Below are 57,671 nucleotides of genomic sequence, written 5' to 3'. Positions count from 1 at the left end.
TGGGCTAAGACGTGTGAAAATGTATGGCGCATTACTTCAAGCCCTTCTTTTGAATCAAGTGTGACAATTGACAGCTCAGCATCGCTGTCCAGCTGATCACTTAAATCAACCATTTGATCATTAATCTTTCCAGCCACTGCTTTTTTTCTTAAGCTCGGACTAATAGAGGAGGCAACTTCTGCGATCGTCGTACCTGCGGAAAACTCCTTTATCTTTCCATCTGGAAATGCAATCTTCACCATGTTTTCTCTCATGACTGACACACCTTTCATTTTTTTTGAAATAAAAAAACACACCCATCCCTCATAGAGGGACGAATGTGTAATCCGTGGTTCCACCCAAATTCCCATAACGCGTATTCGCTTTATGGCTCTGGTGCCGTAACGTGGCATTGACGGTATTGGATACTGCAATTTTCCCCAATACAGCTCAAAGGTGGTAAGACAACTTTTCTGCGTTAGGAAGATTTCAGCGTGACTTCCCTCTCTGGTAACCGTAAAAGCTGCTCATGTCCTTTTCAAAGCAATGATCCTATATGAGTGAACAAAAAAACACACCCATCCCTCATAGAGGGACGAATGTGTGATCCGTGGTTCCACCCAAATTCCCATAACGCGCATTCGCTTTATGGCTCTGGTGCCGTAACGTGGCGTAGACGATATTGGATACTATGATTTCCCCAATACAGCTCAAAGGTGGTAAGACCATTTTTCTGTGTTAGGAAGATTTCAGCGTCACTTCCCTCTCTGGTAACCAGTAAAAATGGCTCATGTCCTTTTCTTCGCTTTTAATTTCTCCATATCTTACATGATGATGATGGATGATGTAAAGGATTATTTTGTACAGTGATAACGAAATTCATTCTTTAAATGTAATATTGCGCGTATTCACTTGGGCTGTATTCAATTTGAAACGCAGGAGATAAAGCTCGTTTCACTTCTTCAGTGATACGCTCTCCTTCTTGATTGAACTTCCTTTCCATGTCTACGCCATTTGGCAGCAAATCATCGGTCTCTTCGTCAAACCAGCGGCCATACTGTATGTTCCAATTCCAGATCTTTGAGAAAAGAGTATCACTCATTGGTACATCATCTCTTTCTAAATGACATTGACAATGCCCACAATGAAAAGGTTCACCACCGTAATCTCCTTCAATTTTCACAAAAGGATGATCCTCAAACTCTCGACAGCACACCCATTTTTTGAAGTTCTGACCGAACTCTGTCAGTTTAATCGAGTAATAACGCATGGAAGTTCTTTTTCCTTTCATGTCAAACATCCCTTGATCAATTAATGTCTTCAATCGATATTCAATAAAATCATCGCCGAAATACTGATCTAAATGACCAATGACTTCTCCTATTAAGCGTGGAGTGACGATATACTCCTCTTCTGGCGCGGACTGATGAAGCCGCTTAGTCATTTTCACTAAATAAGCATCAAATTCATCTTCTGGTACGCTGATCACTTGTCCTTTTTGCCATATCCGCAGCATATGATTTTCTTTAGCAAGTGAAAGCCATTCGTTTTGTAATCTTTCTCTCTCTTCTTTTGTCACTGGATGAATATGCTCTTTACTCTCATACAAAATTTTAAATTTTTCAGATGCGATTTCTCCGGAATGTCGAAGGATCATTCTTCTTGTATTCGTATTGAACAGCTGATCAAATGCTGTCGTTATATTGATTACAGACAATTCAATGCTTTTCTCTTTTAATAAATAGATGGCATATCGCAAGCCAATTTGCTCATGTGCATTACTGCCTGTCCAGATGAGAATACGGCTGCCAGCTTTTATTTCTTTTATTTGCTGAAGCATTCTCTGCTGATCGTTAACCATGTCATCAAAATAGCCAAATTCATTTGACATCACGTTACGCAGCCACTCTATACGGTTCGCTTGTCCTTTTTGTTCGTGTAAATGTAGAAGTGGTCCAATTGAATAGATATCATCAAAAGCGATGACATCATCTATTTGTTTTTGCTTCATTTCACGTATTGCTTGTTTTAAACTACCGGCAGCTGCCGCCCCAAATATGATATGTATCATCATTCGTCTCCCTTTATCTTACATTTTATTTCATCTTCACCTATTCATGGTTCTTTCGTCAATTCTATTGAGTCAATTTCATTCAAAAGTATGACAACGATATAATAGATTTACAGAAAGAATAAAGGCCGAAACGATGAGACTAGGTTTTTCATAAAAAACAAAAAGCCCCAAGTAATGGGGCCCATCTACGTACAAAAAATTCAACTCGCTCTAAGATTTTTTTCTGAATGTTTTATTGATAGAAATCTCCTCAAAAAAAGAATGTCATTTCATATCATAATTCACAAATTCTCCTTCACAATCGTTCTCTTGGCTTTTTTAACAATTCTGCTAGTCGCTTTTGTATCAGAATCCATTGACCACTGTTCGCACAGGTTTCGTACCCAATCTGGCTGTGTTTTGCTAGCGTCATTCAGCCAGTTTCCTACAGAATCTTGAACATATGTTGATGGATCAGATTTGAGGTCATCTAGAATAGGCAGTGCCCTCTCTGGTTCCTGCTTTAATAACTCAATATGCTTTGTCCATACACCTCTTGGACGGATCGCCTCTACAGAGAACCGGCGAATATGTTCATCCTCGCTTTTTGCCCATTCGGTTAAATATTCTATACTTTGATCGAGCTGTTGACTTAGACTTTCTCTCACTGACATCCAAGCAATTTCGCGTACACCAAAATGATGATCAGCTGCAAATGGCTGAATGTACGCTAGTTTCTCTTCCAAAGAGGATGAACGCTGCTTGTTCATATAAGCAGCCCAGCAGCGGACGCTATCAGATATGTGACGGCTGCATGCCTGTATGACTTCCACTCTTTTTTCCTCATTTTCTTCCTGCAGCACTTCATCTAACAAATGACCGATAAGACGAATCGCTTTCATGCCTGACTCCGCTTTTTGTTTCGCGATTTCAGCTGAAAGATCGTTGAAATGTTTGTCTAAACCAATGGACGGCAATACATGCTGTAATAGAGTCACATGATTGACAGCCAGCCACTCAGTTAAATTGACACTCTCTAACTCTCCCTGATTTAAAAGAATCAAGACGTCATGAGGAATGTCACTCCCTTTTCGAGCGCCTTTACGGTTGATTATTTCCTCACTTATTGGCACGATGTATTCTCTCCTGTCTAGCAGTATTTTGGATTAGTGTAAAATGGATATGTTTATTCTTTGGATATTTACTCCTATTGTAGCAAATAAACAACTTAGCTGGTTCATTCTTCAAAACATAAAAAGAAACTACTCGAAATAAGTAGTTCCCTCAATAAAAAACTGAATACGATTACCTTCCATGCTCCATCACTTTCAAACTCTTATGCTGAGAGATTCGGTCAAACGCCACCATCAGGATGGTCATGAGTAAAGCGAGAAGAACCGTTCCAGCACTGATCCAGCTTAGGTTCAATAGAGATGTCCTGCTTAATACAAGTCCTCCTAACCCCGATCCTAAAGCAAAGCCGAATTGAATAAATGATGTATTAACACTTAATGCGATATCAGGAGATTTGGGTACAAGTGTTACAAGATATAGCTGCTGAGCTGGTGATGTACTCCATGTAGCGATCATCCATATCATGATAACCGCCACCATGATCACGAGATTCCCTGTCACAAATGCTAGCAGCATGAGCATGATGATTTGTAGAATAATTCCGGAGAAAATCGTAAAAATTGGGCCCCTTTTATCTGCTGCAATCCCTCCAAGACTGGAGCCTAAAAAGCTGCATATTCCCGCTAGTAACAAAATGCCGCTGATTTCTGTGATGCTAAGGTTTGCTGCTTCTTGCAGGAAGGGTGTTAAATAGGTAAATAAAGTGGAATATCCTCCTACATAAAAGAGTGTCACTGCCACCGCAAGCAAAATTCTCTTATCTTTTAATATTGATAATTGCATCCCAAGCGTTACCGGTTCTTGTTCTTTCATCGAAGGGATGCGCCTATACACAACAATCAGCGGAATGAGCGTGATCAATCCAATGGCTGCGAATAATGCTTTCCATCCAATCATGCTGCTTAGAAGTGTCCCGATTGGCACACCTAAAACCAAGGAACTGCTGAGTCCCATTAAAATGATGCCAATGGCTGTTCCTCTTTTTTCTCGTTCGACAAGACGAGTGGCCACAGCCATTGCCACCACAATAGCCGTCCCTCCACTAATACCTTGTAAAACCCTTGTCATCAGCACCATTTCAAACGTATGGCTGACACTTGTGATGATATTACTGACAATAAAAATGATCAGCATCCATGATAATATTTTTCTGCGGTCTATATTGATGGTCAGTGCAATGACAATCGGTGCGCCAATTGCTGCTGAGAGTGCTAATGATGTGACCAATAAACCAGCAGCTGATGTCGTGACATGTAAATCATCTGCGACCATTTGAATAATGCCTGTAATGATATATTCGATCGTTCCGATTAAAAAGGCTGCTAAAGCAAGTAAATAAACAACGGCTTTATTTTTCATCGTGACGTTTCTCCTTTGGGCAATGTTTACGATTTGACTTCATTTTTAATAGGAATTTGAATTTCAATGAGTCTTCCTTCTTCACTTTCAGACAATGGATAATAAATCTCTCTGCCCGGCTGATCTTCTTTCACGCGGTATCCGTTATGTTCAATCCATGATGCCAGGTCAACGCAAGCAGATTGTGCAAAGGGAGAATCTGAATGAAATAATAGCGTCGCCATTGTTTCTTCAGCTGGTAACGTATGGATTGTGATGCCCTGAGGCAGAGATTCCTTTAACGCTTTGGCGGAATACCCAACCTCAAATTCGAACTCGCTTTCTTTAGCAAGTGATTCCCTCCACAGCACGATTTGTGGCTCAGAGATCCATTCTTGCTGATGTTTATGTAACAAATGATGAAACGTTTGAAAAAATGATGGAATGTCGTCAACAGTTCCATTAGATTGAAAAGACATGATGCGTTTGCTTTCAACCGATTTGATGATGACCTCCTGTTCTTTTTCAACACACCCCTCTCGTTTGATGAGGTGCATCCGCTCCTTAATCCGTGCTAATTTCTGTTGTTCTCTCTCGATCAATTGCTGAATCTCACTCTCTTTCAAGAGAAACATGCCCTGAATCTGCTCGACAGAAATATCTTCACGAAGAAGCTGACTCATTTGCTTTAACGTAAAGCCTAATTCCTTGTACAGAAAAATCCGATTGACCTCAAGCAGCTGCTCAGCTGAATAATATCGGTAACCGGAATCTTGATCGATCTGCTTAGGCTTTAATAAATCAATTTGGTCATAATACCTTAAGGTTTTGACAGGGACTTTACTTAACATAGAAAAATCACCGATCTTGAACATCCTGTATCTCCTCCGTTTTATTGATCTGATCACAGTATAAACCTTTCAGTAAAGGGGAAAGTCAACAGAAGAATTTAAAATACAATTGATTCGCATATAAAAAGCCCTATCTAAAATAGGGCTCAGATTGTTAACAAAGGGCTAAAATGATCTTTTTTTAGCCCTTTGTCTTCTTTTCAGCGTGATAGAAAACCTTTGAAGTCTAGGAAGATCGAGCACTGGAGCGGAACGAGTTTGACATTCATGAGCACCAGCGCGCAGAGCTGACAACGAATGCGAGGGTTTGTCTACACGCTGAGCCCTATCTAAAATAAGGCTCGTTGTTTGATGAACTTTATTTGTCCTCCAAAATATGTTTAGCCGCTTCTAGTGCTGAAGCAGCTTTAGGCCAACCAATATAAAAACTAAGATGTGTGATGACTTCAATCAATTCGTTCTTCGTTAGACCATTTTCCTTTGCAAGATGTAAATGGTATTCTAGCTGATTCAGGCTGCCAGTACTTACTAAGGCTGAGACTGTAATCATACTTCGATCTCTTAGAGAAAGCTCTTCTCTTCGCCACAAATCCCCAAAGAGAACTTTTTCGGAGTACTCAACAAATGCTGGAGCAAAATCTCCGAGGGTTAATTTCACAGTTGTCTTAATTGGTTCATGCATACTTATTTCCTCCTTCATTCGTTCCGTTACTTGATCATCTGAGCAAGTCCTTCTCCAAAGGACCAATTCTCCAAACCCGTCTCAACCAGCATAATGAATACATTTTCTTTCGGTATATGGAGTTGGTTATACAACCGATTAGCTATTTCCTTATATAAAGACCGCTTCTGCTCCTGTGTTCTTCCTGAACCACATGTAATCTGGATATACAAGAGCCCCTGATCCCTCTCATGACGAAGAAGATAATTGGGGTCATAATAAAATTCTCCTTGATTATGTGAACTGAACACCTGAAAGTAGTCTTTTTTAGGAACATGAAATTCTTTCATCAGAGCCTTCATGATCGTTTGGCTAATAGAAGCTAAGCTTTCTTTATCGTACTCACCTTCCATATAACTCACTTTTACAAATGGCATGTATGTCATCTCCCTTCTTCTGTTTCACTTCATTTTACATCCCTACACTCGTTTTATATAATTGAATATTATATAGAAATATATTTATATATCGAATGGAGATTATCGGAAATGGATTTAAAAGAATTAAAAGCTTTTCAAGCCGTGATTCAGGAAGGAACTTTCTCAAAAGCCGCTCATAAATTGAATTATGCACAGTCGACCATAACGAATCAGATTAAACGATTAGAAAAAGAGTTAGGATTTCAATTGTTTGTGCGAGGATGGGAGGCTGAATTAACCCCTTCTGGGAAATTGTTTGCCAAAGAAATTGATCAACTGATTCTCCATTGGAATTTTGTATTAGATCAGTCTCAAAAATTCAAAAAAGAAGAAATCGGAACCTTGAATATAGGCGTCATAGAACCTATCGCTGCCTCTATTCTTCCTTCCGTTCTTCAAACATTCAGAAAACAAAAACCGAATATCACATGCCACTTTATCATCGGTAATACAGATTTCCTTCACAAACAGCTACTCAAAGGGGAGATCGATTTTGCTATTGCAGGGGAACCCGTGATGAACACACTTCCGTTTGAGGAGTTGTACAAAGAGGAAATGTCTTTTATTATCGCAAAACAGCAGGCAGATCAAGTTGGAACGATTTCATTCATCAAGGACCTTTATGAACAGCCTTTGATCATAGGCGGGGAAAGTTGTTTATATCACATGAAGTTACAAAAGGAACTTTCAAGAATACATGTGGAGCCCTTCACTTATACCGTCAGCCAGATTTCAGCCATTCCATCATTTCTAAAAGGATTTCCCTCTGTCGGAGTCGTCCTTTCCTCTACCCCATTGTCAGATGATTTTGTGAAAGTTCCAATTGAGATGGAGGACCCTTTTATCCCGATAGGAATCTTAACTCATAAAGAGCCCCATCTCTCTCTGGAAAATACCAAGCAGCTGCTGCTTGATCTATTTCGTCAAGAAGCGGAGCAATTCACATGCTCGTGATCTCGTATCAGAAATAAAAAACCTAGATTTCATACATCTAGGTTTTTTAATCTTTCAAGCCATTTTAAGATGGCTCCATTTTTAAAGAAATTGAATATGGCTCCCTCACTAAATCGCTCAGCTCTCAAAACCCCCATGATGAGAGCAAGTACACACTGCGCATTTAAATTTGAAATGTCCACATGCTCCATATCGTTCGTTCCCCATTCAATGCCATTTTCTTTGAGAATTTCTCTGTAGCGGGTAAGTTCCATTTCTTGATGCTGTTCTGCAAAGATATAGACATCTTCAATAAAGTGTTGGACCGTTTCGGAATAATTCACAAAGGGCATCTGGATTGGGCGTTCAACCGATCCATCATTTTCCTGATCGATCACCCATTCTCCGATACGATCCTCCTGAAGCATTGGTATGTATTTTGTTAGAATCTCGAATTGATTCATTCTTTTCCCCTCTTTTCATGAATTAGTAGATAAAAAAATCCGTAATCATCCTACCAGTTAGGAACCAGTATTCAAATCACGGACAGTCTTATTCACTTCACTTTTTACACTCTTATCATTGATACAACGGTCTCCACATGCGCCGTATGCGGGAACATATCGACTGGCTGCATGTATTCGATTTTGTAGTCTTTTGACATGTATTCAAGGTCTTTTGCTAGTGTGGATGGGTTGCAAGAGACGTAGACAAAGCGTTTTGGTTTGACTTGTTTGACGGTGTCTAAGAAAGTGCGCTCACAGCCTGTTCTTGGCGGGTCGACGACGATGACGTCAGGACGGAAGCCTTCTTTGACCCATTTTGGCAGCCAGTGTTCCGCTGTTCCTGTCACATAGGTCGCGTTTTTCATGCCGTGTTTTTTGGCATTTTTCTTCGCATCATCAATGGATTCTTTGATGACATCCATTCCTCTTACTTCTTTGGCGCCATCTGAGAGCCACATCCCAATTGTTCCAACGCCGCAAAACGCATCGACGACCTTTTCTTTGCCAGTCAGTTTGGCTGCTTTTTTCGCTTCGTCGTAAAGCTTTAGCGTCTGCTTCGGATTCAGTTGGAAGAAAGCACGTGCACTTAGTTCGAAAGAGACGTCTCCTAAAAATTCTTGGATGACTATATTGCCAGCTAGGTGAGATGTTTTATGGCCGAAAATGACTGATGTTTTTTCGCCATTGATATTATGCATAATGGATGTCACTTCTGGCAGTCGTTTTTGAATGGCTTCGGCGATTTCTTTTTTCTTTGGAAATTCAGGTTTTGATGTGACAAGAACGACCTGTACTTCACCTGTTTCAAAGCCGACACGCACAACAATCGAGCGTACGTCGCCTTTTCTTGTCCGTTCATTGTAGACCGATACGCCGAATTTCTCTAAAATTTTGCGGACAACGCCCGTTGTTTTGTTCGTTTTTGGATGCTGGACGATACATTCCTTGATCGGTACAAGCTTATGAGAATTAAGTCCATAAAGTCCTGCAATGATGTCCCCGCTATGAGAACGTCCAACTTGGAACTGGCTTTTGTTTCGGTAGTGCCATGGATCTTCCATGCCGATCGTTGGCCGAATATCAAGCTTTTCAACCGATAGCTTTGTATGTCGTTCCATTGATTGAATGACAATATCACGTTTTTCCTTTAGCTGCTGCTCGTACGCCAAATGCTGAAGCTGACAGCCCCCGCACTGCTCGTATACTGGGCATGGCGGTTTGACTCGATGCTCAGAGCGCTTTCGTACTTTTCTGACCGTACCTTCTGAAAATTTTGCTTGGACATTCGTGGCTTCAACCACCACTTCTTCACCTGGTAACGCGCCTGGGACAAAGACCACTTGCTTTTTAAAATAACCGACCCCTTCTCCATTAATGCCAAGGCGTTTAATGGTTAGCGGGAACTGCTGTCCCTTTTGCAAAAGGGCACCTTGTTGTTTTTCTTTCACTTTGTTCTCTCCGTTCTATTTGAACCCTTGATAGGTTGTCTTCATTTTATTCCATCTCATTAGTATATCACGACTTGGACAAAGAGAGAAAATGCCTTTCATTTATTTATCTGTCTCAATGCTTCTCCATAAATATAAAGAAGCGTAGCTTAAATATGGAATCCACTCCTTGCTTAAGACTGCCATCTCCTCTTTTGTCGGCTTTTCAGGCAAATCAAAATGCCGTTTGATCGCGTTTTGAATTCCGATATCTGCCACTGGAAAGAGATTCGGTCTTCCAAGCCCATTCATGAGGACATTTTGAACCGTCCAAGGTCCAATGCCTCTAATTGGAAGCAGACGTTCTTCCACCTCTAGATCAGATAAATCATGTAATTCGTCTAAACAAAGAGAACCGCTCACAATTCGTTTCGACACATCAATGACATATTCCGCTTTCCGCTGACTAAATTGCAGCTGCCTCAAATCCTCCACTTTAAGTGATGCGATGGTTTCTGGTAAAGGATCAAACCATACGCCTTCTATCTGCTCGCCGTACGTATGGACAAACCGTTTCGTGAGCTCGTAAGCAAACGAAAGATTAAGCTGCTGATGAATGATGCATTTCATCAAACAATGATATAAATGAAAATCGAGCATGAGCGGCGTTCCAATATGCCGTTCAAAAATGGACGCTAGATTCGTTTGAGAAAAATGGTCATGCACGATGCGTAATTGATGCTCCATGCCAAATATCCTCTTCACTTCAGAAAGGATGGGTTCCTCCGGGCCATTTGCTTGAACCCGAAACGAAGGCGCGTCTTTTGTTCCTGTTGCTTGAACGACCGCAATGTACGGCTTATGATCCATCCTCAGCGGTACTTTAATTTCTCTTTTATCTAAATCGACTGCCTTTAATGGATCGCTCGACATTCGTCTGAGCACTTGATCGAAATGATACGGCGGGTCTACTACCAGATGTTTTTCCCACATACATGTCCTCTTCCTTTCTGCCAACACACGCAGATGTGATTGTTTCATTTTGCATGAATGATTCTCTATATTGAATACTATTAAACATAAAGAGTACAAGAATTTATCAGTTATATCTTCCTTATTTGTGGTCATTCTCCTTTTGGATAGACGAAAGTTTTTAGTCGAATTCAGCTAACATTCGACAGCAATCTTCAACATTTTAGGAGCATTTTCCTTAAATTAGAAATAGAACCTCTGGGTGATATCTTCCTCCCTAAATATATTTGTATAATTATGACATATCAAGGAGGTGAACAAAGGAATTAGCGGATTAGGCAATCATTTGTTTTATCTTGCAAGAACATATTTACCTCATTGATAACCGGCTTCACCTAGTTTCACATTTTACGAAAAAGAAGACCCAATATTTAAAAACAAAGGAGATCCGACCAATGAAAAAAACCATTCTTTCTGTTGCACTTGCCACTGCTGTTTCTTCGACACTGCCATTATTCGCTGACGCTGCTGAGCCAAAAGCTTCAGCACCTGTTTCTACTACACTTCAGCAAACTGTATTAAACAAAGCAGCTGAAGGTAAAGCAGGAACTACTGCTAGCCCTAATGTTAACGTAAACTTTGATGTTCTTGGAATTGCTAATGCGATTGTAAATGCAGTAAATGCCAATGCAAACCGTTCTGGTTTCGTAAAAAGCGTAATGGAAAGCACATTCTACGCTGCTGGCGGCAGATATAACGTCATGGTCTTTAACCTAAGCCAAAACTACGAAGACCGTTTTAACGGCGTCAAAACTTTCGCTACTGCGAATCTCGGAAATGTTGTTTACGGTATTTGGGTATTCGAAAGTGGTACATTTAAAAACAACGGCGATGGCGGTTGGGATAACTGGGCGTTTAGAGGCTGGTTTGACCGTCAAGATAAATTCGTTACTTTCCATCGTCCTTAATTCTCGGTTTTATCCATCAATCATACACGCACATTTAACCGATCTCTTTCTGAGATCGGCTTTTTTTATGGATAAAACGTATAAGTTCACCGACACTGCTTCATGATATAATGCAAGTCTGGAGGGGTGCACATGCTGAGAAAACTTGCAGTGACAAAAAACGGCGACTTGATTGAACATGCAACATTGCAGCAGCTTTCAAGCCCCGATATCGCCTGGTATTGGATTGATTTTCATGCGCCAACGGAAAAAGAAGCAGCGCTTTTAAAGGAATATTTTCAGTTCCATCCGCTTGCGATTGAGGATTGCTTCCATTATTTGCAGCGGCCGAAGCTTGATTTTTATGAGGGGTATTTATTTTTCGTGCTGCATGCCCTTAATCAAAAAACGCTTCGATCTGAGGAAGTTGATCTGTTTGTTGGTAAAAACTATATCGTGACCTTTCATTTGAAGGAAGCGCCATACATTGATCGTGTCATTCGAAAGCTCAAGGGATCTGATAAAGAAAGAAACAGCGGACCTGAGCATATTGCCTACATGCTGATTGATCAGCTTGTTGATGATTATTTCCCTATTATTTATCAAATAGAGGACAGGCTGAATGAAATTGAAGATGAAGAAGGTCATAAAACGTATGGCACGTTGATGAACGAAGTATTCGGAATCCGATCCGATTTGCTCAAACTGCGAAGAACGATTATCCCGATGAGGGACCTTTTATATCGTATTGTGAACACAAATACGATGAAAAGCGATACAAACCGCCAAGCGTATTTTAATGATATTTACGATCATCTTTTGAAACTAACAGAGATCGTTGAATCAAACCGGGACATGACAGCGGATTTACGAGACAGCTATCAGACGCTGAATTCCAATCGGATGAATGCGATCATGATGACATTGACCATTGTGTCGACGATTTTTATTCCACTAACCTTTATTGTTGGGGTGTACGGAATGAACTTTGATAACATGCCTGAATTACACTGGAAGTATGGCTATTTTGGCGTGCTGATTTTCATGGGTCTGCTCGTCACAGGTATGCTTTTGTGGTTTAAGCATAAAGGATGGTTCAGGATTTTCAAATAGTGTTTTGAGAGATGTACTTGGGAGGCAGCTAATATGGAAAACTGGATTCCACTGACTAATAAAGAACTAAAGTACGTATGGAATACATTTTATCGAGATTTCAAATTTAAACCAAGCATCTCTCGCTTTCCCGCTTTTCAAGTCCCCTCTCCTTTTATCACATATGATATTTCTGCTTACTTTGAGGAACCTTCTCTTCTACTTGCAGATGAAGATCTTGAAGAGAAGGCGTTACTTGTTTTTCAGGAGCAGATCAAAGCAGATGAATATATGCTGGCACTTGATTGGCAGCACGAATGCTACTGGGTCACACCACATGGTTCGTTTGAAAAAGATGAATTTGGAGAATGGAGAGTACCTGTGCTTCCTAATTGAGACTACTATTTCTTTTTATCAAAAGAGATGCATTGGGGAATGCTAGGACACCCTTGGGAGCAAAGTATCACGATTTTCGGTGAGGGCTTGATTGACTCTTTTAAGCGCCATCCTCCCATTTTGTTTCAACGTCAAATGAGAGAAGGATAAACAAAAAAGCTCGCAGATTTCTGCAAGCTTCAAATTGTTGACAAAGAGCTAAAATGATCTTTATTTTAGCCCTTTGTCTTCTTTTCAGTGTGATAAAAAACTTTGCAGTCTAGGAAGGACGAGCATCGGAGCGGAGCGAATTTGACATTCGTGAGCACCGAAGCGCAGGACTGACAAAGAATGCGAGGGTTTGTCTACACGCTGAAGCCTGCAATCTTCTGCAGGCTTTTTTCTATAGCTGAGGCAGATGCCATACCTTTTCAAGCATGAGATCGTCTAGGCTTTTAAAGGAATATCCTTGTTTTTTCAGAGCCGTGATGGCATCATCCAGCGCTTCGGCATTGTCTCTTGAGACGGTATGAAGCAAGTAAATGGCACCTGGGTGCGCCTGCTTCATCATTTGATCGTAAGCATACTGTTTTCCTTTTTGATGATGGATATGCCAGTCCACAAACGCTACTGACCAGAAAACGGTTTGGTAGCCAAGCTGTTTCGTTTCTTTTAGTACCCTTTCGCTGAACACACCGCGAGGCGGACGAAGGTAGAGGTTATCCTGTTTTCCTGTGATTTTGTAAACAGCTTCATTGACACGGTCCAGTTCTTCTTTGATTTCTTTCGTACTCTTTGTTGTTAAATCTGGATGATGATAGGAATGGTTTCCAATGATATGCCCTTCCTCTGCCATCCGTTTAACAAGCCCAGGCTGGTCCTTTACAAAGTGACCTGTCACAAAAAAGGTGCCTGGTACTCGATGTTTTTTCAGCACATCTAAAATCTTTGGCGTGTACCCATTTTCATAGCCGTTGTCGAAGGTAAAATAAATCTCTTTCTTTTTCGTGTTTCCTAAATAGAAGGCATCATATTTTTTTAAAAGTACCGTCAATTCTTTGCCGGCATCTGGCGGCTTATGCTCTTTGCTTTTCGCAAATCCCCAGTGGATGGGCTTATTAGAGACGGCTTCCACTTCTGTGAGAGGCATGGAAACAAAAAGCGCACATAAACAGATGAGCATGTATTTTTTCATTTACGTCACTTCCCGGTTTTTCTTCTATTGTGCAGAATAAGACCGAGACTCATACACCAATTCACCTGCCAATTTAAAGAAAAAAGCCCGCAATGCGCGAGCTATTCTTCTTTCCAATCATTTTTAAATCGTTCATATTTCGCTTCTAGGTCGTCAATCATCTGGATCAGTCTGTCTATATCCTCAACGTCTGTTGATTCAGGATCTAATGAATCAATCACATTCATAAACATATCTAATCGGTTCTTTAAATAATCAACCTGCTGCTCTTTGCTGTCTGCTGCCTTGCCCATAGATACACTCCCTTTAGCATTTGTTTATAGCTTATCTTTTTTTCCCTTGTAAATCAATTGCATCCCCCTTGCGTATAACAGGGATGAGGCTTAAAATTAACTGTTGGCGGGTCTACGTTTGCCCGAATGAAAAGGAGATAGATACCATGAACCAAAAAACAGCACTTCGTCCGATTACACCTGCACACGACCCTTGGGAAGCCTATCTCGATGTGCAGGAATACGGAGAAATGAAGCTGACAAATATCGAATTTACGACAACGACGTTATGTAACATGAGATGTGAGCACTGTGCGGTTGGCTATACTTTGCAGCCAAAAGACCCGAATGCATTGCCGCTTGATCTGCTGCTTCGCCGTTTAGATGAAGTACCGCTCCTGCGTTCCCTTAGTATTACAGGCGGAGAGCCGATGCTTTCTCTTAAGTCCGTACGGGAATATGTCGTTCCTTTATTAAAGTATGCCCATGAACGCGGCGTCCGTACACAAATCAATTCGAACTTAACCCTTGATTTGGCGCGATATGAAGAAATTATTCCATACTTAGATGTTCTTCACATTTCACATAACTGGGGCACTGTCGAAGAGTTTGCAACGGTCGGCTTTGCCATGATGGATCGAAAACCAACCTTTCAACAGCGCGAAAAATTATTTAACCGCATGATTGAAAATAGTCAGGCACTTGTTAAAGCCGGTGTGACAGTATCGGCTGAAACCATGCTAAATAAGCGCACGCTTCCATATATCGAACATATCCACCGGCAAATCGTGGAGGAAATGAAATGTCAGCGCCACGAAGTTCACCCAATGTACCCAAGTGATTTCGCCAGCGCCCTTGAATCATTGACACTTCCGCAAATGCGGGATGCGATTCATCAGCTGCTTGATATTCGTGATCAGAACACATGGATGCTGTTTGGCACCCTGCCATTTTATTCATGCAGCACAGATGAAGAAGACCAGCGCCTCCTCAACCGATTGCGCCAGGAGAAAAATGTCACAGTACGAAATGACCCTGACGGCCGCTCACGGTTGAATGTGAATATTTTTGATGGGAATATTATTGTGACAGACTTTGGCGATACACCGCCGCTTGGAAACATTGCAACTGATACATTGCAATCAGCCTATACACGCTGGATGGACACGAAATTAGCGAAAGAGCTGAATTGCCATTGCCCAAGCGTGCAATGCCTTGGTCCGAATGTTCTTGTGAAAAACAGCTATTATCAAGATGTTGATTTTACTTCTCGAACAGCCAGGGGGTAACCGATAGATGGACGATACATTTCTGACAGTGGTCAAAAACAAATACATTGAAATTCTCCTTGTTGGACTCGTTCTTTGGCTTGCCGTCTTTTTGATTAACAAAGCCATTCAAATTTTCTTTAAACGAACGGAATTCATTGAAGATAAGAAGAAGAAAACAATCGAAAGCTTGGTCAAATCCGTTACGAAATACACCGCTTCGATTTGCTTTGTTCTCTATGTCATTTCGCTCTTTTTTCATGACTTTGGGAAAATCCTTGCGGGTGCTGGTGTTGCTGGGATCGTCATCGGTTTTGGCGCCCAGACGCTCATTCGTGATATTTTAGCAGGCATTTTTCTCATCTATGAACGCCAGATTCATAAAGGGGATTATGTGACGGTGAATAACCTGTTTAATGGAACGATTGAAGAGATTGGTCTCCGCTCTCTGCAAATTAGAGAATGGAGCGGCAAGCTGTTAACCATTTCTAACGGGGATATCCGGCAAATCCAAAACTATAACATGCACTACATGCGGATTACGGAGTCAGTGTTAATTAGTGCGAATCAAAATCCAGATATCGCCTTTCAAGCACTTGAATCAGCCTGTGATCATTTAAATCAAATGCATTATGATTTGCTTAAAAAAGATGAATTTCAAAATGCCATTGAACCCTTTCAGGTTCATGGCATTATGGGTCTGAATAAACTGAATCGAGGAATTGAAATCACAGTGAAAGGAATGGTCGAAGATGAAAAATACTTCGAAGCTGCCCTCGCTGTGCGAAAAGAAATGATCAAACAACTTCATCAGCATGATATCAAATTACTCGAAGATCTCGTTTATCCTCAGCCTGCAAAATAACCTCATTTATGATGGGGTTATTTTTTATATACATGTTGCCGGGCTGACTCGGGCTCGCGAGAAACATGGAACACTTGAACATTCGCTAACAATTTTCTTCATTCCAGCCCTCTAACTTCTATCCTCTTGACTGATTCATGTATAATAGATAGCAGAATGATTTCATGCAGCATGGGGACCCTCATACTGTGTATTTTCTAAGTGAAAGAGAGTGAATAAGATGGGTCGTAAGTGGAACAACATTAAAGAAAAGAAAGCATCAAAGGATGCCAGTACAAGTCGTATTTACGCAAAATTCGGGCGTGAAATCTATGTGGCTGCCAAACAAGGTGAGCCAAACCCAGAATCAAACCAAGCACTTCGTTTTGTCCTAGAACGTGCAAAAACATATAGTGTTCCAAAACACATTGTGGACCGTGCCATTGAAAAAGCCAAAGGCGGTGCGGAAGAGAATTTCGATGAGCTGCGCTACGAAGGATTTGGTCCAAACGGATCAATGGTCATCGTTGATGCCCTCACCAATAACGTGAACCGTACAGCTTCAGATGTTCGAGCAGCATTTGGGAAAAACGGTGGAAACATGGGCGTAAGCGGCTCTGTTGCTTACATGTTTGACCAAACAGCTGTCATCGGTGTCGAAGGGAAAAGCGAAGAAGAAACGCTTGAGCTTCTAATGGAAGCAGATGTTGATGTACGTGACATCATGGAAGAAGATGAAACGGTTATTGTGTACGCTGAACCAGATCAATTCCATCAAGTTCAAGAAGCATTCAAACAAGCCGGCGTAGAAGAATTCACTGTCGCTGAAATCACGATGCTCCCGCAAAACGAAGTGACGTTAGATGATGAATCTAAAGCACAATTTGAAAAGCTGATCGATGTTTTAGAAGAGCTTGAAGACGTGCAGCAGGTTTATCATAATGTGGATTTAGGGGAATAAAAAACTTAAGCCATAGTAGTCGTTGAGTTCATTCAACTTCTACTATGGCTTTTTTATTTCCTCAAAAAAATGTAATATATGTATAAGATGTTAATGTCTACAATTTCCAAGGAGATGAGTTTCATTTTTAAAACATGGTGGTTTTCTTATTATGGATTTATGATCATCCCTTATCTTGGCCTATGTCTTATTTTCAACGACTTACCGATATTGACTAAAGTTATCTTCTTTCTTTTTATCATTTGGTATTTATATAACGCCTTTGACTTTTACAAAAATGAACTAAAAAGAAAAAAAGAGAAACCCTATTAGCAAAAAACAGTCATCTCCTCTGTTGATAAGAGGAGATGACTGTTTTAATTCATCCCTTGAAACCCAAACGTCAGGTGATCCTGAACAGGTATCCAAGCGCCGATTCCTTGCGAAGTCACGTTTTTTACGACGAGTTTGCGTTTATTTCCTTTTAGCACAAGGTACACTTCTCCGTAAGTAACCTTACCTTTTTCGTTAATCGCTGGTGCATAGGCATGAAGCGATGCTGCTTTTTTCGGAGAGACGTGGTATGACTGATCTCGCTTTGTTCCTGCGCCAATCACGGTGTCAAAAGCGAGGGGCAGCTTTGTTTTCTGAATGGCTTTTTGCATCATCAATGTTTTCACATCTTCGGGGTTTGGCACTTTTGCTGTGAGCCCGCCGCTTACTTTCACTTGCTGCTTTTGAACGTATTTGCCAATGGCTGTTTTGTTGCCGCCTCTGTTATCAATATGGTTCGTATTCACCTTTTTGTATTCCCAGTTGGCGACCGTTTCGTTTGAATCATAGCTCAGCGCCCATCTCCCAAGGAAAATGGTTGCGCGATAGCCAACAGCTAATGGCGTCCCTGAAATACTGGATTCATTCAGCATTTTAATCAAATGAGTATTCTCAATCGGTACATTTGTTGTTTTGAACAATTCAGCCGTCAGCTCGCTTGGCTGAAGCAGGGGCTGGTCCTGTGAAGCATTCGGATACGTATTCTCCTTTGAGATACTTGCGACAGAGGATGGCACTTTAAATGGCTTTGCCGCCTCCGCTGGAAAGCTGTATAGAAAACTTAAGGATAAGAGAACAACAAACATGATGCGGGGCATCTTTTTCATATCATCACTCTTTCTCATTCATTTTTCCATAGTATTTTCCGCAAAGTCGTCCCTTATCCACAAAAGATTATAAAAGGAAAAATCCAATCGCCATAATGAAATAGGCAGCAAGTAAAGTCGCCCCTTCAAACCAGTTTGTATCACCATCATTCGATAAAATGACCGTGAGTAACACAGACGATGCCATGGCAATGAGTTCTGGTAAGGAGAAAATGAGCGGCATCTGCTTGTCAAAAAATAGAGAGCTTATGACAAGAATCGGCGCGACCATCATGGCAACCTGAAGTGTGGAGCCGAAGGCAATTTCCACGGCTACATCCATTTTGTTTTTATACGCCATGATGACAGCAGAGGCATGTTCTGCTGCGTTGCCGACGATGGCCACAATAATGACCCCGATAAACAGCTCGCTCCAGCCAAACTGTTCTCCTACTGTATCAAATGTATGAACAAGGCGCTCTGAAATGTACGCAACGGCAATCGTCGCAAGCAGCAAAATGACAGTGGCAAACTTCCCAGACCATTCAGGTGTTTCTTCTTCTGTCTCTGCTTCCCCTTCCATGCCCTCCTGCTTGGCAACATAGACCCCGCGGTGGCTGACCAGTTTAAAATAGAGCGCTGCTACATAAAGCAAAATCATGACGATGCTGATTCCAATGCTTAAAACAAATTGCTTATTCTCTGCCATCTCCATTGAAAACACTTCTGGAACGACAAACGCTACAATAATGGCAAACATGAGCAAGCCAGAATTGTGTCTTGCATCGTGAACATTGAACACTTGGCGTTTATATTTTAATCCGCCAACGAAAAAAGACAGCCCCGCCACAAGCAGTAAATTCCCGATGACCGATCCAGTTAATGAAGCAAGTACGATAGCCGTTAAGCCTTGCTTTAAAGCAAAAAACGAAATAATTAACTCCACTGCATTCCCAAATGTGGCGTTCAAAAGTCCGCCAATCCTTGGCCCCGCAATGATGGCAAGACTTTCTGTGGCTCTTCCCATAAAACTAGCAAGACCAATAATGGCGATACAATAAACGGCAAACATGACGACCTGCGGGAAATGAAGAACACTGCCAATCACCGATAATGGAACACCGATTGCGACAATCACAAGAAATAAACGATTCATACAGCCATTCTCCTTTACTTATGTCTGACTGTTATTCTTTCGTGAGTGCCGGCATCATATACATTTAGATTCGCTCGTGTGAAAAGGTGATCTCCATACTTCCTTTCACGGACTGCACCATAGAACAATGCTTCAAAGCAAGTGTGATGACTTTATCTATTTGTTCATCAGATATACTGATGTGTTTAAACATTATATGTAAATGAATGCGGGATATCTTGTTTACAGCCCCTGCTCTTGTCGCCTCAGGTGTGATCGTCAGCCCTTCATAGGATATTCGCTTTTTCCGGCATACATGAATAAGCATTTCTCCAAAGCAGCCAGCAATGGCTGAGGTGAACAATTGATAGGGTCTGTATCCAGTTTCTTCTTTTCCTGAAATATGCAGCTGCCTGTCATCAATATCTGCTACCCACCGATCCTTTTCGTATGTCAGCTTCATTCCTTTTCCACCTTTCTATTGAAACCCCTATGGTTACATTGTACGATGAAAATATGAACTTGTAAGGAGCTTCTTATGTCGAGAATTCACTTTATGATTTTGATTTTACTTGTATCCGTATCTGGTTTTTCGCAGGGAGCATTACTGCCTGTCATTTCAATTATTTTTGAACATGCCGGCACATCTCCTACGTTAAACGGACTGCATGCCACAGGGTTATATATTGGTGTCCTGCTTGCGTCCCCTTTTATGGAAGCACCGCTTCGACGGTTTGGATTCAAGCCGTTAATCGTCATTGGAGGCGCTGCTGTCTTTTTAAGCTTGTTTAGCTTTGTATTTATTGAATCTTATGTCGTTTGGTTTTTCCTCCGGCTTATGATCGGGATTGGTGACCATATGCTGCATTTCTCTACACAAACGTGGGTGACCTATGCTTCATCATCGAGAAATCGCGGACGAAATATTTCTTTGTACGGGTTATCCTTCGGACTCGGTTTTGCCGCTGGGCCTTTTTTAACGCCGCTCATTGAGATCAATCCATCTTTACCGTTTATTGTTTCTGGTGCCGTTAGTTTATGTATCTGGCTGCTTGTGTTTGCTCTGAAAAATACATATCCAGATTCAGGTGAAGTACAAACATCAGAGCAGACAAACAGCTTGAAGCGCTTTAAAAAAGCCTTTCAATTTGGCTGGGTCGCCTTTATGATGCCTTTTTGTTATGGCTTTTTAGAAACGACGCTCAATAGTAATTTCCCTGTGTATGCACTCAGAAGCGGCGTGACAGTAGATGCAGTTGCATTTATTTTACCTGCGTTTGCCATTGGAAGCATTGTTTTTCAGCTTCCTCTCGGGATGCTCAGCGACCGGTTTGGCAGACGCCGCATCATTTTATGTGTCACACTCGCTGGATCATTCTTTTTCCTTTTAGCAGGGATTTTCATTCAATCGGTTTTGGCTGTGGCGATCTGTTTCTTTATTGCCGGAATGGCGGTAGGCTCGACCTTCTCACTTGGCATCAGTTATATGACGGACTTATTGCCAAAGCACCTGCTTCCTGCCGGAAATTTAATGTGCGGGATGGCATTTAGTGCAGGGAGTATTCTTGGACCGGTTCTCGGAGGGTTCTTTGTACAGGCGTTTGAAGGAATGAATTTACTTTACCTTGTCAGTATTGTGATATTATTTGTGTTTTGCTGCGTTCGATTTGGGCGAACGACGGCGGTGCTGGAAAGTCACTAACATAAATGGAGGAGCGAGCTTTGTTTACATATGACATATCAAAAGAGTTGACTTTGGAATCCCTACAATTAGACGAAGCGGACACACTATTTAGACTTATCAAAAATAATAAGGCCTACTTAGGGGAATGGCTTCCATGGGTGCATCACTGCAAAAGCATAGAAGATGTGAAAACATTTATTCAATCGACTCAAACCACCTACACCGAACGAAAAGGGATGGAAGCTGGCATTAAGCTGAAAAAGCAATTAATCGGTGTGTTCCGCCTGACGTTTGATCAGAGAATAGGCAATATTGGATATTGGATTGATGAAGACGCGCAAGGTCAGGGCACTGTAACAACCATCGTGAAATTTATGACAGATACCTTTGCTCCTGAAGTCGATGGATTTGAAATCTTTTGTCCTGTTGGTCATGTCAGAAGTGAACGTGTAGCGATGAAAGCAGGGTTCCAGCTCGATCCTCACTATCAGCCAAAGCCTGATACAGCTTTTCTCCTTAAGCGATATATACGATTGCTGAAATAAAAACTCCCCTGCGCTATGCAGAGGAGTTTTTTTCATTTAATGATAACCATTTTGCCCGTTCGCACTGCCGCTTGTTTTGTGCTTTGGCTGATGGCCTTTGTTTTGTTTCGTGTTACTTCCGCCTTTTTTCGATTGTTTGGACATATGTGATTCCCCCATCCATTAAGATTGAACATGTTCGTTCTTCTTTAGGATGCCCGGATTTCTTCATACCTTGCCTGGTACGATTTTACGCTTATGTAAAAGCGCATTGAGCTCGCCGCCAAGAATAATCATGATGCCGGTTAAATAAAACCAGATCATTAAAATAATGATTCCCCCAATGCTTCCGTACATCGCACTGTAATTGGCAAACTCGCCTACGTAAAATGAGAACAGCATACTCACCAAAATCCATCCAATCGACGCAAAAATAGCGCCTGGCAGAACAAATTTCAATTTCAGCCTGATGTTTGGAGCAAAATAGTACAAGGATGTAAACACAATCAATAAAATCAGCGGGCTAATGATCCATCTCATGGCCGTCCATATCGCGAGAAATGCATCTGACTGTCCGATCAACTTCGCGACAAACAAGCCAAGTTCTTTGCCGAATACAGGAAGCATTAAAGCAAATATAATGGTCAAAACCATCGCTATCGTTAAGATGATTGATGTTAAACGTACGAGAATGAAGGATCGATTTTCCTCAACTTCGTAAGCATGGTTAAATGCTCTGACGACGGCATTAATCCCGTTAGATGCAGACCAAAGAGCGGCAATAATCCCGAACGACAATAATCCCCCGTTCCGGTTATTCAGCGTCTGTTCGGCAATGGATTCAATCATCGAAAGCGCTCCTTCTGGCGCATAACCGGAAATGACGCTCAGGACATCCTTTGACGTCAGCGGTAAATACCCAACGAGCGTCAGCACGAAGATGAGAAACGGAAATAATGAAAGCAAAAAGAAGTAAGCAAGCTCAGCAGATTTTGCCGGTCCTTCATGCAGCAAAAAGCGTTCAATTAACGCTTTAATAAAACCCATACGCCTCATCTCCAATAATCAATCTTTCTATTTTGATCGAAAGTGATCCTTTGTTTCTTCAATAATCTCTAATACCTTTGGTGTTGTTTCCTTTAACTGATTGACTTGTTCATTTAAAAATGACAAATCATCTGAGATTGTTCGCATCAGCTGCTTCGTCTCTTCCATTTTTTCTTTCATACAAGCTGATATCCTGCCAGGCTCCTGGCGGTATTCACCCAGCTTTTCCTGGCAGTCATCCCATTTGTCTTTGAGCGCAATTCTCGTTGGCCGATGAAATAATGTCAGCAGTGCGCCGCAAGCTGCTCCTATCACAGCTCCTCGAAGCATGATTTGATTTTTCTCTTCCATCTCATCTGATCTCCTTTCAGTTAAAGGTGTTTCTCTTTCTTTACATACGTCAAGAAACGATCAATTCCTGTTTCAATTAAATCATGTACTTCCTCAAAGTTTCCCGTGTAATAAGGGTCTGGCACATCATCTCGATCGTCGTCTTCAACAAAGTCAAGGAGCCGGCCAATAAAGTGATGTTTCCCATAGCCGGCTATACTGCGAAGTGCCCCTACATTTTCAGCATCCATCGCAATAATATAGTCGTATGTTGTGATGTCCTCATCCATGATTTGTCTTGCGGACATCCCTTCATAGCTGATCCCTTTTTCATCAAGTAGTTTTCGTGTTCCTTCATGCGGAGGACTGCCTTGATGCCAGCCTCCAATGCCTGCTGAATCAATAACAAAGTGCTCACTCAGTCCTTCATCTTCTACTCGTTTTCTAAACATCGCCTCTGCCATCGGTGATCTGCAAATATTGCCAAGACAAACGAATAATACATGAATCATCCTTCATTCTCCTCCTATCTTTTCCCTAAGAGTTCCTTTCGAAAACCTTTTCTCTATCATATCAAGCCCTTTTTCTTTTGAAAACTTTGCAAGAAAAACTCCCACCGGCATTGACACATTATACAAAAAAAGGTGACACTTTAGGAGAATTCCACAAATAAAGGGGGATACATATGGGATGGGTAGAACAGATTGTCAGCAATATCAATGATGTATTATGGGGACCGCCACTTTTGTTTTTGATCGTGGGAACAGGGATTTACCTTACCTTTCGCGTGCTCTTCATTCAAATCAGGCTGCTCCCCTATTCGCTGAGGCTTGCATTTTCAAAGCAAGACAAGACATCAGAAGGTGATATTTCTCACTTCCAAGCATTAATGACAGCTCTTGCTGCAACGGTTGGAACGGGAAATATTGTAGGGGTCGCCTCTGCTGTCATTGCGGGGGGACCGGGTGCCGTGTTTTGGATGTGGTTTGCAGCGTTCTTTGGAATGGCAACAAAATATGCTGAAGCTGTTCTCGCCGTGAAATACCGTGTCAAAAATGAAAAAGGTGAAATGTCTGGCGGGCCGATGTACTATTTGGAGCATGGCTTGAAGCAAAAATGGCTGGGGGTACTGTTTGCTATTTTTGGCGCCACGGCTGCCTTTGGGATTGGGAATCTCGTGCAGTCCAATTCGATTTCTGGTGTCATGAATTCAACCTTTCAAATTCCAACATGGATCACAGGTATAATCATTACGGCTTTTACTGCACTCGTCATTTTAGGCGGGATTAAAAGCATTGGCCGGGTAACGTCTATTTTTGTACCGGTGATGGCTTTATTCTACGTCATCTGCGGACTGATCATTCTTGTCATGAATGCGGAGCTTGTCCCAAGTGCCGTCGGGCTCATTTTTTCAGACGCATTCACAGGTCAAGCCGTAGCAGGAGGCGCTATCGGTACGGTTATTCGCTGGGGTGTGGCGAGAGGCGTATTTTCCAATGAAGCAGGTCTCGGATCATCCCCTATTGCAGCAGCCGCTGCAAAAACGGATATGCCAGCTCGTCAAGCCCTTGTGTCAATGACGCAAGTATTCATTGATACGATGATTGTTTGTTCGATTACAGGGATCACAATTGTTATGGCAAATATGTATCAATCAGAGAGCAGTGATGCGCTCACTTCCGTTTCCTTTTCTTATTTCCTCGGGCCTGTCGGCTCCATTATTGTCGCCATCGGTTTATTGCTGTTTGCATACTCCACCATCATTGGCTGGTCTTATTACGGAGAGAAATGCTTTACATACTTAGTCAAAGACTCGTATGTGATGTATTACCGCATTTTATTTGTCATCGCTGTCTTTTTTGGCGCTGTGTTTAAAAATAACCTCGTCTGGGGCGTGGCAGATATGCTAAACGGGCTGATGGCCATTCCTAACTTAATTGGCCTCATCGGTTTATCAGGGGTTGTCGTATTTGAATCCAAACGAATCATTGATAAGATCAAACAGGAGAAAAAGGAGAAAAACATCTCGGTGTCGTCTTAATTGCCCTTTTATTCTTTTGCATTTCTGTTAAAATAGACATGTTATTCGACACATATGCAGGAAAGGACGTGCCGCCCTTGTCAGAGCAAAAAGCGGCTGAAGTCAATCAGCTGATTGAAGACATTTCGCAAAAGTTAAATATGCTGAACATTGGAGTCATCAAAGCCGAGGACTTCAGTCCAGACAAGTACGAAGATATCGAATTTCTACACCAAATGGTGATGAAAAAATCTTCATTCAGCCCAAGTGAAATGCAAGCCATCGCAAGCGAGCTAAAAAGCTTAAGAAAATAATCGTGCGCTTACATCATGCACAGAAAAAGCCAGCACCCCGCAAGGTGCTGGCTTTGTTTATCCTGTCAAAACCGCTTATTTCGCAAGCAGTTTTAATGATTCACGGTTAAATGCTGGAATGTCATCAGGTGTACGGCTTGTCACAAGCTGATCCTGACAAACGACAACCTCTTCGTCTTTGAATTTGGCGCCTGCGTTTTCCATGTCTACTTGAATGGATGTATAGCCGGTCGCGCCCCTGCCTTCGAGTGTCTTCGCTGTAATAAGCAATTGCGGTCCGTGACAGATCGCAAATACTGGTTTTTTCTCGTCCATAAATGCTTTTGTAAATTGGACGTAGCGGTCATCTGCACGAAGAATGTCTGGTGAGAATCCGCCAGGAATAAGAAGTGCATCGAAGTCTTCAGGCTTCACGTTATCAATAGACGCATCCACTCTCACTTCTGCCTCTCCTTGCTTCCCTTTGACTGTTTTTCCTTTTTCATTTTCAATGACTGTCAATTCATGACCTGCATCTTTAAAGGCTTTTGCAGGCTCGGTGAATTCAACATCCTCAAAGTAATCTGTTAATACAACTGCAATTTTCTTACCCATGTAGAAACCCTCCTGCTTGATTATCGTTCACACTACACAATATACCCGGACATATTGAAATCAAACATCCTATCCCTATCAGAAAACCCCTTAAGACAAAAATGAGCATTTAGACTTATTTATATTTCCTCAACAAGGTAATTCGTATGATTTATGTTATCTTTACAATAATCTGCAAAAAATAACTACAAAAGTTAACGAAACATTTCTACAATAGGTATTGTGGTCAAAAAAATTAGAAAGGCGGAGATCAGGTGAAGAAGCAAACACATAGGTCTAAACGAAGGAAAAACCTGTCTATTCTGCTCACTTCGATTATGATGATTAGTCTCATTCTCCCAGCAGTACCTACTCATGCAGCAATAGAAAACGGCAATGCCGTAAAAGTCAGCATCTTAGCCACAACTGATGTTCATGCGAACATGATGAATTACGATTATTACAGCGACAAAGAAACAAATGAATTTGGATTAGCAAAAACAGCCGAGCTGATTGACAAGCACCGTTCACAAAATCCAAATACACTCCTTGTTGATAACGGAGACCTGATTCAAGGAACCCCTCTTGGAGAATACGTTTACAAATATGAGAAAGACAGTATTATCAATCAAACAAAGGTTCACCCCATTATTCATACACTCAACAAACTAAAGTACGATGCAGGAACACTTGGCAATCATGAATTTAACTACGGATTATCATTCCTTGACGGTACCATTGCGGGCGCCAACTTCCCGATTGTCAATGCGAACGTCAAAAAGTTAAATGGAGAACACCGTTTTACACCTTATGTGATTCAAGATAAAACCTTTAAAGATGAAAACGGAGCCTCGCAAACTGTAAAAGTCGGTTACATAGGATTCGTTCCACCACAAATTATGACGTGGGATAAGAAGCATTTAGATGGACAAGTTCAAGTGCAGGATATCGTCGAATCTGCCAATGAAACAATCCCTGAAATGAAGGAAAAGGGCGCAGATATCATCGTGGCTCTTGCCCATACAGGAATTGAAAAAACCGCTTCACCTAAAGGATCAGAAAATATGATCTTTGATCTTGCCACGAAAACGAAAGGCATCGATGCGATCGTGTCCGGCCACCAGCATGGCACATTCCCAAGCGCTGAATATAGCGGCGTCGACAAATTCGATGTCTCAAAAGGAACGATCAACGGCATTCCAGTCGTCATGTCCAAAAACTGGGGAAGCTACCTCGGAGTGATTGATTTAACACTCGAGCCTGACGGCAGCAATTGGAAGGTTACTGATGGAACTGGAAAGATCGAATCAGTTGCTGGAGTGACATCTCAAAACAGCACTGTGAAAGATGCCATTCAAACAACGCATCAAAACACACTTGAATATGTTTGGAAGCCTGTTGGTAAAACAGAAGCAGATATTAACAGCTTTTTTGCGCAAGTAATGGATGACCCTTCAATTCAAATTGTGACAGATGCCCAAAAGTGGTATGCACAAGAAAAAATGAAGGACACAGCGTATAAAAATTTACCGATTTTATCTGCAGGTGCCCCGTTTAAAGCCGGCGGCCGAAACGGTGTGAATTATTATACGAATATCGCCAAAGGTGATTTAGCGATTAAAAATATTGGTGATCTCTACCTTTACGATAACACCGTGCAGATTGTTAAACTGAAAGGCAGTGAAGTGAAAGACTGGCTCGAAATGTCTGCCGGACAGTTTAACCAGATTAAACCAAACAATTCAAAGGAACAGCCAATTTTAAACGAAGAATACCGCTCGTATAACTTTGATGTGATCGACGGTGTCACATACGAAGTCGATGTGACACAGCCTGCTAAATACAACACATCTGGCACACTCGTCAATAGCGATGCAAATCGCATCAAAAACCTGTCGTACAACGGGAAACCTGTCTCTGACAATCAAGAATTTTTAGTTGTGACAAATAACTATCGTGCTTCTGGCGGCGGAGGCTTCCCGCATCTCACACAAGATAAAGTGGTGCTTGCCTCAGCAGATGAAAACCGCCAAGTGTTGATGGATTATATTATCGAACAAAAAACCATCAACCCAAGTGCGGATCAAAACTGGTCCATTGCACCGGTCAAAGGCGCAACAGTCACATTTGAATCTTCTCTTTTGGCAAAGCCGTTTGCTGAAAAATCAAGCAGCGTAGACTTTGTTCGTAACGCCAGCACAGATGGTCTTGGCGTGTACAAGCTAGCCTTTAAAGAGGATGGCACAACAGAACCGCCTGCGTCAGACAACTGGAATTTAACGGTCATGCATACAAACGATACACATGCCCACCTTGATGATGCAGCAAGACGCGCAACAAAGATTAAAGAAGTTCGGGCCGAAAGCAAGAACAATATTTTACTAGACGCTGGTGATGTCTTCTCTGGTGATCTATATTTCACAAAATGGCAAGGTCTTGCTGATCTGAAATTGATGAACTTAATGAAATATGATGCCATGACGTTTGGTAATCATGAATTTGACAAAGGTCCTTCTGTTCTTCGTCAATTCTTGACAGGAGATGCATCAGATGTAGATGCGAAAAACCGTCATCAATTTGAAAAGCCAACCTTCCCGATTGTGTCATCAAACGTTGATGTCACTAAGGAAAAACAATTGAGCGATTTAGTGAAAAAACCAGCCTCATTTAAAGCTGGTGAGAAAAAAGAAGCTGGAATTTACCCATACATCCTGCTCGATGTAAACGGTGAAAAAGTGGCTGTATTCGGATTAACTACTGAAGACACGGCCATTACATCCAGCAGCGGACCTAACATTCAATTCAAAGATGCGTACAAGAAAGCAAAAGAAACAGTCAACACCATTCAAACAGAAGAAAAAATCAATAAAATCATTGCTTTAACACATATTGGCTATAACCGTGATCTTGAGCTTGCTCAAAAGGTAGACGGCATCGACCTTATCATTGGCGGTCACACGCATACCCTTGTTGAAAAATTAAAGGTCGTCAATAAGAAAGAACCAACGATTGTCGCGCAGGTGAAAGACTACGGACAATTCTTAGGGAAAGTAGACGTTGCTTTTGATCAAAAAGGAATCGTACAGCCAAAAGAATCTTCTTTTAACCTCATCACCATTGATGACTCTGTCAAAGAAGATGCAGATGCAAAAACGATTCTTGATCAGTACAAGGCGGATATCCAAGATTTAAAAACCGAAAAAGTCGGGACAACCGATGTCCTTTTAGATGGACAGCGTGAGCACGTTCGTGCGAAGGAAACGAATCTTGGGAACTTTATTGCCGATGGTATGCTGACGAAAGCGCAGGAATCTGCTGGTGCTGATCTTGCCATCACAAACGGCGGTGGTATCCGAAGCAGTATTGAAAAAGGAGATATCACTTTAGGTGATATTTTAACGGTCATGCCATTCGGAAACACCCTGTATGTTGCAGATTTAAAAGGCAGTCAAATTAAGAAAGCACTCGAACAAGGTCTGTCAGGCATTGAGGAAGGCGGCGGCGCATTCCCTCATGTAGCCGGTATTGAATATACGTTTACACTTAGTAAACCAGCTGGCAGCAGACTCATTGATGTCAAACTGAAAGACAAAAATGGAAAGCTGACTGACATTGATGATCAGAAAACATACCGCGTGGCGACAAATGCATTCGTCGGCACAGGCGGTGATGGTTACAGCGTCTTTACAGAAGCCTCTCACGGCGAAGACTTAGGCTATGTTGACTATGAAATTTTCAAAGAACAAATTGAAAAAGCAAACGGTCATATTTCTCCTGCCATCGATCATCGAGTGAAAGAAGTGTTCCTTCCTCGTGCGAAAGGAAAAGGCGCCTATGACATTCAAGATGATGAGAAATTCCAAACATATGTACAGCATACAAACAAAGCATTGCTCTATTTAGATAAGGCGAGCGAAGAGAAAAACGTTCAACTGTCTCTTTCAAAGGCGCAAGTTGCCGAATTAAAGAAAAGAGAGCAAGATCCAAACGTCACCATCTATCATGATAAAGTGGGACTTGAAGTACCGCTGTCTAATGTGTCCGAGAAAAGCGCAGATATACGGATGACAAAGACCGCTAAGGTGAAAAACGCATTAACGGATACGTATGATTTCCAAATCAAACAAGATCAGAAAAAGGTTTCTACCTTTAAAGATCCTGTCACGCTGTCCTTTACATTAGACGAGCCTCAAAAGGCAAAGAAACCTGGTGTGTATTATGTAGATCGCAAGAAGAATCGTTACGCTAAAACAAGTAACAGATCATTCGCAAACGGGGTCGTATCAGGTCAAACTGAACACTTCAGCGAATACACCGTACTCAACCAAAGCGGTGTAGCTGGAACATCCCCTGATCAAAATGGCGGAGACGGCGGCACATCGGCGCCAGGCGGAGGTTCAGGTTCAGACCCAAACCAAGATGGAACTGGACTTCCAGGCGGCACATTGCCGAATACAGCAACAATGATGTATACAGCTGTATTAATTGGCGTGCTCATGCTTGCCTCAGGTGGTATCCTTTATTACTACCAGCGCAAGCGTACAAGAAAAAATGTATCATCCTAAAAGAAAAGGACAGAGCCTATGCTCTGTCCTTTTTCATTTCATCATCAATCTTGGGATAAATAGATCCAATTTCGCTCGTCAAATTCTTTCACATCATTTGATCCTATATGACGCAGCATTCTATTAAAGAACGTGATGTCATCTTCATCATCCACGGCATATAAATCCTCTTGAACATAATCTCTCGTAATGTAGTTCGTTAAGTTCGTATTATTTACAAATTCAGCAAAGTACGATTGGACAAGAGCTAAATCCTCTTCACTTAACTTTTCATCATTAATGATTGAAATATGAAATACGTTCAAAATCGCTTGTATATCTTCTTCATCCATATAACATAATGGGGCGAGTTTTCTATCTTCTTCTGTAAACGGTTTTCGAGTATCTTCAATGATGACATAACATAAAATTTGATGATCTTTCATCACGCTAAAAATTTCTAAATCCCGTAATTTTAGTGGTCGATTCAGTCTAATCATTTTTCCTCCTGCATAATGTGATCTTGTCGCTGTGTATATCCCCACTTCTTCAAAACTTGAAAAGGACAGAGCCTATGCTCTGTCCTTTTTTTCTCTTCTGGCAAAATCGACGAACCTGAAGCGGTCTAACCTGTGACGGCTTTCTGTGTATTGAAATAGACTCGTATCCTCCAAGAACACATAATTCTTAACCACTACGACATGGTCGAAACCATTCAAATCAAGATACTTGGCGTCCTCTTCTGTACATGGCTCTACCACAAATTCCTTTTGCGCATAGCTGATGGATACACCGAGCTCGCCTTCAATATACTCGTAGATCGATCCTTCGCATATGTCTTTAGACAATACATCTACATGCTTTTGCAAAAAAAAGTCTTTATCTAAAATCACTTCTTCTCCGCTAATATTGCGAGATCGAATGACTTTCCAGACGTCCGCCTGTTCATTTATTTTCAGCTGAGACTGAATATACTGATCTGGTTTGATTAAACCAAATTCATGAACCGTTGTAACCGTCTTTCGGCCAAGCGTTTTGGAAAGCTCTTTAAAGCTGACAAGACCTGATACAGGGAATTGCATTTTCTCGCGATTCAGCAATACAGAGCCTTTCCCGCGGATTTTTTGAATATAGCCATTTTGCACAAGAATATTTAATGCCTTTCTCACCGTCTCCCGGGACGTGTCGTACATGATGGAAAGCTCATGCTCTGATGGGAGGATGCCTTTATCCTGCCATTCACCTTGCTCAATTCGTCTTGCGAGCTGATCATAAATCACTCGAAACTTATTCTCTTTCATTTTCCCTCCGCCCCATTTTCTAGCGTTTGGTTAAATGATAAACGATTGACTCATATGGACGCAACGTAAATCCCTTGATATCTGCCGGCACATCCTCATAATTGGATAACAGGACTTCCCGCTCCATCTCATCTGCAGCCTGCACAAGCTCATCGGGAAGCGTAAAGTCCACCTCTCCTTCATAAAAGTGGTTAATTACAAGGAGCTTCTCATCCTTGTGTTCTCTAACATAAGCAAAAATCTTTGGATCTTCTGCTAAGAGTAAGGTGAAGCTGCCATATGTGATCACATCAAGTTCTTTACGCAGCCTGCAAAGGGCTTGATAATGATAGAAAATGGACGTTTGGTCTTTTAATGACGCTTCCACCGAAATATCGTTATTTGCCGGCTCAATCCAAGGAGTTCCTTTTGAGAAACCAGCATTCTTTTCAGAGGTCCACTGCATCGGCGTTCTCGCATTATCTCTTGACTTGACCTGTAAAATCGCCAATGCTTCTTCTTTTGTTTTCCCCTTTTCAAGCATGACTTCGTACATATTAAGTGATTCGATATCGCGGTAAGACGAAATGTCCTCAAAGCGAGGATTTTTCATACCAATTTCCTCACCTTGATAAATATACGGAGTCCCTTGCATGAGATGAATCGTGGTCGCCAGCATCTTCGCTGATTGCTGGTGATACATGTCATCATCACCATACCTTGAGACGATACGCGGCTGATCATGATTGCACCAAAACAGTGCATTCCAGCCGCCGCCCTCATGCATTTTCGTCTGCCAATCAGTCAAAATTGACTTTAATTCTTGAAAATTAAATGGTGTGATTGCCCATTTTTCACCATTTGGATAATCCACTTTTAAATGATGGAAGTTAAACGTCATATCCAGCTCCTGCCGATCAGGTCTTGTATATCGAATGCAGTCTGCAATATTCGTTGAAGACATTTCTCCAACTGTCATACTGTCGTATTTTGAAAAAACCTCTTGGTTCATTTCATGCAGAAATTCATGAATTCTCGGACCGTCCGTATAGTACATGCGACCGTCACACTGAACAGACTGGCCGGCATCATCTAAAAAGCGTTGATCCTTTGAGATATTGTTGATGACATCCAGCCGAAATCCGTCTATTCCTTTTTCAAACCAAAAGTGCATGATGTCATATACTTGCCTGCGCACCTCATCATGCTCCCAATTGAGATCCGCCTGAGTGACATCATATAAATGAAGATAATAATCACCTGTTACTTCGTCTAGCTCCCAGGCTGGACCGCCAAATTTCGACTGCCAATCATTTGGCGGAGAACCGTCGGCTTTTGGCTCCTTCCAAATATAATAATCTCGATAAGGGTTATCCTTTGACTCACGTGAGGATTGAAACCACTCATGAAAAATGGATGTATGGTTGACTGCTAGATCCATGATGACTCGTATTCCCCGCTCATGCGCTTCCTTCAGCATGTGCTCAAAATCAGCCATTGTACCGTACATGTCATGGATTTTAGTATAATCGCTAATATCATAGCCGTTGTCATGCTGTGGTGACTCATACATTGGCGTGAGCCAAATACAATCCGCCCCCAGTTTTTTAATATAATCAAGCTTTTTCGTCACACCATTGATATCGCCTGTACCAGAGCCCGTTGTATCTAAAAAACTCTTCGGATAAATTTGATAGACCACCGCTTTTTTCCACCACGGTTCATTTGTTTGTTGCTTCAACTTCCTTCACCACCACTAGTTAAGTTCTTGTGACAAATCCTTCTTCTTTTTTAGTTTTGCATATAAAAGGGTCCCAATGAACGGGACGATCAGCACAATCACCATTCCTATAGCAAATGCGCCCCAATATTTTGGGATAATCGAGAAGATTCCTGGAATGCCTCCAACACCAACAGAGCTTGCCAGCACCCCTTGAGAAGCGATAAACATACCGGCTAATCCTGAGCTGATCAGTGCAAAAATAAACGGGAATCGATAACGCAGATTGACCCCAAACATGGCAGGTTCAGTAATTCCTAAATAAGCAGAAATACTTGATGTCAGCGAAAGACCTTTTTGCTTTTCATCTTTTAGGACAAACATCATCGCTAGGGCAGCTGATCCTTGTGCAATGTTGGACAGTGCAAGCATTGGCCAGAGGAACGTGCCGTGCAGCTTTGAGTTAATCAATTGAATATCAACCGCGAGGAACGTATGGTGCATCCCTGTAATCACTAACGCTGCATACAGTCCGCCGTATAATAGACCGCCAAGTGCTGCGAATTGCTGGAATACGGCTACAAGTCCAGATGTTAAAACGTTACCGATCGCAAATGTAACAGGTCCAATGACGATAAATGATAAAAATCCAATGACTAATAACGTAATCGGTGCAACAACTAACAGCTGAATACTTTCAGGTGTCCGTTTTGTAATAAATAATTCGAGCTTTGCAAGTAAATAGGAGGCAACGAGTATTGGAAGAACCTGTCCTTGATAGCCTACCTTCTGCACTTCAAGTCCAAACAAGTTCCAAACAGGAATGTCTCCGGTCTTCTCAGCTGCTCCATAGCCCCACGCATTTAACAAGTCCGGATGCACGAGCATCAGACCAAGGACCATCCCTAAAAGCGGATTCCCTCCAAACCTCTTCACAGCTGACCAGCCGATTAATGCCGGCAGGAAGGTGAAGGCAGTGCCTGCAATTAAATTGATCATGTTCGCTAAATCAGCCCATTCCGGATACACATCGACAAACGATTTTTGATCGAAGAAAATATCAGGAGCTGTTAAAATATTGTTAATCCCCATTAATAAACCAGCTGTAACGATCGCTGGAAGAATCGGTATAAAAATATCCGCAAGCGTTTTCACAGCACGCTGCAGTGGATTCAATTTTTGATCAGAGGCACGCTTGACGTCCTCTTTTGTGGCTTCCCCAATTCCCGTCTGTTTCACCATTTCTGCATATACTCGGTTGACGACTCCTTGGCCGATGACAACTTGGTACTGACCGTTCGCTGAGAAAGATCCCTTCACTTCTTCAATTTGTTCAAGCGCTTTCTCATCAACCTTGCCTTCATCTTTTAGCACAAAGCGCAGCCTTGTGACACAATGTGTGGCTTGATCGATATTTTCTTTGCCGCCAATGGCTTTCACAATCTGATCTGCCGCTGCCTGATAATCAGCCATGCTATCCCCTCCGAGATCGTTTTTTATATAAGAAAAAAGAACCAACAAACTTGTATATACATGTTTACTTCATATTTTATATTTGTATATACATGTAGTCAACAATAAAATGTAGCGCTTTCATAAAAAAAGCTCCCTCAATGTGCTCAGAGAGGCAGCGTGTCATCATCTTTTTTTATGCTCCGTTAATTTTTCGTAGACCTTGTTTTTGTAAAAGGAGGAGGCTGGACGGGCAAACGTTTGGCGCTTAGATGTGAGTTCATCGAGACGTTTTTGTTTTTCTTCACATATGAGAGACAGTTTCTTTCGTTCCGCTCCATCGATACTCGATTGAAGTAACTCTTTGACAGTCATGAGTTCTTTTTTCAGTGCTGTTTCTTCCCCAGCATATCCTGCATTTTTCATGATGCGGTAGCCCATTCTAAGTTCTTCTGGTACATGAGCAGCGTCATCTTTTGGCAGAGGTTTCCCAAAGCCAGATAATCCTTCAAAAGCCCCGTTATCCATCGCTTTTTTGATCCGTTCTTCTGCTAATCTCTGCGCAAAATCCATGGCGTTTCTCCTTTCGCCGCAAGTATTTGATTAAGCATAGCAAAAAAGCTGACTCTCTCACAAGAGCCAGCTTCAGCGTCTAGACAAACCTTCGCATTCGGTGTCAGTCCTGCGCTTCCTAGACTTCAAAGATTTTCTATTACGCTGAAAAGAGAGAAAGGGCTAAAATAAAGATCATTTTAGCCCTTTCTCGTTATTTATTGTCGATTTTGAAGGTTGAGACCATATGTGCTAAGTCCTCTGACATGTCAGAGAGTTGTTCAATCGCACTTGAAATTTGCTGCATGCCAGCACTTTGCTGTTCTGTTGCTGCTGCCACTTCTTGAGAGCTGGCTGCGTGTTCTTCTGATACAACTGAAATTTGTTCAATCGATGTAGAAATCGTTTGATATGCACGTTCTACCTGCTTGATCGATTGAAGCAAATTGTTCGTTCTGCTTGCGAATTGAGACACGCCGTCGTAAATACCAGCGAAGTTTTGTGACGTGCCTTCCATTTGCTGACGTCCTTCTTCCACTGCTTTACTACTTTCCTCTACACTTTCAAGGACACGCTGGCTGTTTTCCTGTGTGCCGATGACAAGGTCTGAAACAGTTTTAGCCGCATCCGCTGATTGCTCAGCTAACTTGCGCACCTCATCTGCCACAACAGCAAATCCTTTTCCTTCTTCCCCAACACGTGCCGCCTCGATTGAAGCATTCAGTGCAAGCAAATTCGTTTGCGCTGAAATATCGGTAATAATGGAGATCACACTTTCAATCTCAGTTGAATGTGATTGTAATTCTTCTGCTGCCTGCTTTGAGTTCGTCATCTTGTCATGTAACATATTGAGATGTTCGAGTACATGCTGTACTAGTTGTTGACCAGATTCTGACTGCTCTTGCACGTCTGATGAAACAGATTGCATTTCATCAACTTCTTTTGTGACGCCTTCGATTTGAGTGTCGATCTCAGCAACGGAGGTCGTGCAATCCGTAATATTTGCCACAGAATCATTGATTCCTTCACTCATATTCGTCATGGCTTCTGACACTTGCTGCGCACTTTGACTCGATTCATTTGTCACGGTGCGAAGCTGTGAAGACATTTTTGACACTTCACTAGATGAGTGTGAGATCTTCGCAATAAGCTCTTTGATCCGCCCCTGCATCTTTTGGAAGGAGGCGGCTAGTTGGCCAATCTCGTCTTTACTTTGAACCTCTACCATTCCCGTTAAATCACCGTCAGCAATTCGGTTTGCTGATTCCATCAATGAACGTGCTGGTTTCGCAATTCTTCTTCCCATTATAAAGGAGAAAAGCAATCCACCGATGAGCACAATAGCAGAAGCAACAGAAATGTAGATTGTCAGTTTTTTCATTGTGGCTGGAACAACTGACGCATCTAAATCAATTCCTAAAATCCCTGTCAGCTCACCGCCTGAATCTTTGATTGGCAAAAAGACTGATTTATGTGTTCCATATGAATCATGGTAAATATCACTTTTGACCATTTTATCTTCAGAAAGAGCTTGTTTCATCTCATCTGAGAATGCATAATCCTGGTCAAAATCATTGTCTTCCCCAGTTAATACAATAATTCTTTCTTTACCACCTTTATTAGATAGCACATATAAGTTCTCAAGCGTATGATCTTCTTGAAGCTCTGTGAATTTCTTTTTGATCTTGACATAAACGGGATCATCCTTCCCGCTAATGCTGAGCACGTTTCCATCGATGTTATCGATTTCTTTTTTGGCAGTATCAATATCTGTTGTTAATCGATAATCAAATTGTTTTAATAGCTGGGACGATAAATCCTGGCTGACTAGATAAAATGTTAGAACGAATAATGCAACAGTTGCGAGTAATGTTACGGTAACGACTGACATGATTTTGGAGGATATCGTGTATCCTCCAAATTTCCTTTGTTTCGCCATTTTTCCTACATCTCCACTCTCAGATTTGATTTAAGCATGTACATGGTTAAATTGACTACAAACAGATGCAATGACATCTTTTAAATAAGATACGATATGAGGGATATGCTCTGGTAACGTATAAGGTGAGATGACAAAAAACTTACTAACACTGAGATAGAATTCTTGCCCTTCTTTCGAATGGACAAGTAAAAACTTCGTTGTATCTCCAAAGAACATCTCGTCTCTTTTCTCTCCAAGCTTTTCAAACAGCATTTTGTTCAATTCATTGTTCCGCTCGATTTCCATTGAAGTCGCTTCGCCAGAAATCTCTTCTTGAAAGCGAGGTGAACCGTCTAGATAAATTCTAAATAATGTAGCCATTCCTACATTGTCATCATTCACGACTTCAGCTTGTGGAATTTCTTGACTAAGTGCTTCTCTGAATGCTAGGTTCACCTCTAAAAATTGACCGAGCAAACGCTGATAGCCTTCAATCCCAAACGTTAACAGCACACTCAGCATGCTGATTGAGCTTCCCATTCTTGTGCATTCTAGTGTATAGCCCGTATGGTATTCCCCGTAGCCTCTATGCCCTACATATGGTGTCTCTTTTTCTTCCAGGTCTAAACGCTTTAAATCAGCAGCGTTTTTCACTAAGAATAAACTAGATGTGTAAGGTGTTTGACCAAGCTTTTGAAAATCAAAGCACATCGAATCTGCAAGAGAAAGATGCTGGAATTTCGCTTTGATCTCTTTTAGCATACGTAGAACACCGTCTGAGAATTTCAGCGGGTTTTCAGATACATCATACTCATTAAAGAAAGCAAAGAATCCGCCGAGCGCTGAATCCGCATGAATATGCGGCACCTTTAGACCATACTTCTCAGCTATAGCTTCTGCTGTTTCACGTACCCCTTTTACATCATCAATTGCAATGGCATCTGTTGTACCAGTTGTTGCCACAATATAAACGGGAATTCCGCCATCCTGTGCAACACGTTCCATTTGACAACGCAAATCTTCCATATCCATTGAATGATCTTTATTTGTCTTAATTCTGATCAAGTTGTCTGTTCCAAGTCCTGTTGCTTCCATTGACTTAAATAAGCTGTAATGTGCAGCATCAGAACAAAACGCATAAAGATTTTGTGGGACACCTTTTCGCAGTGACTCCGGTGCAACTTTTGCAATCGCTAAACGCAGCCCTGAGAAAATCGCTCCCTGACCTCCCCATGTTGTGTATCCCCCGCTCACACTTGGATCATATCCGATGAGCTTAGACATCATTGAGACCACTCTGACCTCAGCTTCTGCACCCGCTGGTCCATAAACATCCCAAAGGTTGTTTCCATTTACCAGCATCGCTGTCAGCATGCCTAGAATTCCTGGTGTACTTGCCATTGGCAAAATGTTCGTGAAGAAATACTTTGTGTGGTATGGATGGTTATGTAAAAGCTTCAGTAATTCTTCATTTACAAGTTCCGCTTGCTGGCCGTTCACCGGAATTTGACTTGTTTCAGTGAGCTTTTTGTAAAAATTCTCCTCGCGATTCTTTTCACCTTTTAGGTGTGCACGGTTTGGATCCTTCAGGTGATCGACCCCTGAAATAATCTGCTCCATTAATTTGACAAGTTCTTTACGCTCTTCTGCATTTCCGTCCTCACTCGGAAACCAGTTCTGAACGAGGTTCTCTGCTCGTACAGTCATATACTATCAATCCTTTCAATGGAAGATTTCCTGTCATTGTCTATATCGACCCCCATTCAAAAGTTTATAGTCTCGAATGTTCACTTAAGTATATTTAGATAATTTGTTCACAATTTGAAACAATTTAAACCCTTAAAAAACATAACAAAACGATTATGTTCACGAAACAAAAAATATATTAATATATCAACAAAGAGGAATTTTTATCCATTCAATACTTCCATATCAGTGCTCATTTTTCTCGCTTCACCTGCATAAACATGAATAAACACTGGAAATACTCTCTAAATGACCATTGATGAAATCAAACTGATTCTTTAGACTTGTGTCTTTTTACCCGTTTTATTGATATAACAACTGGAAAATTACAGAATTTTCTGTCAATATTAGGTCGATTTTCATAAAAAGTTTTTCGGTGTCCGGATATTTTCGTTTTCTCTCCTTTTATTGCTTGGACAGGCTGCTGACGCCCTTGACCGGTTATGACTTTTCTATTTACGTATTTCGTGGTATATTCTAATGGTTCGTTTTCTTTCGTTCCGCCTCTTCCGTGTATCGGAGAAAAGGAGTGTTTATATGAAAACATTTATTCAAAAAAGAGGTCTCGGCTTCTTTGTGATTGCAGCCATCTTACTGTGGCTCAAAACATATTCAGCGTATTTAATTGAATTTAAACTTGGTATATCAAATGTGCTTCAGCACATTTTGCTTTTCGTGAATCCTATTAGCTCCAGCTTGTTCTTTCTTGGCTTTGGTTTATTGTTCAAGAAAAAATGGCAGCCTGCCGCTATCATTGTGATTCACTTTTTCATGTCTTTTTTACTTTACGCAAACATCGTGTACTATCGATTCTTCAATGACTTTATCACGCTGCCTACAGTGATGCAGGCAGGAACGAATGGCGGACAATTAGGTGATAGTGCATTTTCACTCATGCGTTGGACTGATGTGTTTTACTTTATCGATACAATCATTTTGATCGTACTCGCAGTCCGCATGAAAAAGCAGCAGCAAACAAGTACAGCGACTGTACCTGTTCAAAAGTCAAAATCGTTTAGACTCGTCCTTGTGTCCTCTGTTGTAATCTTTGTGCTCAACTTAGTCGCTGCAGAGATTGATCGTCCAGAGCTTTTATCAAGATCGTTCGACCGCAATTATTTAGTCAAATATTTAGGTGCTTATAACTTTACTGTGTTTGATGCCATTCAAAATGTGAAATCAAACAGCCAGCGTGCTCTGGCAAATTCAAATGATGTAACAGATGTAGAGAATTATTTAAAGGCGAACAGCGCTGATCCAAACCCTGCTTATTACGGCAAAGCGAAAGGCATGAACGTCATTACAATTTCACTTGAATCTCTGCAAAACTTCGTCATTGATTATAAAGTGAATGGAAAAGAAGTAACGCCATTCCTTAATTCACTTGCTCATGACAACAAAACGTTTTACTTTGATAACTTCTTCCATCAAACAGGACAAGGAAAGACATCTGATGCTGAATTTATGATGGATACTGGGCTGTTCCCATTATCACAGGGCTCTGTTTTTATTAACAAAGCGCAAAACACATATCAAGCTCTTCCTGGTATTCTGAAGAAGGATCAATACATGTCGGCAGAATTCCACGGCAATACGAAAACCTTCTGGAACCGTAATGAAATGTTTAAGTCGTTTGGATATGACAGATTTTACGATTCTGAGTACTACGATATGAATGAGCAAGATACGAAGAACTACGGACTGAAAGACAAACCGTTCTTCAAAGAATCTATGCCGATTCTTGAAAGCATGAAGCAGCCGTTTTATTCGAAATTCATTACACTCTCCAACCATTTCCCATTTGGAATGGATGAAGGTGATACCGATTTCGAACCTGGTGACTTCGGAGACTCTGTCGTCGATAACTACTTCCAATCGGCTCATTATTTAGATGAAGCCATTGAACAGTTCTTCAACGACTTGAAAAAATCAGGTCTCTATGACAATACAGTCGTCATTATGTACGGAGATCATTACGGCATTTCTGAAAACCATAATGAAGCAATGGAAAAAGTGACAGGACAAAAAATTGGAGATTATGAAAATGCTCAGCTCATGCGTGTACCGCTCTTTATCCATGTACCTGGCGTAAAAGGCGGACAGATTCATAAATACTCTGGTGAAGTCGATGTCGCACCAACCCTTCTGCACCTGCTCGGCGATGATACACAGAACTATTTAATGTCTGGTTCTGATATCCTATCTAAGAACTTTAAAGAGCTTGTGCCATTTAGAAACGGTGACTTCGTATCTAAAGACTACACAAAAGTAGGCAATAACTATTACAGCAACAAAACAGGCGAGAAAATCGAGCCAACTGACAAGGCATCACAAGAAAATGAAACGGTGAAAAAGATGCTGGAGACTTCTGATAAGATTGTCACCGAAGATTTACTCCGTTTCTACAAGCCTAAAGGCTTTACACCGATTGACCGTAACGATTATGACTATACAAAGAAAGTACAGGATGAAAAAGATTCCTCTTCCGCCAAAGATGAATCCAGCTCTTCCTCGAAATAACTTTTTAAGAACCAGCCGATCCCTGATCGCTGGTTCTTTTCACGTTTGATCGTTATGACATCGGGTATAAAAGAAGAAGGAGGGATTTATCATGAAGAAAACAGCAGCTTTTGTCGTGACTGCCTCACTTGCGTCGTCCGCCCTATTCGGTTTCAGCCCTGCGGTCTCAGCACACGCCATACCCAAAACAGCAGCAGAACAATCCGTTCCTCAAGGTCCAAAATCCGCGCTTAACAGCATTTATGAGCTGGCACATAAAGGGCAGATGCCTTACTATGCAAAAGGGCTCAAAATAGGCGTTCAAACAAAAAAAGACGTTCATCATAAGCTCGGAAATCCATACCCAGAAACAGGTCAAAGCAGCTTTGATCTCTATCACGCTGAAATGGGGAATCCCGGATTTGCTTTTCATTATGATGCAAAAGGCAAAATTGACGAAATCCGTTATTTCGGAACGAATGTAGAAAAAGAAACGAATATTGGTGGAATGACCCCTGCACTACTAAAGAAACAGCTCGGATCAGCAGATTCAGTGAGCACCATCCAGCAAACAAAAGAGAAAAAATATGTGTATCAAACCGGTGATTATGAGCTCGAATTTATCGTTGGACATGATCCTGATATTAGCCAGCATGAACTCACCGTGCTGCATATCAACTTGATAAAAGCCGATTCTTAAATAAAAAAGCATCCTGAGCGTTTACTCAGGATGCTTTTCTTTATTATGATGCCACTTCTAATTGCGGCTTTCTTTTCAGTTTTCGTTTGAGGACTGGACCTGCTACATAATCAAGACCAAGTTTTCCGGCATTTCCTTTCGCTGCCATGATGAAGACCGCGATCAGAAGAAGAAGCGGGTTAACAGAGACGGTTCCAGCTAGTAAGAAAGAGACATTCATCACGCTTCCAAAAAAGGCTGCGGTTGTTGTGAATAATCCGACAATTAATCCTAGACCTACTAAGATTTCTCCCCACATGACCATGGCACTGAATAATCCGGCATTTGGCAAAGCGACATTTTCTAAAAACCATACATAGAACGGATACACAAGATGACCATCTTTGACGACAGGTTCAGATATCGCAAATTGCAAATACCCTGATGCATCGAATCCACCTGTTAATTTTCCAATACCAGATGTCAGCCAAGTCCATCCGATATAAAGTCTTGCTGCCAAAAGGATAACCGCTGCCCATACATTCGTTTGTAAGAATTTTGTAAACATGATGATGCCTCCCTTTAAATTATGTGAAATATTTCACATTCTCTTTATGATCTTATTATACTATGGAATATATCATTTGTGATCTTTTTCACATATATATTCACAAATTGTTCATGAATATCTAATTGAGGTAAACTTTTCCCTTGGTACATCCGTCTAAGTCATTTCAGACAGTGTAAAAGGGGTCATTTCATATGAAAACATTATTCCATTTTGGTTATTTGCAGGCCATTTCATGTCTATTTCCTGTCATGATCTTCGCGGCGCTTGCCCTATCAAAGACGGTGTCTATTCCTTTTCTTCACCGGTATGATTTTATTCTACTGCTTTGTCTCATGGCTCAGATTCTGATGCTGGTGCTGCGGCTAGAGACTTGGGCTGAGCTAAAAGTCATTTGTCTATTTCATCTCATAGGAATTGCTTTAGAAATCAATAAGGTCCATATGGGCTCTTGGTCCTATCCAGAAGAAGCTTATACAAAAATATTTGGGGTGCCTCTGTATAGCGGCTTTATGTATGCGAGTGTGGCTAGTTATATTTATCAGGCATTTTCACGACTGCATGTAACATTGACCACTTGGCCTCATCCATTTCTTTCAATTGGAATCAGCCTGTGCATTTATCTTAATTTCTTTACACATCACTGGCTCTATGATTTTAGGTGGTGGCTGACATTGCTGCTTGTTGTTGTGTTTCGGAAAACAGCCGTTTCGTTTCAAGTTGGCTCGTCTACCTTTCGAATGCCGCTTGTTGTTTCATTTCTCCTGATTGGCTTTTTCATTTGGATTGCCGAAAATGTCACTACCTTTTTAGGAGCGTGGCAATATCCGAATCAGCAGCACGCTTGGTCCATTGTTCATCTAGGAAAAATTAGTTCATGGTTCTTACTCGTTGTCATCAGTATTGTGCTAGTCATTGAACAGCGCAAACAAAAAAACGTTCAGCCCATTTGACCTGGCTGAACGCTTTTTTTAATCTCGATCGACTTCCTTACGGAGATCATCTGCGACAAATTCTACATTCGTTCCAATGATGATTTGTACAGATGTTTTCCCTGAAGTCAGTACCCCTTTGGCACCTGCTTTTTTCAATGTACCTTCATTTAATAAATCTGTATCCTCTACTATTAAGCGAAGTCGTGTGGCACAATGATCAATGGCGGTGATATTGTCTTTCCCGCCAAGTCCCTCAACAAGCATACTCGCTCCTCTTGCCGGCACCGTATCATCCGCTGCGATATCTTCCATGTCATCATCTTCCCTGCCTGGTGTTTTTAGCTTTAATAATTTAATGAGGAAATAGAAAACGATAAAATACACCACACCATAAATGACTCCTACTACAAGAAGCATAATCGGTTTTTGCGCAATGCCGAAGCTTAAAACGTAATCAATCGCACCTGCTGAAAAGGCAAAGCCGCTATGAATCCCGAGGGTGTTCACAATAAAGAGCGAAAGACCCGTTAAGACAGCATGGACACCATATAAAAGTGGAGATAAAAACATAAATGAAAACTCAATTGGTTCTGTGATCCCTGTAATAAATGATGTAAGTGCCATCCCAATCATCAGACCAGCTGTTGCTTTACGTTTCTCAGGCTTTGCCGTCACAACCATGGCGAGACATGCCGCTGGAAGCCCGAACATCATCACTGGGAAGAATCCGGTCATAAAGACTCCAGCGCTTGGATCTCCTTTAAAGAATCGCGCTAAATCCCCTGTTGCCCCGCTGAATTCCCCGAATTGAAACCAAAATAAATTATTTAAGACATGGTGAAGCCCTAATGGGATCAGCAATCGGTTAAAGAAACCAAACAGCCCTGCACCCGTTGCCCCAAGGCTTAAAATCCATTCCCCTAAATCATTGATCACACCCTGAATCGGAGGCCATACATATCCGAAAATGGCTGCTAATAGAATGGTGAAAAGTGCGGTCATAATGGGCACAAGTCGCCTTCCACTAAAGAAACCTAAGTATTCCGGCAGTTTTGTATTCTTAAATTTGTTGTAAACATACCCTGCCAAAAGCCCGCATAAAATACCGCCCAATACCCCCATATTGTTGGTTGAGTTAATCGACGTTGTACCTGCTGACAAAATAAAATAAGAGATCGCACCTGATAATGCTGCTGCTCCGTTTCCATCCTTTGAAATGCCAATCGCTACACCCATCGCAAAAATTAAAGCCAAATTTGCAAAGATTGCATTCCCTGCCGCATAAACAAACGGGATATTGAATACATCCTCCCGCCCTAAGGCCAATATAATCCCTGCTGCTGGAAGTACAGCGATTGGAAGCATAAATGATTTCCCTAGCTTTTGAAAAAACTGAAATACCATCTGATTTCTCCCCCCTTTGTCATCATCATGACCAAATCGTTCATGATGTTCATAAAAAATATATCATATGCACATCTAGTTATCTATACCAATTTGTCCACATGCTTTTAGATTCCGCTCTTTACTCTTTTTGCGTAAAATGTGGTAAGCTATTGAATAGAATGAAGTTATAGAAAGCGGGAATGAACAGTGATTGTCAAACATGATCATGAGTTAGAAGCCTTAAAAAAGGTCGGCCGAATTGTCGCTTTGGCAAGAGAAGAAATGAAAAGCCAAGCGAAACCAGGCATGTCTACAAAAGAATTAGATTTGATTGGAAAAAAAATATTAGAAGAGCATGGAGCGAATTCAGCGCCTGAAAAGGAATACGATTTCCCTGGTACGACTTGTATCAGTGTAAACGATGAAGTTGCACATGGTATTCCAAGTGAAAAAACCATTTTACAAGAGGGCGACCTCGTGAACATTGATATTTCAGCAGAGCTTGACGGATATTATTCCGATACAGGCATTTCATTTGTTTTAGGTACAGGTGATGATCGCCTTGAAGCATTATGCCAGTGTGCGGAGGATGCGTTCCTTGAAGGATTAAAGCATGCAAAAGCCGGTAAAAGACAAAACCAAATTGGCCGTGCGGTCTACAATACGGCTAAAGAAAAAGGGTTTACCGTCATTAAAAACCTGACAGGACACGGGATTGGGAAAAGTCTGCATGAAGCACCCAACCATATTTTAAACTACTATGACCCATTCGATAATGCTTTATTTAAGAACGGCACAGTTATTGCCTTCGAACCTTTCATTTCAACAAATGCTGAATCGATTTATCAGGCTGATGATGGCTGGACATTTAAAACACCAGATAAGAGTCTAGTCGCACAGATTGAACATACCATTGTGATCACCAAAGATGAACCGATTATTTTAACAAAGCTTTAAACAATCGATCCTCTCCTTTGAATGGAGAGGATTTTTTTCGTATCCGTTTCACGAATCTGTCATGACTAAACAAAAATGCCTGTGGTAAAATAGGCAAAGATATGCGAAAGGGGTCTTATTTGATATGTGGTTTATCATCATAGGTGTTATCTTTTTCATCGAAAGTATTATCTTAACGGTTGTAGGGATTAAGAAAAAACAATCCATGATGACCTATCTTGGTGTTATCATCATGATCATGACGGTCGGTATGATCCTCGTAACCCTCAACCCGCCAAATTCATAAATCATCATTTCCAGCATATACATGGATCATAGGCAGATAGAATCAGTTTTCATTTCTTGACACCTGCACACTTTTCACGCCTTTTTTTAAGATGTTACAATGCAGGCAGTTTCAATTGAAAGGAGTTTTCTATCATGCATTATGGTAGCAAAGGCTGGTATGTCGCAGAATTAAAGAAGCTTGGTGTGACCAAGCATGAAGGAAGAAAGCTTCAAAGCTTAAAAACATATTTCCTTGCAAATCTGCTTGAGCAAAAGAAACGCAGCTCATAAGCTCTGAAAAGCCGTACATCTTAAAATGATGTACGGCTTTTTTAAATGTGCTGAATTCGTTTTTCTAAAGACTTTCTCACCACATCTGCTAGGGCATCTACTGAAAGAACGGCTTTCAGCCTCTCTGGACTTGTTTGACGATATTTGACTTCGTTCACTTCATGGACCGTAATCTGATGAGACGCTTTTTCTACTAGTACAAGCGCTGCATCAGGCGGGACCATCCCTTCTTTCAGTACACGTAAATAAAAGCCTGTATACCCTGTTTGCTGCACTTCCTTTACAAGCTTCATGCTGCCATGTTTAAGAGATAATTTCACACACGGCTGTCTTGGCTGGCTCACCTCAACAAGTGCTTCTCCAAGCTGAAACACATCACCAATACGCACATTCGTTTCTACTAGCTGGCGCACTGTCACATTCTCACCGAACGCAGCTTCCTGTAACGGAACCCCTAAAAATTGCTCAAAGTAAGCATAATGATCGTATGGAAAGACGCAGACCGCTTTATCATGGCCCCCATGATGAACCAAATCTGCTTGACCATCTCCCTCAAAATTGACCCTGCTCAAATACACAGGCTCATGAATTCGCCTTTTGTTGATGGCTGTTTTGATTTCTTTTCCGTTCGCATAGGTGATGATAGGTTGTCCCACTTGGATTCCTTCTATGTCGTATCTCTTCTGTCCCACGATCGCCATCTCCTTTGGTTGTCTCATTGATTATAGTTTACATCGTTTGACAACCAAATCAAAGTCGATGCGTGAAAACCCATTACTGGCTATGGTACGATGAGTAAAAAGGAGAGATAATCATGATTCATTATCACGCCATTGTAAAAGGACGGGTGCAAGGAGTCGGCTTTCGTTATTTTGTTCAGGGAGAAGCCATGAATCGTGGAATGAAAGGCTGGGTACGTAATACAGATGAAGGTCATGTCGAGTTAAAGATAGAGGGTGAGCAGCAAGAGGTGACTGACTTTTTAAAGACTGTCAGAAAAGGAAGTCCTTTTTCCAAAGTGACAGATATGCAGATGGAGCCGCTCACTGAGTTAGCTCATTATAAGGATTTTCGAATAAGATCATAAAAAAACCTAGCTCTCGCTAGGCTTTTCTGTCTCATGATAAGGCTTTTCCTGATAAAAATAGTTCGGTTTCACGATCGTATTATCGTAATGCTTGTGGAAGATGTGGGTAGCAGCTGGTGAGACTGGCGGAATCAGCCATGTCCAGTCACCAGTCAGCTTGCGGTCAGCCTTTTCTTCCTGCTTTTCAAACTGCTTGAATTGATGTGCTGCTGTATGGTGATCGACAATGGTCACCCCTGCTTCGCGATAAGAATGGAGGACGGCCACATTCAATTCGACAATGGCTTTGTCCTTCCAAAGGGACGAATTCTTTGTCGTGTCCAGTCCTAAAATAGAAGCGACTTTTTTCAGCATATTGTAGCGGTTTTCATCTGCTAGGTTACGTGCGCCAATTTCTGTGCCCATATACCAGCCATTGAACGGTGCAGCGTTGTATTGAATACCGCCAATTTCTAATTTCATATCAGCAATAATCGGAACCGCGTACCATTTCAGTCCTAAATCACGAAACCCTTCATATTCAGGATGGGTAATTTCAACTTCTTGGACGATGTTTTTCGGAAGCTCAAACAGAACAGGCGGCTCATCCTTTAACTGAAACATGAGAGGCAGTAGATCAAAATGTGTACCTTCCCCTTTCCAACCATGAGCTTCACATAACTTTGTTAATTCAAGAGATGCTTCGTCACCGATGATACCATATTCCGTCTCATAGCCTGCATAACGAACGAGCTGATGATTAAATATAACAACTTCCTTCTGCCTGTTTTTCTCTGGGGGAAAAATTGTAATGGACGGTTTGATTTTCCCACCATTCGTCGCATACTCAATATGATGAAAGAGCGCCTCTTTCACCTCATCCTCTGTCTTGACATGCCGGCAGTCATGCACATGCAGAGTCGACCAAAACAAACGGCCAATGCAGCGGTTACTATTGCGCCACGCCATTTTCGCCCCGTGCGCTAGTTCCTCTGTTGTATGAGTATAAATACCTTCAGACTCAATTTCTTTTTTTATTTCATGCAGACGTGCTGCTTTCTCTTCATTTGACTTGCTTAATTCTTCATAGCATACAGAAATAAAAGCTTCTGCTTCATGCCACAACGCTTCTTGATTACTCAAACATACTCGCCTCACTTTAATACGAATATATCCATTGTAGCGGTTTCTATTAATAAATTCACTCGTTTCAAACCATTTTTTATCATATCATCCGACCATTGTCCTTAGACAGCAGATGTTTCAATACGCTTAAGGGTCTTTTGGAGCCAGCGGACATAGCCTTTTTCTCTTTCAATTGCCCTTGTCAGCACTAAGTAATGCCCAAATTGCGCCGAATGCAGCGATTCAGCAGAAGGGTCTTCCTCCGTTAAAGCATGCAGTTTCTGTTCTAGCATGTCTACTTTCTTGGTGCGTTCTAGCAATTGATGTGCAAACAGGTCAGCCGCTTCTTTTTTGTTCATGGAGGAGATGAAAAATGTTTTAAGCATGAATTCATCCTTTGTTGTTTCCGGAATCGGGTCTTTAGTTCTTAACCACTGACGCACTTCTTCTTTTCCTGCCGCTGTGATTTGATAGACCTTCTTCTCCAGCTTTTTCCCTTGTATGCGAATATCAAATTCAATAAACCCTTCCTCTGTGAGACGCTTCAGCTCAGGGTAAATCTGACTGTGCTTCGCACTCCAAAACTGTCCAAGGGAATCCTTAAAATGTTTCGTGATATCATATCCCGTCAGCTCACGCTGATCTAGTAAGCCAAGAATGGCATATTTCAATACTCTCATGGATGTGCCTCCAACGCTTATTCTTTGACAATAGTATATCATAGACTTTAAAATAAACATGTAAATCACGACATGTTTGAAACAACATCATTTTAATGAAAGAAGGAATCGACATGGATCAATTCGTTGGGCTTCATATGATTTATACGTATGAAAATGGCTGGGAATATGAGATTTACATTAAAAACGATCACACCATTGATTACCGCATTCACAGTGGAATGGTTGGAGGACGCTGGGTCCGTGATCAAGAAGTAAATATTGTAAAGCTGACAAAGGGCGTATACAAAGTCTCCTGGACAGAACCAACTGGAACAGACGTCTCTCTGAACTTTATGCCTGAAGAAAAACGCATGCATGGCGTCATCTTCTTCCCAAAATGGGTGCATGAACGTCCAGATATCACTGTTTGCTATCAAAATGACTATATCGACCTCATGAAAGAATCTCGTGAGAAATACGAAACCTATCCGAAATATGTTGTCCCAGAATTTGCGGACATTACGTATATCCATCATGCAGGTGTGAATGATGAAACCATTATCGCAGAAGCGCCATATGAAGGCATGACAGATGAAATAAGAGCTGGACGAAAATAAAAAAGCGACACGCACTGTGCCGCTTCTAGATGTTTGACAAAGGGCTAAAAAGATATTTTAGCCCTTTTTTATTGAATGCCTAACGTCTTTTGAGGAAGCAAGTAACGATAGACTGGCAGTTCATCCCCTGCTTTTGAAGCAATAAAACCTGATGACATATAGCTGTCCTTTGATTCTGGTTCAAGGGCAAGTGACAGCAAGTTGGTTTGCGGCTGTGCCGTGACATATACCTTCGTTCCTTTTGGCAGCTGGCGTTTCTTTTCAATGAGTTCCGTCTCAAGCTGAATATCCGTTTTGCTCTTTTCCTCTCGTTTTGTCACCTTGTAGGCTTGTACCGGCACCTTCATGCCAACCGGCAATGTGACACTTTTTAGTCCTAGTGTTCTGAGTTTCCTTTCTACTCCTTCATGACCCGGAAGAATAAGATATGCTGTCGGCCGTTCTCTTGTCAAAACTGGAACAGCATCGCTCGCACTATGAAAGCGTACAGGAACATTGGTGGTCTGTCCTTTCTCAATATCAACCATTTCCAGCGTGTCATCAACAGGTGATTTGAAAGCATCTTGAATGACGACTTGATCGTCATCATTTGATTGAAGTCCTTTTTTCACAAGCTTTAACCGCTCCGTTACCATTTGCTGCTTGATCTGCTTAGCATGCTTCACTGTAGTCTCAATGATTTTTTCATGAGTGGTGACTTGTGCTGCGACGCGGCGGACAAAGTCCTCTCTTCCTATTCCAATCCCTCTGCTTTCTACTAGAAATGACAAGGCTGGCGAGAGTGCAAAGGCATTTCGACCAATTCGCGCATCCGTTCCGCCTTCATAGATGTCGATCTTGCCATCCTCTCCTCTTGTGTTTGTATAATACAAATCGTTAGAAAACCCTTGATTCGTCAGCGTTTCGCGAACTCCGTTGACATATAATTCATTTGACATCAGCCTAATGCTTTCAGGAATGTTTAAATTCTTCCCTGATAAGATAAGCAAATCATGATATTTGAGGGCGCCTGATGAGCCGATATCTTCAAACTGCTTTTGACCTACATCGTATTCATGAGCATCAATGACCACTTCTGGTGCGTATCGATTAAATTCTTGATGGAGGGCTGTCAGTTCTGGAGATTCTAATGTCATATGATCACGGTTTCCATCCAATCCATTTGCCAGTCTGCGGTCAAAAGCATAAGAACCATCGGGATTGATTCTTGGGACAATGATGATATTGACATGATTGAGTATACGCTCTCCTTCTTCACCTGCTAATCGTTTTGCAATGACGAGAGCAGATTCACCAGAGGCTGGTTCATTTCCGTGTATTTGCGCTTGGAGCCAGATTGTTGGCTTTTTTGAAAGTGGAGTGATGGAGCGATCCTTTGTAAAGTACAGGGCCGAGATGGACCTGCCTTCAATGGATGTTCCAATCTGTTTCTGGGTGGCGTAAGGACTTTTGCGGACAATGTCTCGTAAGAATGCTTGAAGTTCTTCTTGTGTCGTAAATGCTTCTCCTTTTTTCTGAAAGGCAGGGGTATCAAACGTCTCGTCAGGCTCAGGGTACAGCTTTTTCACTGAGACTGGCTGTTCGTAACTTTTTCCATAATAAGGGGTTTTGGCATAAGCTGAAGCTGGGTTTACCATCGACAAACTTCCTGCTATGAGGCATAATGCAGCAAAAAGAATCGTACCTTTTCGTTTGGACATGCTATCCTCTCCCTTCGTTGATTTGCATTATAAAGAAAAAAACAGCAAAAGTGTCAGCATTTTTCAAAAATATATCTTTTGGAGGAACAGACATGTCTTTGTATAGGGCGATTGAATCGAGCATCTCAGCAATATGACCTAAAAAAAGTGCCTGCTCACAGCAGACACTCTTTTATTTACCAGATGGAAATGGCTCCGATGAGAACCGCCACGACGGTCATAGCGACGACTGCAAGTACAGCCCATTTCATCCCAAATTTCTGATGCTGATCCAGTGATACACCTACAAGTCCAACAAGTAAATGAGTCGATGGAACAAGTGGACTTAACATATGAATCGGCTGACCAATAATAGAGGCTCTGGCAATCTCAATTTTATCGACACCGTATGCTGCCGCTGTTTCTGATAGGATCGGCAGTACACCATAAAAGTATGCATCATTCGGCATAAAGAAAGTAAAGATCCCGCTTGTTAATGCAACAATCACTGGAATAAAGCCGCCAAGCTGCTCTGGAATCGCAGAGACAATCGAAATCGCCATTTCATCAACCATTTTCGTTCCAGTTAAAATACCTGTAAAAACACCTGCCGCAAAAATCATCGACGCAATGGCTAAGACGTTTGTTGAGTGAGCCGCAATTCGCTCACGCTGCTGGTCCAAGTTCGGATAGTTCACGATAATTGCGACGCAGAATGCAAGAACAAATAAAACAGTTAAGCTGACTTTGCCTGATACAAGAAGCAGCACCAATAACAAGGTAAGCGTCAGGTTAAACCACCAAAGTTTCGGTCGTTTGATGTCATCTTGCAGGGCTGCTGCCATTTCATTTGCATGAATCGGCTGGTCGAGTTCAATGACACCGAGACGTTTTCTTTCGGATTTTCCAAGAAAGTATGCCACAACAATCATACTCAAAACCCCTGCGCCAATGACTGGAATCATCGGTCCAAATAAAAGGGAAGGGTCGACGCCAAGTGCACTCGCCGCTCTAGGTGTGGCTCCTCCCCATGGAATCGTATTCATAATCCCCATACCAACTCCAGCAATTCCCGCTAAAATAATCGGACGAATGCCAAGCAACGTAAACAAAGGAAGCATCGCTGTTGTTGTAATCATGTACGTCGTTGTCCCATCACCATCAAGTGCCACAAGCATCGTCAGGACTGCTGTTCCGACGACAATTTTTAATGGATCGCCTTTAACGATTTTTAAAATTTTCGCTACCATCGGGTCAAATAATCCCGCATCTATCATAATGCCAAAATACAAAATCGCAAACATGATCATGACCGCTGTCGGTGCGACTTGCTGCACACCTTTGACAATCATGTCTGAAATTTCAGTAAAATGAAAACCTGCAATAAGAGCAAATGCAATCGGTGTTAATACCAATGCCGTTAAAACAGACATACGCTTCGTCATAATCAACACCATAAATACTATCATCATAAGAAATCCTAAGATCGCTAACATGTTGTTCACCCCTTATATTGTATACGCTTTCATTAATTTATTGGAATCCCATTTCCAACCCTTTCAGTCATCATATCTGACGTTGAAATTGAAGTAAATATTATGAATTTTAATTCTTTTTCGGTCGATAAATGCTTTTTGTTCATTTTGTTCAAAACATTGCATAAAAAAAGCGGTCTCACTCGACCGCTTGTTCTCCTTGGATAAACTGCTCATACCGCCTCAATTGATCTTCCATAAAGATCTTTGCCTCTTTGCTGTTCATATAACGACCTGTCCATCCTTTTTGCATTAGTTGCTTTTTCCATGACTTCGTTTGTGTCATTTTTTGAAGAAGCTGATCCCATTCACGAATGTCATGCTGACTCATTTGTTTTGGGCCCATCACACCACGCCAATGTGAAAAGATGAGCGGGATGCCCTGTTCTTTCCAAGTCGGCACATCTTGAAAGCCCTCTAAACGCTGATTCGTTGTGGTCGCAACAAGCTTCAGCCTCTTTTTTTCATAATCATGACGAACCTCTGTAAAGGTGGTCGTTGCGGCATCCACCTCATGGTCGATGAGCGCCTGAAATAAATCATCTGCACTGTCAAATTTCAAAAATTGAATGCGATATGGATCAATCCCTGCCATTTCGGCTGCCCGAGCGAACGAGATTTGATCATCATTTCCGAAGTCTGGGGCAAATCCAATTTTTAAGGAATCCGGTTTCTTCTTTAATGTGTTTAATAGCTCCTTCCCATTTGAGAAAGGAGAATCCACAGGGACTGCGACGACCTGCCACTCTTCTGCAAGGATCGCGAGTGGTGTCACATCATTCATTGTCACGTTACTGCTACCAAGCAAATTCCGGCTCAGCAATAAGCTTGAATTTAAACTGATATAGTTGGCTTCCCGCTCCATCATATATGTCCATCCTTTGTCCACGGTCCCGCCTCTTTGATAAAGGATATTCACTGGCCGCTGCACCAGCTTTTCTTGTTCAAGCACTGATTTCATGACCTGAGCCGTTTGGTCAAATCCTCCCTCTGGTACACCTGATACCACAATGTATAAGGAGCTTTGCTGAAGGAAAGAATCTCCGGCCTCTTTTTCATTAAAGGTAAGCGTGATACAAAGGCAGAGCACGATGACAAAGAGTATTCCCTTTTTCATCTTTTATAACTCCGTTTGTTTGGCTGGATAATATTTTCGTTCAGGTCTGCCAATGATTCCGTATGCAAGCTCTGCCCGGCATTCCCCTGTTGTCACAAGATACTCTACGTACCGTCTCGCTGTTGTGCGTGATGCGCCCATCTTTTCTCCGAGTTCTTCTGCTGTAATTCCGCTATTCTCTGATGCCATCAATGTTTTCACTTTATCCAAGGTCAATGAATTGATGCCTGTAGGCAAGTCTCTATCATCTTTTTGTTTTGGCTCTTCCTGCATCTGCCCAAAAAACAGATCAATCATCGTCTGATTGACTTCATCCTTTGAATTGATGATGTCTTTCTTTTCTTTATATTCGGTTAAGACTTGTGCAAACTTTTGTGCGGTCACCGGTTTGATTAAATAATGAACGACTCCGTAATGAAGCGCATCTCTTAAAAGCGTCGTTTCCGTTGCAGCCGTGATAATGATCACATCTACTTCTGGACAGCGTTCTCTTAAAAGCGGGAGCAGGTTTGTGCCGAGCTCATCAGGCATATAGACATCAAGCAAGATGAGATCGACTTGTTCCCTTTGGAGCGCCTCCCACATATCCTTTGCACTCTTTGCCTTTCCCGCGACCTGAAATCCTTCTATCTTTTCTATATAAGATTCATGAATGGCAGCGATTCGAAAATCGTCTTCCGCAATGAGTACCTTAATCACCATCTATTCCCCCTTTGTGCCTTTCGGTATGTATACAGTGAAGATGGCACCGCCTTCTTTTTGGTTCGCAACTTCAATCCAGCCCCCAAGTTCGTCCAATACTTCCTTCACATTCGCTAGCCCGTAGCCTCGCCCTTCTCCCTTTGACGAATGGCCTCTTGTGAAAATATGTGACAATTCTTCCTCATCTACTCCATCACCTGAATCGGACACTTCTATGATAATATCAAACCCAATATCTGTGATGAACAGGTCTACCTCGCGTTTCTCCTTATTTAATACCGCCTCAAAGGCATTATCTACAAGATTGCCAATGATGGTGATAAAGTGAGATAAACTTAAATGAGCTGGAAGCGGCTCCAATGAGCTATTTTCATCAATATGAAAATGGACTTTTTTCTCAGATGCTTTCCCTAACTTGCCCAGTAAAATGGCTTGTATTTTAGGAGAACGAATTTGCTTCATAAGTAAGTCGTGCTGACGGTTTTGTAGTTGATATTCTTCTTTAATTAAGTCGATCGCTTCATCGACTTGCTTCAGCTCAAGCAAGCCTAAAATGGCATACAGCTTATTTGAGAATTCGTGCGTTTGTGCCCTCAGGTCTTCTGAATATTGGCTGACCTCTGTTAATGTATCTAGCAGCTTCGTCAGCTCTGTTTTCTCCCGGAAGCTCACGATTCCTCCAAATACTCGATTGTCCTGCATCACTTTTTTCACATTTAAGACATAGGTTTTATCATTGACGATGGCTTCGATGTTAGGTTCAATTGTCTCTGCTTTTAAATAGAGAAGAAGATTAGCATTTGGCAAGACTTGATCAATATGAAGGGGCAGTTCAGATGAAACACGCAGCATAAGTTCAGCTGATGTATTCATCATCGTAATTGCCCCTTTACGGTCAAAGGCAATGATCCCTTCTTTTATCGCAAGCAGCATCGCTTCTCTTTCTCGATACAACGAAGCAATTTCATGCGGCTCAAGTCCGAATGTATCTTTGCGAATACTCCTCGTTAAAAAAATCGCACCGAATATCCCAGGTAAGAGCACAAGAAGAGCTATGTAGCTAAGCTTTAATAACTGATGGGCTGTCGCTTGGTCGATTTCTTTTTTTAAAAATTCAACGGTGACTGTCCCAATAATTTCTTCATGCCCTCCTGTTTCTTTCATAATTGGCGCACTGCCTCTGACAACGGTTTCACCATTAGAATCACTAGTCGATATGGAAGTTCCTCCAAATAAGAGCGTACTTCTTCCTTCAGATACGCTGATGGTTTTTCCTATATCCTCATGATTCGTATGAAAAAGAACCTTTCCTTTTCGATTGGTAATGAAGACGGAATGGGCTCTGACTTGCTCTTTCATTTGCTCAAGCACTGCCTGTTCTTCATTTTGAGACACTGCTCTAGCCACCGATATTTTAATTGGCGGCATATAGGAGATCGTTCTAGCGGTTTGCACCGCCAGCTGTTCAGCTTGCCTCTGTCTTTCTGATGTCTGCAGAAAACCAAAACAAATGGTCAATAACGCAATGACAACAAGCAAAAGCCCAATAATTAACCCCAAAATTTTCGTTTGTAAAGTGACTTTCCTATTGCCCATCCTCACCGCCACAACCCCTAATTTAAGTAGATTCATCCGAATAGACTCTAAGAAAATGATATCATTTTTTCACACTAAGTTAAGAGAAAATTCTTTCAAACAAAAAAGGACGACTCAAAATCGAGTCATCCCTGTGTGCTTATTACGTGATTGATAAACCAGCACTCGCATAGCCTGCTACGGTATTTACTAAGGATAGTCCTGTAGCGGATGCAGAGAATACAACAAGCAATCTTGTTTGCGGTGTAACTGCTACATTGAGACCAGTCGCAATACCGTTTGCAATAGCACCCAGCGTTAAAATCCCGGATAAGGCTGGAGCTAGTGTGACGCTTGCTACTTGAGTAAAGCTGTTATTTGGCGTCGGTGAAGCAAACAAACTAGCTGTAACGGTAACACTCGTGCCCACTAAAGAAAGGGCTGCTGTCGTACTAAAATAGCCGGCAAATGATGTGATCGTTCCGGCTCTCGGAACAGAGAACGCCATATTCAGTAAGGTGCCTGCTGCTCCGGTTAAATCAATAATACCACCTAAAATACTGACGCCTGTGGCTGAGTTACCAAATCCGACTAAGCTGGATGTTCCAACGAGTCCGCCTGCAATTGTTGTCAAGATAACAGGATCTCCAGACGCAAATGGAATAATCGCACTTGATCCGGTAACGCCCGTTGGACCTGTAGCTCCCGTTGCTCCAGTACCAGTGACTCCAGTTGCTCCTGTTAAACCTGTGGCTCCCGTCACT

At 41.7% G+C, this 57,671-nt stretch carries 56 protein-coding genes, 1 pseudogene and 2 other annotated features (1 of these 59 running past the window's edge); of the genes and pseudogenes, 20 read left to right on the top strand and 37 right to left on the bottom strand.

Annotation, left to right across the window (positions count from 1 at the left end; translation table 11 throughout):
* From thrS to AKG37_RS17395, 7 genes are all read right to left on the bottom strand, one after another.
* On the bottom strand, positions 1 to 254 hold the start of the coding sequence (gene thrS, locus AKG37_RS17425; RefSeq protein ID WP_078061046.1) for a threonine--tRNA ligase. Its footprint begins 1,675 nt before the window's first position; 254 of the gene's 1,929 nt are visible here — the first part of the coding sequence; the start codon lies at positions 252 to 254; its stop codon lies off the left edge, out of view.
* A 52-nt stretch (positions 255 to 306) separates the two neighbouring features.
* Positions 307 to 530 (bottom strand) — a binding site (T-box leader).
* A gap of 37 nt (positions 531 to 567) precedes the next feature.
* Positions 568 to 791 (bottom strand) — a binding site (T-box leader).
* 74 nt (positions 792 to 865) lie between these two features.
* Positions 866 to 2,050 carry a DUF1835 domain-containing protein gene (locus AKG37_RS17420; RefSeq protein WP_060699978.1) on the bottom strand — a complete coding sequence of 395 codons (1,185 nt, stop codon included), beginning with the start codon at positions 2,048 to 2,050 and terminating at the stop codon, positions 866 to 868.
* Between the two features lie 284 nt (positions 2,051 to 2,334).
* Complete coding sequence (locus AKG37_RS17415) at positions 2,335 to 3,165, bottom strand: DNA alkylation repair protein (RefSeq protein ID WP_060699977.1); 831 nt, start codon at positions 3,163 to 3,165, stop codon at positions 2,335 to 2,337.
* Positions 3,166 to 3,337: 172 nt separating this feature from the next.
* Positions 3,338 to 4,525, bottom strand: a complete 1,188-nt coding sequence (locus tag AKG37_RS17410; protein WP_060699976.1) for an MFS transporter — start codon at positions 4,523 to 4,525, stop codon at positions 3,338 to 3,340.
* 26 nt (positions 4,526 to 4,551) lie between these two features.
* Complete coding sequence (locus tag AKG37_RS17405; RefSeq protein ID WP_060699975.1) at positions 4,552 to 5,379, bottom strand: MerR family transcriptional regulator; 828 nt, start codon at positions 5,377 to 5,379, stop codon at positions 4,552 to 4,554.
* 334 nt (positions 5,380 to 5,713) lie between these two features.
* Positions 5,714 to 6,037 (bottom strand): carboxymuconolactone decarboxylase family protein, encoded by a 324-nt coding sequence (locus AKG37_RS17400; RefSeq protein ID WP_060699974.1) that lies wholly within the window; start codon positions 6,035 to 6,037, stop codon positions 5,714 to 5,716.
* Positions 6,038 to 6,063: 26 nt separating this feature from the next.
* On the bottom strand, positions 6,064 to 6,453 hold the full coding sequence (locus AKG37_RS17395; protein ID WP_060699973.1) for a tautomerase family protein: 390 nt from the start codon (positions 6,451 to 6,453) through the stop codon (positions 6,064 to 6,066).
* 111 nt (positions 6,454 to 6,564) lie between these two features.
* Here AKG37_RS17395 and AKG37_RS17390 point away from each other — a divergent pair, with 111 nt between their 5' ends.
* Positions 6,565 to 7,449 carry a LysR family transcriptional regulator gene (locus AKG37_RS17390; protein WP_060699972.1) on the top strand — a complete coding sequence of 295 codons (885 nt, stop codon included), beginning with the start codon at positions 6,565 to 6,567 and terminating at the stop codon, positions 7,447 to 7,449.
* A gap of 29 nt (positions 7,450 to 7,478) precedes the next feature.
* On the opposite strand, the gene AKG37_RS17385 is transcribed toward AKG37_RS17390, so the two are convergent.
* The 3 genes from AKG37_RS17385 to AKG37_RS17375 form a co-directional block, all read right to left on the bottom strand.
* Entirely contained in the window at positions 7,479 to 7,892 is a 414-nt protein-coding gene (locus AKG37_RS17385; protein WP_060699971.1) for a DUF6508 domain-containing protein, read from the bottom strand.
* Positions 7,893 to 7,996: 104 nt separating this feature from the next.
* Complete coding sequence (rlmD, locus tag AKG37_RS17380; protein WP_060699970.1) at positions 7,997 to 9,382, bottom strand: 23S rRNA (uracil(1939)-C(5))-methyltransferase RlmD; 1,386 nt, start codon at positions 9,380 to 9,382, stop codon at positions 7,997 to 7,999.
* A gap of 102 nt (positions 9,383 to 9,484) precedes the next feature.
* Positions 9,485 to 10,354, bottom strand: a complete 870-nt coding sequence (locus AKG37_RS17375) for a DNA-3-methyladenine glycosylase family protein (RefSeq protein ID WP_060699969.1) — start codon at positions 10,352 to 10,354, stop codon at positions 9,485 to 9,487.
* A 434-nt stretch (positions 10,355 to 10,788) separates the two neighbouring features.
* On the opposite strand from AKG37_RS17375, the gene AKG37_RS17370 reads away from it, so the two are divergent.
* The 3 genes and pseudogenes from AKG37_RS17370 (at position 10,789) to AKG37_RS17360 (ending at position 12,918) form a co-directional block, all read left to right on the top strand.
* Entirely contained in the window at positions 10,789 to 11,301 is a 513-nt protein-coding gene (locus AKG37_RS17370) for a hypothetical protein (protein WP_060699968.1), read from the top strand.
* Positions 11,302 to 11,433: 132 nt separating this feature from the next.
* A complete protein-coding gene (corA, locus tag AKG37_RS17365) occupies positions 11,434 to 12,393 on the top strand; it encodes a magnesium/cobalt transporter CorA (protein ID WP_060699967.1) in 960 nt (319 codons plus the stop codon).
* 33 nt (positions 12,394 to 12,426) lie between these two features.
* A pseudogene (locus AKG37_RS17360) lies at positions 12,427 to 12,918 on the top strand (DUF2716 domain-containing protein).
* A 232-nt stretch (positions 12,919 to 13,150) separates the two neighbouring features.
* On the opposite strand, the gene pdaA reads toward AKG37_RS17360, so the two are convergent.
* Together pdaA and AKG37_RS17350 are read right to left on the bottom strand one after the other, a co-directional pair.
* Positions 13,151 to 13,942, bottom strand: a complete 792-nt coding sequence (gene pdaA / locus AKG37_RS17355; protein ID WP_060699965.1) for a delta-lactam-biosynthetic de-N-acetylase — start codon at positions 13,940 to 13,942, stop codon at positions 13,151 to 13,153.
* Positions 13,943 to 14,043: 101 nt separating this feature from the next.
* Positions 14,044 to 14,235: an SE1561 family protein gene (locus tag AKG37_RS17350; protein ID WP_012009274.1), complete on the bottom strand. Its 192-nt coding sequence runs from the start codon at positions 14,233 to 14,235 to the stop codon at positions 14,044 to 14,046.
* Positions 14,236 to 14,381: 146 nt separating this feature from the next.
* Here AKG37_RS17350 and yfkAB point away from each other — a divergent pair, with 146 nt between their 5' ends.
* The 3 genes from yfkAB (at position 14,382) to AKG37_RS17335 (ending at position 17,287) form a co-directional block, all read left to right on the top strand.
* Entirely contained in the window at positions 14,382 to 15,503 is a 1,122-nt protein-coding gene (yfkAB, locus tag AKG37_RS17345; protein WP_060699964.1) for a radical SAM/CxCxxxxC motif protein YfkAB, read from the top strand.
* 7 nt (positions 15,504 to 15,510) lie between these two features.
* Positions 15,511 to 16,347, top strand: a complete 837-nt coding sequence (locus AKG37_RS17340; protein ID WP_060699963.1) for a mechanosensitive ion channel family protein — start codon at positions 15,511 to 15,513, stop codon at positions 16,345 to 16,347.
* A gap of 220 nt (positions 16,348 to 16,567) precedes the next feature.
* The gene (locus tag AKG37_RS17335; protein WP_003218036.1) at positions 16,568 to 17,287 is read left to right on the top strand and encodes a YebC/PmpR family DNA-binding transcriptional regulator; all 720 of its coding nucleotides are present in this window, start codon (positions 16,568 to 16,570) and stop codon (positions 17,285 to 17,287) included.
* Between the two features lie 356 nt (positions 17,288 to 17,643).
* Here the strand turns inward: AKG37_RS17335 and AKG37_RS17330 are convergent, their stop codons facing one another.
* From AKG37_RS17330 to AKG37_RS17320, 3 genes are all read right to left on the bottom strand, one after another.
* Complete coding sequence (locus AKG37_RS17330; RefSeq protein ID WP_050944786.1) at positions 17,644 to 18,426, bottom strand: YfkD famly protein; 783 nt, start codon at positions 18,424 to 18,426, stop codon at positions 17,644 to 17,646.
* 67 nt (positions 18,427 to 18,493) lie between these two features.
* Entirely contained in the window at positions 18,494 to 19,561 is a 1,068-nt protein-coding gene (gene cax, locus AKG37_RS17325; RefSeq protein ID WP_060699962.1) for a calcium/proton exchanger, read from the bottom strand.
* Between the two features lie 64 nt (positions 19,562 to 19,625).
* On the bottom strand, positions 19,626 to 20,003 hold the full coding sequence (locus tag AKG37_RS17320) for an OsmC family protein (protein ID WP_060699961.1): 378 nt from the start codon (positions 20,001 to 20,003) through the stop codon (positions 19,626 to 19,628).
* A 75-nt stretch (positions 20,004 to 20,078) separates the two neighbouring features.
* Here AKG37_RS17320 and AKG37_RS17315 point away from each other — a divergent pair, with 75 nt between their 5' ends.
* Positions 20,079 to 21,242, top strand: coding sequence for an MFS transporter (locus AKG37_RS17315; protein WP_060699960.1), 1,164 nt, complete (start codon positions 20,079 to 20,081; stop codon positions 21,240 to 21,242).
* Between the two features lie 20 nt (positions 21,243 to 21,262).
* Positions 21,263 to 21,769, top strand: a complete 507-nt coding sequence (locus AKG37_RS17310) for a GNAT family N-acetyltransferase (RefSeq protein ID WP_060699959.1) — start codon at positions 21,263 to 21,265, stop codon at positions 21,767 to 21,769.
* A gap of 207 nt (positions 21,770 to 21,976) precedes the next feature.
* Here the strand turns inward: AKG37_RS17310 and AKG37_RS17305 are convergent, their stop codons facing one another.
* The 3 genes from AKG37_RS17305 to AKG37_RS17295 are packed head-to-tail and all read right to left on the bottom strand — an operon-like array spanning position 21,977 to position 23,637.
* Positions 21,977 to 22,795: a YihY/virulence factor BrkB family protein gene (locus tag AKG37_RS17305; protein WP_060699958.1), complete on the bottom strand. Its 819-nt coding sequence runs from the start codon at positions 22,793 to 22,795 to the stop codon at positions 21,977 to 21,979.
* A 27-nt stretch (positions 22,796 to 22,822) separates the two neighbouring features.
* A complete protein-coding gene (locus tag AKG37_RS17300; protein WP_060699957.1) occupies positions 22,823 to 23,146 on the bottom strand; it encodes a YtxH domain-containing protein in 324 nt (107 codons plus the stop codon).
* A 20-nt stretch (positions 23,147 to 23,166) separates the two neighbouring features.
* Entirely contained in the window at positions 23,167 to 23,637 is a 471-nt protein-coding gene (locus AKG37_RS17295; protein WP_060699956.1) for a low molecular weight protein-tyrosine-phosphatase, read from the bottom strand.
* Between the two features lie 173 nt (positions 23,638 to 23,810).
* Here AKG37_RS17295 and AKG37_RS17290 point away from each other — a divergent pair, with 173 nt between their 5' ends.
* The gene (locus AKG37_RS17290; RefSeq protein ID WP_060699955.1) at positions 23,811 to 25,166 is read left to right on the top strand and encodes an alanine/glycine:cation symporter family protein; all 1,356 of its coding nucleotides are present in this window, start codon (positions 23,811 to 23,813) and stop codon (positions 25,164 to 25,166) included.
* A 77-nt stretch (positions 25,167 to 25,243) separates the two neighbouring features.
* Complete coding sequence (locus tag AKG37_RS17285) at positions 25,244 to 25,459, top strand: DUF1128 domain-containing protein (RefSeq protein WP_034323493.1); 216 nt, start codon at positions 25,244 to 25,246, stop codon at positions 25,457 to 25,459.
* Positions 25,460 to 25,534: 75 nt separating this feature from the next.
* On the opposite strand, the gene AKG37_RS17280 is transcribed toward AKG37_RS17285, so the two are convergent.
* Positions 25,535 to 26,053: a type 1 glutamine amidotransferase domain-containing protein gene (locus AKG37_RS17280; protein WP_060699954.1), complete on the bottom strand. Its 519-nt coding sequence runs from the start codon at positions 26,051 to 26,053 to the stop codon at positions 25,535 to 25,537.
* A gap of 254 nt (positions 26,054 to 26,307) precedes the next feature.
* On the opposite strand from AKG37_RS17280, the gene AKG37_RS17275 reads away from it, so the two are divergent.
* A complete protein-coding gene (locus AKG37_RS17275) occupies positions 26,308 to 30,597 on the top strand; it encodes a multifunctional 2',3'-cyclic-nucleotide 2'-phosphodiesterase/3'-nucleotidase/5'-nucleotidase (protein WP_060699953.1) in 4,290 nt (1,429 codons plus the stop codon).
* Between the two features lie 44 nt (positions 30,598 to 30,641).
* Here AKG37_RS17275 and AKG37_RS17270 read toward each other — a convergent pair whose 3' ends face one another.
* The 7 genes from AKG37_RS17270 to AKG37_RS17240 all read right to left on the bottom strand — a co-directional run bounded on the left by AKG37_RS17270 (position 30,642) and on the right by AKG37_RS17240 (position 39,208).
* The gene (locus AKG37_RS17270; protein ID WP_060699952.1) at positions 30,642 to 31,076 is read right to left on the bottom strand and encodes a hypothetical protein; all 435 of its coding nucleotides are present in this window, start codon (positions 31,074 to 31,076) and stop codon (positions 30,642 to 30,644) included.
* Positions 31,077 to 31,148: 72 nt separating this feature from the next.
* Entirely contained in the window at positions 31,149 to 31,877 is a 729-nt protein-coding gene (treR, locus tag AKG37_RS17265) for a trehalose operon repressor (RefSeq protein WP_060699951.1), read from the bottom strand.
* Between the two features lie 19 nt (positions 31,878 to 31,896).
* Positions 31,897 to 33,597 carry an alpha,alpha-phosphotrehalase gene (gene treC, locus AKG37_RS17260; protein ID WP_060699950.1) on the bottom strand — a complete coding sequence of 567 codons (1,701 nt, stop codon included), beginning with the start codon at positions 33,595 to 33,597 and terminating at the stop codon, positions 31,897 to 31,899.
* Positions 33,598 to 33,612: 15 nt separating this feature from the next.
* Positions 33,613 to 35,049: a PTS system trehalose-specific EIIBC component gene (treP, locus tag AKG37_RS17255; protein ID WP_060699949.1), complete on the bottom strand. Its 1,437-nt coding sequence runs from the start codon at positions 35,047 to 35,049 to the stop codon at positions 33,613 to 33,615.
* 165 nt (positions 35,050 to 35,214) lie between these two features.
* Positions 35,215 to 35,601 (bottom strand): DnaJ family domain-containing protein, encoded by a 387-nt coding sequence (locus AKG37_RS17250; protein WP_060699948.1) that lies wholly within the window; start codon positions 35,599 to 35,601, stop codon positions 35,215 to 35,217.
* Between the two features lie 193 nt (positions 35,602 to 35,794).
* Positions 35,795 to 37,519, bottom strand: coding sequence for a methyl-accepting chemotaxis protein (locus AKG37_RS17245; RefSeq protein WP_060699947.1), 1,725 nt, complete (start codon positions 37,517 to 37,519; stop codon positions 35,795 to 35,797).
* A gap of 30 nt (positions 37,520 to 37,549) precedes the next feature.
* Entirely contained in the window at positions 37,550 to 39,208 is a 1,659-nt protein-coding gene (locus AKG37_RS17240) for a pyridoxal phosphate-dependent decarboxylase family protein (protein ID WP_060699946.1), read from the bottom strand.
* 576 nt (positions 39,209 to 39,784) lie between these two features.
* On the opposite strand from AKG37_RS17240, the gene ltaS reads away from it, so the two are divergent.
* Together ltaS and AKG37_RS17230 are read left to right on the top strand one after the other, a co-directional pair.
* Positions 39,785 to 41,767: a lipoteichoic acid synthase gene (ltaS, locus tag AKG37_RS17235; RefSeq protein ID WP_060699945.1), complete on the top strand. Its 1,983-nt coding sequence runs from the start codon at positions 39,785 to 39,787 to the stop codon at positions 41,765 to 41,767.
* Positions 41,768 to 41,858: 91 nt separating this feature from the next.
* Entirely contained in the window at positions 41,859 to 42,446 is a 588-nt protein-coding gene (locus AKG37_RS17230) for a YjgB family protein (RefSeq protein WP_060699944.1), read from the top strand.
* A gap of 43 nt (positions 42,447 to 42,489) precedes the next feature.
* On the opposite strand, the gene AKG37_RS17225 is transcribed toward AKG37_RS17230, so the two are convergent.
* On the bottom strand, positions 42,490 to 42,993 hold the full coding sequence (locus AKG37_RS17225) for a DoxX family protein (RefSeq protein WP_024426621.1): 504 nt from the start codon (positions 42,991 to 42,993) through the stop codon (positions 42,490 to 42,492).
* A 194-nt stretch (positions 42,994 to 43,187) separates the two neighbouring features.
* Here AKG37_RS17225 and AKG37_RS17220 point away from each other — a divergent pair, with 194 nt between their 5' ends.
* A complete protein-coding gene (locus AKG37_RS17220) occupies positions 43,188 to 43,946 on the top strand; it encodes a DUF817 domain-containing protein (RefSeq protein ID WP_060699943.1) in 759 nt (252 codons plus the stop codon).
* Between the two features lie 18 nt (positions 43,947 to 43,964).
* Here the strand turns inward: AKG37_RS17220 and nagE are convergent, their stop codons facing one another.
* Positions 43,965 to 45,332, bottom strand: a complete 1,368-nt coding sequence (nagE, locus tag AKG37_RS17215) for an N-acetylglucosamine-specific PTS transporter subunit IIBC (protein ID WP_060699942.1) — start codon at positions 45,330 to 45,332, stop codon at positions 43,965 to 43,967.
* Positions 45,333 to 45,521: 189 nt separating this feature from the next.
* Here nagE and map point away from each other — a divergent pair, with 189 nt between their 5' ends.
* From map to AKG37_RS18675, 3 genes are all read left to right on the top strand, one after another.
* Positions 45,522 to 46,271: a type I methionyl aminopeptidase gene (map, locus tag AKG37_RS17210; protein ID WP_060699941.1), complete on the top strand. Its 750-nt coding sequence runs from the start codon at positions 45,522 to 45,524 to the stop codon at positions 46,269 to 46,271.
* Between the two features lie 124 nt (positions 46,272 to 46,395).
* A complete protein-coding gene (locus AKG37_RS19065; RefSeq protein WP_087976421.1) occupies positions 46,396 to 46,557 on the top strand; it encodes a hypothetical protein in 162 nt (53 codons plus the stop codon).
* Positions 46,558 to 46,691: 134 nt separating this feature from the next.
* On the top strand, positions 46,692 to 46,829 hold the full coding sequence (locus AKG37_RS18675) for a YflJ family protein (RefSeq protein ID WP_077233740.1): 138 nt from the start codon (positions 46,692 to 46,694) through the stop codon (positions 46,827 to 46,829).
* A gap of 41 nt (positions 46,830 to 46,870) precedes the next feature.
* Here the strand turns inward: AKG37_RS18675 and AKG37_RS17205 are convergent, their stop codons facing one another.
* On the bottom strand, positions 46,871 to 47,521 hold the full coding sequence (locus AKG37_RS17205) for an MOSC domain-containing protein (RefSeq protein ID WP_060699940.1): 651 nt from the start codon (positions 47,519 to 47,521) through the stop codon (positions 46,871 to 46,873).
* 122 nt (positions 47,522 to 47,643) lie between these two features.
* Here AKG37_RS17205 and AKG37_RS17200 point away from each other — a divergent pair, with 122 nt between their 5' ends.
* Entirely contained in the window at positions 47,644 to 47,916 is a 273-nt protein-coding gene (locus AKG37_RS17200) for an acylphosphatase (RefSeq protein ID WP_060699939.1), read from the top strand.
* 6 nt (positions 47,917 to 47,922) lie between these two features.
* On the opposite strand, the gene AKG37_RS17195 is transcribed toward AKG37_RS17200, so the two are convergent.
* A complete protein-coding gene (locus AKG37_RS17195; RefSeq protein WP_060699938.1) occupies positions 47,923 to 49,038 on the bottom strand; it encodes a nitric oxide synthase oxygenase in 1,116 nt (371 codons plus the stop codon).
* Between the two features lie 104 nt (positions 49,039 to 49,142).
* On the bottom strand, positions 49,143 to 49,700 hold the full coding sequence (locus AKG37_RS17190; RefSeq protein ID WP_060699937.1) for a PadR family transcriptional regulator: 558 nt from the start codon (positions 49,698 to 49,700) through the stop codon (positions 49,143 to 49,145).
* Between the two features lie 113 nt (positions 49,701 to 49,813).
* Here AKG37_RS17190 and AKG37_RS17185 point away from each other — a divergent pair, with 113 nt between their 5' ends.
* A complete protein-coding gene (locus AKG37_RS17185) occupies positions 49,814 to 50,299 on the top strand; it encodes a phenolic acid decarboxylase (RefSeq protein WP_008341777.1) in 486 nt (161 codons plus the stop codon).
* A 68-nt stretch (positions 50,300 to 50,367) separates the two neighbouring features.
* Here AKG37_RS17185 and AKG37_RS17180 read toward each other — a convergent pair whose 3' ends face one another.
* The 6 genes from AKG37_RS17180 to AKG37_RS17155 form a co-directional block, all read right to left on the bottom strand.
* Positions 50,368 to 51,999 carry a M14 family metallopeptidase gene (locus AKG37_RS17180; protein WP_060699936.1) on the bottom strand — a complete coding sequence of 544 codons (1,632 nt, stop codon included), beginning with the start codon at positions 51,997 to 51,999 and terminating at the stop codon, positions 50,368 to 50,370.
* Between the two features lie 176 nt (positions 52,000 to 52,175).
* Complete coding sequence (locus tag AKG37_RS17175) at positions 52,176 to 53,474, bottom strand: Mg(2+)/citrate complex secondary transporter CitM (protein ID WP_060699935.1); 1,299 nt, start codon at positions 53,472 to 53,474, stop codon at positions 52,176 to 52,178.
* A 178-nt stretch (positions 53,475 to 53,652) separates the two neighbouring features.
* Positions 53,653 to 54,630 carry a tripartite tricarboxylate transporter substrate-binding protein gene (locus AKG37_RS17170; RefSeq protein WP_060699934.1) on the bottom strand — a complete coding sequence of 326 codons (978 nt, stop codon included), beginning with the start codon at positions 54,628 to 54,630 and terminating at the stop codon, positions 53,653 to 53,655.
* A gap of 3 nt (positions 54,631 to 54,633) precedes the next feature.
* Positions 54,634 to 55,329, bottom strand: coding sequence for a response regulator (locus AKG37_RS17165; protein ID WP_060700043.1), 696 nt, complete (start codon positions 55,327 to 55,329; stop codon positions 54,634 to 54,636).
* Positions 55,330 to 55,332: 3 nt separating this feature from the next.
* On the bottom strand, positions 55,333 to 56,928 hold the full coding sequence (locus AKG37_RS17160; RefSeq protein ID WP_060699933.1) for a sensor histidine kinase: 1,596 nt from the start codon (positions 56,926 to 56,928) through the stop codon (positions 55,333 to 55,335).
* 142 nt (positions 56,929 to 57,070) lie between these two features.
* Positions 57,071 to 57,671 (bottom strand): exosporium glycoprotein BclB-related protein (locus tag AKG37_RS17155; protein ID WP_060699932.1); only part of this gene is annotated, 601 nt, incomplete at its 5' end.

This window comes from Bacillus australimaris, from assembly GCF_001307105.1.
Lineage (GTDB): Bacteria > Bacillota > Bacilli > Bacillales > Bacillaceae > Bacillus > Bacillus australimaris.
The sequence above is the reverse complement of the archived record's forward strand: the minus strand, read 5'-3'. Positions and strand labels throughout refer to the sequence as shown.

Bases quoted from the DNA above. Each gene is read 5' to 3' on its own strand.
- cax (WP_060699962.1), bottom strand. From the start codon at position 19,561: ATGAATCGTTTATTTCTTGTGATTGTCGCAATCGGTGTTCCATTATCG.
- pdaA (WP_060699965.1), bottom strand. From the start codon at position 13,942: ATGAAAAAATACATGCTCATCTGTTTATGTGCGCTTTTTGTTTCCATG.
- AKG37_RS17175 (WP_060699935.1), bottom strand. From the start codon at position 53,474: ATGTTAGCGATCTTAGGATTTCTTATGATGATAGTATTTATGGTGTTG.
- AKG37_RS17395 (WP_060699973.1), bottom strand. From the start codon at position 6,453: ATGCCATTTGTAAAAGTGAGTTATATGGAAGGTGAGTACGATAAAGAA.
- AKG37_RS17290 (WP_060699955.1), top strand. From the start codon at position 23,811: ATGGGATGGGTAGAACAGATTGTCAGCAATATCAATGATGTATTATGG.
- AKG37_RS17160 (WP_060699933.1), bottom strand. From the start codon at position 56,928: ATGGGCAATAGGAAAGTCACTTTACAAACGAAAATTTTGGGGTTAATT.
- AKG37_RS17230 (WP_060699944.1), top strand. From the start codon at position 41,859: ATGAAGAAAACAGCAGCTTTTGTCGTGACTGCCTCACTTGCGTCGTCC.
- AKG37_RS17385 (WP_060699971.1), bottom strand. From the start codon at position 7,892: ATGAATCAATTCGAGATTCTAACAAAATACATACCAATGCTTCAGGAG.
- AKG37_RS18675 (WP_077233740.1), top strand. From the start codon at position 46,692: ATGCATTATGGTAGCAAAGGCTGGTATGTCGCAGAATTAAAGAAGCTT.
- AKG37_RS17270 (WP_060699952.1), bottom strand. From the start codon at position 31,076: ATGATTAGACTGAATCGACCACTAAAATTACGGGATTTAGAAATTTTT.
- ltaS (WP_060699945.1), top strand. From the start codon at position 39,785: ATGAAAACATTTATTCAAAAAAGAGGTCTCGGCTTCTTTGTGATTGCA.
- AKG37_RS17220 (WP_060699943.1), top strand. From the start codon at position 43,188: ATGAAAACATTATTCCATTTTGGTTATTTGCAGGCCATTTCATGTCTA.
- AKG37_RS17375 (WP_060699969.1), bottom strand. From the start codon at position 10,354: ATGTGGGAAAAACATCTGGTAGTAGACCCGCCGTATCATTTCGATCAA.
- AKG37_RS17410 (WP_060699976.1), bottom strand. From the start codon at position 4,525: ATGAAAAATAAAGCCGTTGTTTATTTACTTGCTTTAGCAGCCTTTTTA.
- AKG37_RS17280 (WP_060699954.1), bottom strand. From the start codon at position 26,053: ATGGGTAAGAAAATTGCAGTTGTATTAACAGATTACTTTGAGGATGTT.
- AKG37_RS17335 (WP_003218036.1), top strand. From the start codon at position 16,568: ATGGGTCGTAAGTGGAACAACATTAAAGAAAAGAAAGCATCAAAGGAT.
- nagE (WP_060699942.1), bottom strand. From the start codon at position 45,332: ATGGTATTTCAGTTTTTTCAAAAGCTAGGGAAATCATTTATGCTTCCA.
- AKG37_RS17190 (WP_060699937.1), bottom strand. From the start codon at position 49,700: ATGAGAGTATTGAAATATGCCATTCTTGGCTTACTAGATCAGCGTGAG.
- treR (WP_060699951.1), bottom strand. From the start codon at position 31,877: ATGAAAGAGAATAAGTTTCGAGTGATTTATGATCAGCTCGCAAGACGA.
- AKG37_RS17420 (WP_060699978.1), bottom strand. From the start codon at position 2,050: ATGATACATATCATATTTGGGGCGGCAGCTGCCGGTAGTTTAAAACAA.
- AKG37_RS17180 (WP_060699936.1), bottom strand. From the start codon at position 51,999: ATGTCCAAACGAAAAGGTACGATTCTTTTTGCTGCATTATGCCTCATA.
- AKG37_RS17295 (WP_060699956.1), bottom strand. From the start codon at position 23,637: ATGATTCATGTATTATTCGTTTGTCTTGGCAATATTTGCAGATCACCG.
- AKG37_RS17405 (WP_060699975.1), bottom strand. From the start codon at position 5,379: ATGTTCAAGATCGGTGATTTTTCTATGTTAAGTAAAGTCCCTGTCAAA.
- AKG37_RS17245 (WP_060699947.1), bottom strand. From the start codon at position 37,519: ATGGCGAAACAAAGGAAATTTGGAGGATACACGATATCCTCCAAAATC.
- AKG37_RS17300 (WP_060699957.1), bottom strand. From the start codon at position 23,146: ATGGAAGAGAAAAATCAAATCATGCTTCGAGGAGCTGTGATAGGAGCA.
- AKG37_RS17340 (WP_060699963.1), top strand. From the start codon at position 15,511: ATGGACGATACATTTCTGACAGTGGTCAAAAACAAATACATTGAAATT.
- AKG37_RS17250 (WP_060699948.1), bottom strand. From the start codon at position 35,601: ATGGATTTTGCGCAGAGATTAGCAGAAGAACGGATCAAAAAAGCGATG.
- AKG37_RS17185 (WP_008341777.1), top strand. From the start codon at position 49,814: ATGGATCAATTCGTTGGGCTTCATATGATTTATACGTATGAAAATGGC.
- AKG37_RS17170 (WP_060699934.1), bottom strand. From the start codon at position 54,630: ATGAAAAAGGGAATACTCTTTGTCATCGTGCTCTGCCTTTGTATCACG.
- AKG37_RS17400 (WP_060699974.1), bottom strand. From the start codon at position 6,037: ATGCATGAACCAATTAAGACAACTGTGAAATTAACCCTCGGAGATTTT.
- AKG37_RS17370 (WP_060699968.1), top strand. From the start codon at position 10,789: ATGAAAAAAACCATTCTTTCTGTTGCACTTGCCACTGCTGTTTCTTCG.
- AKG37_RS17315 (WP_060699960.1), top strand. From the start codon at position 20,079: ATGTCGAGAATTCACTTTATGATTTTGATTTTACTTGTATCCGTATCT.
- yfkAB (WP_060699964.1), top strand. From the start codon at position 14,382: ATGAACCAAAAAACAGCACTTCGTCCGATTACACCTGCACACGACCCT.
- AKG37_RS17330 (WP_050944786.1), bottom strand. From the start codon at position 18,426: ATGAAAAAGATGCCCCGCATCATGTTTGTTGTTCTCTTATCCTTAAGT.
- AKG37_RS17350 (WP_012009274.1), bottom strand. From the start codon at position 14,235: ATGGGCAAGGCAGCAGACAGCAAAGAGCAGCAGGTTGATTATTTAAAG.
- AKG37_RS17390 (WP_060699972.1), top strand. From the start codon at position 6,565: ATGGATTTAAAAGAATTAAAAGCTTTTCAAGCCGTGATTCAGGAAGGA.
- AKG37_RS17200 (WP_060699939.1), top strand. From the start codon at position 47,644: ATGATTCATTATCACGCCATTGTAAAAGGACGGGTGCAAGGAGTCGGC.
- AKG37_RS17225 (WP_024426621.1), bottom strand. From the start codon at position 42,993: ATGTTTACAAAATTCTTACAAACGAATGTATGGGCAGCGGTTATCCTT.
- AKG37_RS17305 (WP_060699958.1), bottom strand. From the start codon at position 22,795: ATGGGTTTTATTAAAGCGTTAATTGAACGCTTTTTGCTGCATGAAGGA.
- AKG37_RS17240 (WP_060699946.1), bottom strand. From the start codon at position 39,208: ATGACTGTACGAGCAGAGAACCTCGTTCAGAACTGGTTTCCGAGTGAG.
- AKG37_RS17320 (WP_060699961.1), bottom strand. From the start codon at position 20,003: ATGAAGCTGACATACGAAAAGGATCGGTGGGTAGCAGATATTGATGAC.
- treP (WP_060699949.1), bottom strand. From the start codon at position 35,049: ATGGCTGATTATCAGGCAGCGGCAGATCAGATTGTGAAAGCCATTGGC.
- AKG37_RS19065 (WP_087976421.1), top strand. From the start codon at position 46,396: ATGTGGTTTATCATCATAGGTGTTATCTTTTTCATCGAAAGTATTATC.
- corA (WP_060699967.1), top strand. From the start codon at position 11,434: ATGCTGAGAAAACTTGCAGTGACAAAAAACGGCGACTTGATTGAACAT.